The following is a 57671-nucleotide window of genomic DNA, read 5'->3' as shown; positions in this document are numbered from 1 at the left end:
AAACTCGCCTTTGCATCTTTTAGTTAGAGATTATCTCAATCATCCCTCTATCCAGTTTAATTCCAGAAGTATTTTTTCATCCTGCTTAGAGATGTTAGAAAAAATCAAGTCTAACATAAATGAAAAGGGGGAAATTGATATCTTACTTCCTGTTTTCTGTGTTATCAGCAATTGGCAGAAAAGACATGATATTACGTCTGTGACGATGGCAGAAGAGGTATCTTTGTTGCATCTCGCGAATATTTCAATATATCTTGAGAAAAATACAGGAGTCAGAATACGTTTCAATATTCTTTCAGATGCTACATTTTATGCTGGTATTTTTGGTGATCCCATGGATGCGGCAGAACAATATATAGAAGATCTGAAAGAATTCACGCATATAAGAAATATCAATGAAATAGTGAATATCCTCGACAGATCTGAAATAGTTTCATTATTTCAGAATGATTATAATCGTGCTTTATCAAAACATCTGAAAACTTTCATATTGGATCCCTCTTTCGGAATTAGTCATGAGGAAGCTATTCGTTTCAATGCCAGTGTCGGGAGCACGGTTAACATTTCCGATCTCTCTCTGACATATAGTCAAAAAAAAATCGATATTTTGTGATTCTATTTTCCCTGATCTGGCAATAAAGCATGAGATCATGAATAGAGTTCACACCGCCTTTATTCAGTACAGAGCTATGAAAGAAGCAATAGCGAGTATCCAATGGGAAAAGAGGCTATTTCCTAATGCAATCCGGGCGACTATTCATCATAAGACAATACCAGTAATTGGTATCAGGATATATCCTGGTTACAAGAACTATTCACCGCATCTTCCCTACCATGGTATTGCTGTTATTGAATGCAGGAATAATGTCTGGTAAATGAGTATTGAGCAAGAAATTCAACAGCATGGTAAGCGTTTAAGAATTATTAATAGTCGGGATGTCAGTGATTTTTATGTAGATGCCGATACTCTGGAATATATGGAGAATTTGTTAAAGAAATAGAACTTTAGCAGTCCTATAACTTGATAATCAACATTTAAGCACTTTAGTTAATACTGAGTAATATCTCAGCATTTATTATATTTGTGCATATCTTTTATCAAAGGGGAATAGATGCGTAACTTTATTTTAATTATTTTAGGGAATATTGCATTAGCATTTTTTAATTAGTATCGCTATGATCGGTATTAATTTTCTACGATATGCTGCTGCTGAGAGTGTCCCAAAGTACCGGGCAGCAACAGCAAGTTCTTTATTGCTGGCTTCTGGAATAATTGGGGTCATTATTGGCAGCGAGCTATATGGAAAAGGAGATAGCCTGGGGTTCGATCTTCCATTTATCGGTTGTTTTATGCCATTGATATTCCGGTCTTAAGCTGTGGCATACAACACGCTGAATATCATCTACTTCTAATTTCTAGGCAGAGCCTGCCAACAGTTGCAATGCAACATTTAATCGCACTGGTCCCAATTGATAATGAGGGGCTGGCAAAGATTGTTGATAAAGGGTGTTAGCTTGTCCACTAACACTACATAAGCGATATCCTGATTGGCGTAACGCATAGCGCATTGCCTCACCAACAGTAGGCTTCAATGAACTGGGCATCTTTAATTGAACCAATTGCTTCAATGGGTAGCGTTGCGCTATTTCTGGCGAGGTATCAACTAACAAATAACGGTCATAACGGACCATTTCTGGAGGTGATTGGTAAATATCAGGCAGTGCAGCAGATATATTATCTAAAGGAATATTCGAAGAGGTCATTGTAGCAGTTTGTTGCTTAACACAAGCTGTCAGTGCAAGCGGAATTAATAACATAAGAGATAGTTTTTTCATGATCCTTTATCCTGTTCCTATATAAAATTTATCTGCCTAACTTTGCTGAGGAACGAGATTAAATTCAACAAACAACTCTATCTTGAAAAATAAAAAAAATTATTATGAACAATGTACGATATACCTTTTCATAATAGTGAGAGTATCTGCATGTGATGATCCATTACCCCGTATGCCTCTCAAGAACTCAGGGGTAAGGAATACTTCTATCATTTTGAAAAATTATATAGGCACTAAGTCTTAACAATATACACCTTCATTATTAAGTTTTATTTTTTTGAAGATCCCCTATATTTAAATTAAATACCTACTTCAATAAAACAATAACAATTCTAATATTAAGAGTCAGAAGTTATTTCAATTTAATTATAAAAGCATGATATTAGTCTGCTGATTATTTTTATTATTTATAATTTATTTAAAATAAATTATTGTATGAAATACATATAACAACATGAGTGAATTTTATGAAAATTATGATTGAAGACGAGATTGAAATACTGGATGTCTGGGGAGAGGGTAGAATTATTGATTGCCTTTCCAGAAAGTACCCTTGTAAAGCGTGGGAAGAAGCCCTTCATGTTACGGGGTTTCCGAATGCAATTAATGTAAACCATAAAGATCAAAAAATTTCTAACGGCCCTGATGAAAAAAAAGATATTCCCAATCTCAGCCCCGTTGATAGCTATGACTATCCAAAATTCAACATACCAGACGACTCATGTAAATATATCACATTAATGGGATCACCATTAAATGATGAAACCATGAAAGAGATGATTAGAGTTTTCAATAAAAAACCTAGGCATGGTAATATTTTTTTTTATGGTCTAGATAATGATGTAACATCTAAATTTGAAAGGTTGTTAAATGAAATTGGTAATATCCCAATAAAATATGAGGTAATACACCATAAAACGGATCTTATATCAGGATTAATATCGCCATTCAATGAGATTAAATTATTAACGACTCATCACGTTGATATTTTTACCATTGATTACCGTATACCTAGCGGTGAACTTTAATTTACATCGCTTTTTCCAGATCCAATAATATACTTTGTACTATAATTCACAGTAAAAAGCCACGCGTTAACGTGGCTTTTCAGTTAACCATTGTCATTTAATAGACAACGTCAAGTGATCCCCAATGGCCTCCACGATTTTGCCAATCACATCAATTTTCATTGAATGCTTTAAATCAAAAATACGAGTGATTTTCTGTTTTTACTTACTGAGGCAAGCATTAACAATGATTACGTGTAACTGTTTCATGTAATGATCGCCATAACCGTTCTATTTTATTCAGCCAAGGAGTATAGAAGATTTCTCTGGTTTAAGTATCAAGACAACCAGCAAGGTGGTCATGCTCCCAATAATTAGATATTGTGATAAACTTCCCATTTTTTATTATGGGTGAGATATGGCTAAAGTTGATGTGGTTTGTCGTTACTGTCACAAATCAGAGGATGTTAAAGGGCATGGAAAAGGAAGTCGTGGTCATCCCCGTTATCACTGCTATGCTTGCCATAAAACCTTTCAACTGAATTACACCTATCAAGCCTGCCAACCCGGCATGAAAGAGCAGATTGTTGATATGGCAATGAATAACTCGGGTGTTAGAGATACCGCTCGTGTTCTGAAAATTGGCATTAACACCGTCATTCGCACATTAAAAAACTCACGCCAGAAAATGTAACCTCGCGGCCTCTGGTGGGAAGTGACATCCATATTATCTGTGAAATAGACGAGCAGTGGTCATTTGTCGGTCACAAGAAAAACCCACGCTGGCTCTGGTATGCTTGGGAGCCAACGATGAAGCGGATAGTGGCACATGTATTGGGTGATCGCAGCAGGAAGACGTTGAAAAAACTGCTGACACTTCTGTCTCCTTTCAACATCCAGTTCTACTGTACGGATAATTATGCCGTTTACAACTACCTTCCTGAGGGAAAACATCTCACTGGAAAGAAATTTACCCAACGTATTGAGAGAACTAATCTCACTCTCCGTATCCGGATAAAGAGGCTGAATCGAAAAACGATAGGCTATTCCAAATCTGAAGAAATACACGATAAAGTGATAGGAACGTTTATTGAGCGTGAATACTACTTCCTCTAAGCGATCTAACTATTGGAAGCATGACCTCCGAAAAGGTTTTCCCCTGATTGCCTTTAAGGGACAAAATATAATCGGCTTCACTCTCGCGTAATTGCTGAGCAATCGTGCGTTGGCAGCCCATCACATCAATCGTCACGAGATGTCCTTTCAATGAAAGCATCGATAATAATGCGGGGATGGCCTTAATTTCGTTTGATTTTCCGTCTACGGCACACTGACCTAAGCTGAGCCCTTTCTCAACCGAGAATGCACTCACCACATGTAGTGGGCTTTGTTCAATTTTCTTATCAAACGAATGGCGTAAACTTTTACCATCAATCGCAATGATCGCTCGCTTTTCTGAAGAGACGTCACGAGAAATCCACTGATAAAAATGACGTTCAAAGAGGCCGGGATTTAATAAACTAAAACAGCGCCGGAAAGTATCATGTGACGGAATACCGCCTTTGAGCGGAAGAAATGAACCCAGCCAATCCTTTTTTAGCTGGCCGTACTGTTCAATATCGGTCCAGGCGTTAGCCCCGGCAATGACAGCGCATACCGCGATCATCTGCACCCCTCTAAATCATCTGCACCCCTCTAAAAATGAAGGAATTATCCACTAAATATTTTCATGCGTAACCCCTGTGTCGATCCCCAATGAACGGGCGACATCGACAACCCGTTGATGGAGGACAATCTGTTGAACCGCTTCCAGCTTAAATTCAGTAGAATATTGGCGTTTGGTTGGCTTCAATTTCATCGTCACACCTCATGGTCATGTTAATGAGATTAGCAGGCTTTTGAGATGTCCGAGATCTTTATACCACTACAGTTTTCTATACACAAAAAAACCCGCTGTTTTGTCTCACAGCGGGCTATCCTTCAAACGCAATTTTTTAACTGGTGGCTGATTTTTTTCAAGAAGAACATCATCAAAGAATGCGGTTTTTCTCCAGTTGCGCATGGCGGACAGCTTCCCTTGCCATACGTTTTTTACGTGCATCACAAGGTTCAGGACAATCACAAACTTTTTCAACACCTATGCTTCCCAAGCCTCCACAACTTCCCTGAATACTTTTGCGCTTAAAGATATAGCCTAATGCCATCCCCACAAAAGCTAGCAGGAAAAAGATAAAGGCTGCGATAAAAACTTCCATAACCTTTTCCTCTTATTTTTTCTGTTGTAACCCGTTGTTTTTATCTTGTAACCTGTTGTTTTTATCTTGTAAATAGTGCTTAAAGGCCGGGCTATAACGTTCTTCAAAACCATCTTTAGTTTTGACTATCATAAAGACCGGAATGTTCAGTTTTTCAGCTAATTCCATTCCCTTAACTGGCCCTAACACATCTATACCCGTAGAAAAACCATCTGCGCTCATACAGGTCGGTGCAATAACCGTAATCGAAACCAGATTATGTCTGATAGGGTTACCTGTTTTAGGATCAATGGTGTGAGAATAACGCACACCATTCTGTTCAAAATAGTTGCGGTAATCACCCGATGTCGCAACAGCCATCTCACCGGGTTCAATAATTTCCTGAGCACTTTGCGTCATTCCACTATCGGATGGCTTTTCAATCGCAATTCGCCACGGCGTACCCTTACCGTTGTTACCTGATGTGCGAACTTCACCACCAATATCAACCATGTAATTCCTGATATTCTGGGAAGTCAGATATTCCGCGATCACATCAACGCCGTAGCCTTTAGCAATGGAGGAAAGATCAACATATAATTCGGGAATGGATTTAATCAGATTATTGCCTTCAACAGATAATTTATCGATCCCAATCCACGCACGGCGTGTTACCCATTCTTCATCTGTTGGCGCCTTAGTCGCTCGTCCTTCCGGCCCAAATCCCCACAAATTCACTAATGGCCCAACGGTCACATCTAAAGCACCATCCGTCAATTGATTAATACGGATAGCTTCCTTAACCACTTTTGCTGTAGCTGCGGATACCGGAAAAGGTTTATTCACTTCACGACTTTGATTAAAACGACTCAATTCAGAATTTGGCCGGTAAGTGGACATTTGATCGTTTACTTCTTCCAATAAACGATCAATCTCTTTTTGCAGTTCTTCCGGGGAAGATACTGACGAATCAGCGACATACTTGATGGAGTAATAAGTCCCCATCGTTTGCCCACTCAGGTTCTGTTGTTCTGGACCACCACATGCTGATAACAGCACGGCCATCAACATCAATACACCCCAGTTGATAATTTTTTTACTCAACATAACTTACTCTTTCTGAATCGTCAGCGCCCACTAAATGTGGGCGCTTATCGTTAAATCAAAGTGTTATATACCCGTCGCTTTCCAATCTTGAAATCCATCGGGTATAGATCATGATCTGATTCAGATCATCAGCCACCGAAATCATCCAGCATAATGTTTTCATCTTCTACGCCAAGATCTTTCAGCATCTTAATGACCGCAGCGTTCATGACCGGAGGCCCACACATGTAGAATTCACAATCTTCTGGTGCTGGATGGTCTTTCAAATAGTTTTCATACAACACATTGTGAATAAAACCTGTATAACCATCCCAGTTATCTTCCGGTAAGGCATCAGACAGCGCAACATGCCAGGTGAAGTTTTCATTTTCTGCCGCTAGCTGGTCGAAATCTTCGGTATAGAACATTTCACGCTTGGATCGGGCACCATACCAGAAAGAGATCTTACGCTTGGAATTCAAACGATTGAGCTGATCAAAAATGTGAGAACGCATTGGTGCCATACCTGCACCACCACCGATGAATACCATTTCAGCATCGGTATCCTTCGCGAAGAATTCACCAAATGGGCCGGAAATTGTCACCTTATCACCGGCTTTTAATGACCAGATGTAAGAAGACATGATACCTGGTGTGACATCAGGGTTTCTTGGCGGCGGTGTAGCAATACGCACGTTCAGCATAATGATGCCATGCTCTTCCGGGTAGTTTGCCATTGAGTATGCACGAACTGTCGGCTCATTGACTTCAGAAACATAGCGGAATAAATTAAATTTATCCCAATCTTCGCGGTATTCCTGCGGTACATCAAAATCAGCATAACGGGCAATATGTGGAGGACATTCAATCTGAATGTAACCACCCGCACGAAATGGTACAACTTCCCCCTCAGGAATTTTCAATTTTAATTCCTTGATGAAAGTCGCTTTGTTATCGTTGGAAATAACTTCACATTCCCACTTCTTAACGCCGAAAATCTCTTCCGGCAACTCAATTTTCAGGTCTTGCTTAACATTAACCTGACATGCCAGACGGCAGCCTTCTTTTGCTTCACGCTTGTTAATGTGAGACAGCTCAGTAGGCAGGATATCACCACCACCTTCTTTGATCTTTACACGGCACTGACCACAAGAGCCACCGCCACCACAAGCTGAAGAAACGAAAATGCCCTGATTGGCAAGCATACCCAACAACTTGTCACCAGCGGGAGCTGTGAAACTTTTCTCCTCATCGCCATTGACTTCAACTTTAATATCCCCGGTGTTCACTAACTTCGATTTTGCGAACAAAATCATTGCTGTCAGCGCCAACACAATCAGGGTAAACATTACTACGCCTAGAATGATTATATCCATGAATTCTTCTCTCCTTTAGAGCTGCACGCCGGAGAAGGACATAAAGCCCAATGCCATCAATCCGGTGGTAATAAAGGTGATCCCCAGTCCTTTCAAACCTGCCGGAACATCCGCATATTTCATTTTTTCACGAATAGCGGCCATCAGAACAATCGCCAGCATCCAGCCCATACCGGAACCGAAACCATATACAATGGATTCACCAAAGTTATAGTCACGCTGCGCCATGAAAGAAACACCACCAAAAATCGCACAGTTCACCGTAATCAACGGCAGGAAAATCCCCAGTGCGTTGTAAAGTGCAGGAACGTAACGATCAAGGATCATTTCCAGAATCTGCACCAGTGCAGCAATCACACCGATAAAGGTAATGAAGTTCAGGAAACTCAGATCAACCCCATCAATCAGGGCTCCATCACGGAGTACCAAATTGTAAACAAGGTTATTGGCAGGAACAGAAATTCCCAAAACAACCGTTACGGCAACGCCCAGACCAAAAGCAGTTTTGACGTTTTTAGATACCGCCAGAAAAGTACACATACCGAGAAAGAAGGATAACGCCATATTCTCGATAAAGACGGCACGGACAAATAAACTGATATAATGTTCCATGTTGTCTGTTACTCCTTATCAACCTGCTCAGGTTTCAGCGTCCGCAGACCCCAAATCAGCATACCAATGATGAAGAATGCACTTGGTGCCAACAGAAACAGACCATTAGGCTGATACCACCCCCCATTTTTAATGGATTCCATCACAGTAATACCCAACAGTTTTCCTGAGCCAAACAGCTCGCGCAAAAAACCTACCAGTAACAGAATGACACCATAGCCTAAACCGTTACCGATACCATCCGTGAAACTCTCTACTGGCGGAGATTTCATGGCATAGGCTTCTGCACGCCCCATTACGATACAGTTAGTGATGATAAGGCCAACAAACACAGATAACTGTTTCGAGATTTCATAGGCATATGCCCGCAAAATCTGGTCTACCACAATAACCAACGATGCAATAATCGCCATCTGTACAATGATTCGCACACTGCCTGGAATGTAATTGCGAATCAACGAAATGAAAAAGTTAGAAAATGCTGTTACCAGTGTCACAGCAAGTGTCATCACCAATGCAGTTTCCAGTTTGGTGGTTACAGCCAATGCTGAACATACACCCAAAACCTGTAATGCAATTGGGTTATTATCAAACAGCGGCCCAAGAAGGACGCGTTTTATCTCTTTACTATCAGCCATCTTTCAAGGCTCCCTCACGTACTTTTTTCAGGAACGGGCCAAAACCATTATCACCCAACCAGAAATCAAACATATGCTGAACACCGTTGGACGTCAGAGTCGCGCCAGACAAACCATCTACACCATAAGGATTATCACCCGCGCCACCCCGAACGATTCTGAGCGCCGGAGCACCTTCCAGGTTATAAAGTTTTTTGCCGACCCATTGCTTACGCCATTGTGGGTTGTCAACTTCACCACCCAATCCCGGTGTTTCGCCGTGAGAGTAGTAAGTAATACCGCGAGATGTTACGCCATCCACATCAATGGAAATAAAGGCATACATCATTGACCACAGACCTGAACCATATACCGGCAATACCAACTCAGTCGTTTTGCCATCTCCATCTTTAACCAGATAGATTTCTGCCCTATCAGCACGGCGACGAATTTTCGCCAGATCCTGTTCTGGAGATAAAGCTATGCTGGTTTCATCACTGCGCAGGGCATTATTCAGATCAAAATTACCAGCACTTTTTTCGAACGTTGCGGTCTTCAAATCAAGCAATTTTGGCTGGATACGGTTGTTATAAGTGGCTTTAATTTCTGCTGTTGTCATATCTGGTTTTAGCAAACCGGCAACATCCAGAATATTACGCTGTTTATCCAATAGTTTTTGTTCTTGTTGCTGTGCTTTCAAACCTACGGCTGAACCCGCAACGACAATTGAACATACAAGGCACAGCACAAAAACAACAAGAAACGTTCTGCCGATGCTGTCATTATTTTTTGGTTTATCATTAGCCACGGGCTTTTCTCCGCTTAATATTGGCCTGTACGACCAGATAATCGAACAGTGGCGCGAACAGGTTAGCGAACAGAATCGCCAACATCATCCCTTCTGGATAAGCAGGGTTTACAACACGGATCAGGATACACATCACCCCAATCAGGATACCGTATGCCCATTTTCCTTTATCCGTAAATGCAGCAGATACTGGATCTGTCGCCATAAAGATCATACCGAAAGCAAAACCGCCCAGAACCATGTGCCAATACCATGGCATGGCGAACATTGGGTTCGTATCTGAACCAATCGCATTAAACAGGTAGGACATTGCAATCATACCGATCATGACACCTGCAACAATGCGCCATGAAGCAATACGTGCAAACAGAATAATGGCACCACCGATGAAAATCATCAGGGTAGAAACTTCACCAATTGAGCCAGGGATATTACCAAGGAAAGCGTCCATCCAAGTTACAGGCTGGCCTGTGATGGTGTTCATCAAAGCATGCTGGCCCGCATTCGCCCATTGAGACAGTGGAGTTGCCCCGGAAAAACCATCAGCCGCAGTCCAGACCAAATCACCTGAAATTTGGGCAGGATAAGCAAAAAACAAGAAAGCACGCCCCGCCAGAGCCGGGTTAAGGAAGTTACGACCTGTACCACCAAAAATTTCTTTTGCAACTACGACACCAAAAGTAATCCCCAGTGCCGCCTGCCACAATGGCAATGTTGGCGGAACAATCAGTGCGAACAGAATAGAGCTGACAAAGAAACCTTCGTTGATTTCATGTTTGCGGATAATAGCAAATAAGATTTCCCAAAAGCCACCAACCACAAAAACAACAGCATAAATTGGCAGAAAATAGGTTGCCCCCAGTAACATCTTACTGCCCCACCCTGCATCAGGTGTCAGTGATGCACCAAGATACTGAGCCAATATATAATGCCAGTCAGAAGCCAGAACCTGCTGTAATGCCTCTCCATTGTATAGGTGGGTCAATGCAGGTATCGCCTGATTCCCTACATTATACATTCCCCAGAACATGGCCGGAAAAACAGACATCCATACCAGAATCATCATACGTTTAAGATCGATGGCATCGCGGACGTGGGCGGTTCCCTTTGTCACTGTTCCCGGAGTGTAAAAAACGGTGCTGACTGCCTCATAGAGAGGATAATACTTTTCCAGTTTGCCGCCGGCCTCAAAGTGGTGTTCTACTTTCTCAAATAAATTTTTCAGGCCCATGAATTACCCTTCCTGCTCAATCTTAGTCAGCACTTCACGCAGTACCGGACCATACTCATATTTACCCGGACAAACATAAGTACACAGTGCCAAATCTTCTTCATCCAACTCCAGACAACCCAATGCTTGAGCGCTGTCAGTGTCTCCCGCCAGCAAGTCACGAAGCAGATGAGTAGCCATAATGTCCAACGGCATCACCCGCTCATAGTTGCCAATCGGCACCATAGAGCGCTCTCCGCCATTTGTAGTGGTTGAAAAAGCAAAACGTTTCTTTTTCAGGAAGTGACCGATGGTAGTACGGGTAATGGAGAATTTATTAACTCCCGGTGCAATCCAGCCAAACAGTTCTTTTTCACGCCCTTCAGCCAGAACAGAGACCAAAGTGTGAAAACGTCCCAGATAATGATGTACTTCATCTGATTTCATACCACACAGTACAGAACCAGAAATGATGCGATTCTCACCTTCTTCTAGCTGACCTTGTGTCAACTCCAGCAAATCAGCGCCCAGACGGGAACGAACTAGACGTGGTGATTTAACCTGCGGGCCTGCCAGAGAGATTATGCGATCAATATACAGTTCACCGGTTGTGAATAACTTACCGATAGCGATAACATCCTGATATCCCAAGTGCCATACTGCTTTTTGGGCACTGACTGGTTCAATGAAATGAATATGCGTTCCAACCAGCCCTGCCGGATGTGGACCGACAAATTGGTTGTAAGTAATTTGAGAATTGTTCCCTGCATTTGGAATATTTCCAGCACCGTGGCAGACGTGGATTTTTCCTTCTGTCAGTTTTGACAGAATATTCAGACCATCAACAAAGGCCTCTTCCTGCGCCGCAATAACAACAGATGGATCAGCCGCCAGTGGCTGTGTATCTATTGCCGTGACAAAGATTGCCTTTGGTGTGGAACCGGGAACAGGTGAACGACTGAAAGGACGTGTACGCAATGCCGTCCACAGCCCTGATGCGAGCAGGTTTTTTTCTACCTGTTCACGAGTCAGACCAGTAAGTTCTGCACGATCATAACGATCAAATGTGATTTGCTCATCACCGCTAACTTCAATCACGACAGATTGCAGTACACGACGCTCTCCACGTCCAATGGTAACAACTTTCCCACTTGCGGGACTGGTAAAAACGACCCCTGGATTCTTTTTATCTTCAAAAAGAATTTGCCCTTTTTTAACATGCTCACCTTCCTTAACCAGCATAGAAGGACGCATTCCAACATATTCCTCGCCCAATAAGGCGACATGGCGAATCGTCGGACCATCTTCTATAACTTGGGCAGGCGCTCCTGCTATCGGGAGGTCGAGTCCTTTTTTAATTTTAATCATAAGATTTGCACAAGTTTATCAGTTAAATCATATGCTACAGATCATCCTGCGGAATTTCCCTGGGATAATGCAGCGACTTCAGTAATAAAAAACACGTTGAGCGGCATATGTCTCAAATTATTCATGCCGATAATCGTTACAATATTTTCTTAAGTTTCGCCGACAACGATTCTAACATTTCCCCCAAACGCTGTCTGACTAATCGAGTGATTTAGCTCAAGCAAATAAAAATAATTTCTCTGCTGAACCGTTAACTACTCGATAAAGCCGAGCCTAAGCCTCATTTTTCCCGACAAAGGAGCGCTTTTTACGCAATCGATTATTTTATGGGGACCAAATATTGCGGTTATATTTACTCAGCATATTGCCATGACCTGATAACCTTAGACTCAGTATTTCATTAATTTATTAACTTTTAGGTAGCGATGTTATGAAAGAAAAATTTATTTATTTCTCACTCATCTTACTTCTTACCAATATGCCAATTTTTACTCTGGCTAAAGGCGCATTATCAAGGAATAATTCATTAAGTGAACACTCACCATTAAGACAACTTGGCGCTGAGATCTTCATTCAAATATTCAAAGAAGAAAAAATTCTTGAACTCTATACCAAAAACAGCACCGGACATTATCAATTAACCCAACGATACCCTGTTTGTAATTACTCTGGTGGTCTTGGCCCCAAGATATTGACCGGTGATTTCAAAAGCCCGGAAGGTTTTTACCATGTCAACCTTAAACAGTTAAAGCCGGATAGCAGCTATTATCGGGCCATTAATTTGGGCTTTCCTAACGAATTTGATAAATACCAAGGTTATTCTGGTAAGAATTTAATGATCCATGGTGAATGTAAATCCATTGGCTGCTATGCCATGACTAATCGTTATATGGATGAGATATATCGATATGCGGAAAGTGCGCTCCATCATGGGCAACGTGAAATTAAGATTAATATTTACCCTTTCAGGATGACGCCATCAAATATGAGACGCCATCACAATAACGTTAATTACTCATTTTGGGAACAGTTACAACCTGCCTATGAATATTTTGTCAAAAGCGGCATACCCGCTACTGTCAATGTCATCAGAGGGCGCTATATTGTTAGCGTAACACCTCCACCTGTTCGGAAAAATCAATCAGAGTATGCGTTCACCAAGGTGAAATAAAGCATAGCTCCCCGGCTCAATTTTATTCCAGGCTTCATTATGCGTTAAAGGCTGAGTTGCGATCACTGATACCACATCATCAGGGTGGGTATGTTGCTGAAAATCAATTTCAATATCCTGATCGAGCAATGTCGCCTTACCGAAAGGTGACCGACGGGTAATCCAATGCAATTGTGTCGAACAATAGGCCATCATAAATTTCCCGTCAGATAACAGCATATTGAACACCCCTTTTTCCCTGAGTTCATCAGCCAATGAGGCAATAAAACGGAACACCGCAGACCAGTTAGCAGGCCGCTTAGGGTATCTGATTGATAATTGGTGCAATATCCAACAAAATGCCCGCTCACTGTCAGTTTCACCAACCGGACGATAATTCCCCGTTTTCAGGTGACGGTATCCTTTCAATTGACCATTATGAGCGTAAGTCCAGTGTCTGCCCCACAATTCACGTGTAAACGGATGGGTATTGACCAGAGATACATTGCCGCGGTTGGCCTGACGAATATGGGCAATAATGGCTTCTGATTTGATCGGATAACCCTGAATAAAGCGGGCAACAGGTGAATGATAACAGGGTTGGTGATCTTTGAAAGTCCGGTAACCCAATCCTTCATAGAACGTGATTCCCCAACCGTCCCTATGAGGGCCGGTATTCCCGCCACGTTGGATCAGTCCACTCAAACTGAAAACAATATCCGTTGGTACATTGGCATTCATGCCAAGTAATTCACACATTGCCTACCTCTAACCTGCACCTGACAATCTGTAATCAGACTCTTACCATTTCTTTTTCAATCAACTGAATCAAAATATGGATCACTTTGATATGAACTTCCTGAATACGATCTGCATAACCGAAATGCGGTACACGAATTTCAACATCTGCGGTTTCTGCCATTTTGCCGCCATCTTTACCAGTCAGCGTAATGACTTTCATCCCTTTTGCGCGGGCAGCTTCAATTGCTTTAATAATATTACCGGAATTGCCCGAAGTCGAAATTCCAAGCAAAACATCACCCTTCTGACCAACGGCCTCAATATAACGGGAAAACACATAATCATAGCCAAAATCATTGCTAACACAGGATAAATGGCTAGGATCAGAAATAGCGATACCAGGATATCCCGGACGATTTTCGCGATAACGGCCCGTCAACTCTTCCGCAAAATGCATAGCATCACAATGTGAACCCCCATTACCACACGAAAGCACTTTTCCTCCCGCCTTAAATGAATCAGCCAACAAAACGGCCGCTTTTTGGATGGCCTCAATATTTGTATTATCGTTGAGGAAATTAGCCAGCGTCTCTGCGGCTTCGGATAACTCATTGCGGATCAGATCTTGATACATGGGACTCATACTCCTGAAAGGAAAGGGCTTCGGGATTAATAACAACAATTACCCAGTGTAACGGATTCCACCCCCTGAAAGAAGATACCATCACATCTCTAAGAACTTCCCCCACCAAAAACTTCAATGACTTTGTGAGCCAGATTGTAATTAAGATGTAAATATATTGATAATTCTCTTTTCCTCATCTAAAAAAGAAGGACATCACAACAGGTCAGACCTCTGACGACTCAACCTGAGATTTACAGGAGTTTTACTATGACCGTCCTCAGCATTATTTTGTTTTTAGTCTTGATTGGCGGGCTTTGTTACCGCAAAGTCAGCCTGACTGCCAGCGGCTTACTGCTTATTGCCTATACATTCATCATGGGTGTTACAGGTCTTTGGAGCTACTGGTTGCTGTTACCACTCGCTATTATCCTGTTCCCCCTTGTCTTTACTCCAACTCGTATCTCTCTATTTTCTGCGCCTGGTCTGAAAGCATTCCGCAAAGTTATGCCAAGTATGTCCAGTACAGAGAAAGAGGCGATTGATGCTGGTACAACATGGTGGGAAGGTGATTTGTTTCGCGGTAACCCTGACTGGAATAAATTGCATAACTATCCAAAACCACAGTTAACCGATGAAGAACAAGCATTCATTAATGGCCCCGTGGAAGAAGCCTGCCGTATGGCAAATGATTTCCAAATCAGTCATGAATTAGCTGACTTACCTCCAGAGCTTTGGGCCTATCTGAAAAAGCACCGTTTCTTTGCCATGATCATCAAAAAAGAATACGGCGGGCTGGAATTCTCAGCTTATGCGCAATCACAAGTTCTGCAAAAACTGGCAGGTGTCTCCGGTATTCTGGCGATAACTGTTGGTGTGCCTAACTCATTGGGACCTGGTGAACTGTTGCAGCACTATGGTACAGATGAGCAGAAAAAACGTTATCTTCCCGGCCTCGCCCGTGGCGAAGAGATCCCTTGTTTTGCTTTGACCAGCCCGGAAGCCGGCTCAGATGCAGGGGCAATTCCTGATACTGGTATCGTCTGTGTGGGCGAATGGCAAGGCGAACAAGTACTCGGTATACGCCTGAACTGGAACAAGCGTTATATTACTCTTGCTCCTATCGCGACTGTATTGGGTCTGGCATTCAAACTGTATGACCCGGATCACTTATTGGGTGAGGCTGAATCATTGGGTATAACCTGTGCCCTGATCCCAACAAATACCCCAGGTGTTGAAATCGGCCATCGTCATTTCCCTTTGAATATTCCATTCCAGAATGGGCCAACCCGCGGTAAAGATATTTTCGTTCCTATCGATTACATCATTGGTGGACCGAAAATGGCAGGACAAGGCTGGCGTATGCTGGTTGAGTGTCTGTCTGTTGGTCGTGGTATTACCCTACCATCCAATGCCACTGGTGGATTGAAAAGCGCAGCTATGGCTATCGGTGCTTACTCTTATATCCGTCGTCAATTCAAACTGCCTATCGGCAAAATGGAAGGTATTGAAGAGCCACTGGCCCGCATCGCAGGTAACGCTTACCTGATGGATGCTGCGGCAACAATGATCACAAGTGGCATTATGCTGGACGAAAAACCTGCCGTTCTGTCTGCTATCGTGAAATATCACTGTACCCACAGAGGACAGCGTTCCATTATTGATGCAATGGATATCGCTGGTGGTAAAGGTATCTGCCTCGGCCCGTCTAACTTCCTGGCTCGTGGTTATCAGGGTGCACCTATTGCTATTACCGTAGAAGGTGCGAATATTCTGACCCGTAGCATGATTATCTTTGGTCAAGGTGCAATCCGCTGCCACCCTTATGTTCTGGCTGAAATAGCCGCAGCAGGAGACAATGATGTCAAAGCGTTTGATAAAGCATTGTTCGGTCACTTAGGACACGTTGCCAGCAATACATTACGCAGCCTGTGGTTAGGTATTACCAATGGCAGAACCAGCAATACCCCAGTCAATGATGCAACGCGTCGTTACTATCAGCACATCAATCGCCTGAGTGCAAACCTGGCCCTAATGTCTGATGTTTCCATGGGGGTATTGGGTGGCAGTTTAAAACGTCGTGAACGTATCTCTGCCCGTTTAGGTGATATTCTGAGTCAACTTTTCCTGGCAACAGCGACCTTAAAACGTTACGAAGATGAAGGTCGCCAAAAAGAAGATCTACCACTGGTTCAATGGGCTGTAGAAGATACCTTGCATCAGGCAGAACAGGCCCTGAACGATTTGCTGCGTAACTTCCCTAATCGTATGATTGCCGGTTTAATGCGAGTGATTATCTTCCCGTTAGGCCGCTCACATACTGCACCATCTGATAAATTGGATCACAAGCTGGCACAGATATTACAAACACCATCCGCAACTCGTGACCGGATTGGTCGTGGGCAATACCTGACACCAAGTGAGCATAATCCTCATGGATTATTGGAAGAAGCATTGCATGACATTATTGCTGCAGAACCTATTCACGCCCGCCTGAGCCGTGAAGCAGGTAAAAACCTGAGTTTCACACGTCTGGATCAGTTGGCTGAAAAAGCATTAGCGGATAATAAGATCACTAAGGAAGAAGCTGATATCCTGAAACGCGCAGAAGTCAGCAGACTGCGTTCAATCAATGTTGATGAATTTGAAGCAGATGCCTTTGCTGTCCCCAATGCAACAAAAAAGTCTAAAAATCAGCAACAGACTGAAGCAGCCTGATGCTGGAATGGTACAGATAATAAATAAGTGCTAAAAAATATGGGGGCTTTATGCCCTCATATTCTTACATCACTTCCAGTGATAACAATTCTTGTATTGTCTGCCGACGTCGAATTAAACGAGGTTCACCATCAACAAACAATATTTCAGGGATCAGAGGCCGGCTATTATAATTTGAGGACATAGATGCACCGTAAGCACCTGTATCATGGAAAATCAGATAATCCCCGACAGAAACATCAGGCAACATACGGGGAATAACCTCCCCCCCTTCCAACTGAGTAAAGACATCTCCTGATTCACATAATGGTCCTGCCACCAACGTTTCCTGTAAGTTTGTCCTTTCGCTGCTCTTACCTTCACTATTTTGCCCATTTCCAGCTAACTCATTTTCAGACAACACAGAAATATGGTGATAACTGCCATACATTGCTGGCCGCATCAAATCATTGAAACCTGCATCTGCCAGCACATAATGGCGACTTCCCATAGACTTTACCGCCCGTACTTCTGTCATCAAAATCCCTGCTTCGGCAAGCAAAAAACGACCAGGTTCAATTTCCAACTCAATATGATGCCCCAGTTGCTGTTCAATACGTTGGCGTGCTTTATGCCATAAACTGTAATAATGGTCGGTATCTACAACTTCTTCACCGATTTTATAGGGGATGGATAACCCTCCTCCTGCCGAAATGGCCTGAATATCCACCCCACACAATACAGCCTGTTCCACCATAGCATCACAAACATTGGCAAGATGTTGGTAATCAACCCCTGAACCAATATGCATATGCAAACCTATCAGGTTCAGTTTATATTGACGAACTTTCTCAAGAGCTAAAGGCAAATCCTGAAACCAGATCCCATGCTTACTGTTTTCACCGCCGGTATTAGTCTTCTGACTATGACCATGCCCGAATCCCGGATTAATACGCAGCCAAACCGGATGGTCAGCCTGACGTTGACCAATCTGTTCCAGCATATCGATAGAGCCTGCATTAACGGGTATATCTAATTCAATTACACGATCCAACGTCTCTTCATTAATCAGATCAGCAGTGAATACGATTTCTGATTTATCACGTCCTGGCTGAAATCCGGCATGAAGCGCACGTTCAATTTCTCCTAATGACACCGAATCCACTTTGATACCTTGTTTTCTCATTAAACGCAGAATATGGGTATTGGAACAGGCTTTTTGTGCAAAACGAATAACATCAAACTGCTTTAACTGTTCGATTTGCCTGATAATGATAGCGCTGTCATATATCCACAAGGGTGTTCCATAAACAGCGGGCAAGCTAAGGAGTTTCTCTGGTGTAAAATTTTTACTTAAAGAAGTGGTAAGAGTTGGTTTTGTCATTGAGACTTTCTCATAAATCAGCCGATGCTTCATTATTGGCACCAATCAGACAGGAATAAAAATATCCTTTTCACTATCATCTATTCATCTGTGATATCGCTTTGCTTTCTTTTTAAACGCATTATTATGTGGTATCCAGTTTATATGACTTTCAATATAGATAATTACCTTACGTGAAAAAGCAAACCAAATAAAAAGGGGGGAAGGTTATGCACACCTGTTCATGGCGACATATAGAGATTTTTCATGCAGTCATGACCACCAAGAATCTGACTGATGCAGCGATTTTATTGAAAACCTCACAACCAACGGTGAGCCGTGAACTGGCACGCTTTGAACAATTACTGAAATTGAAGTTATTTGATCGGATAAAGGGGCGTTTATTCCCAACAGCACAGGGAATAAGACTATTTGAAGAGGTACAGCGTTCCTATTACGGGTTGGAAAGAATACTCAATACGGCAGATTGTATCCGCCAGTTTGAATATGCCCAACTATCCATGACCTGTTTGCCAGTATTTTCCCAATCCTTATTGCCTAAAGCCTGTCATAGCTTTATCCAATCCTACCCTGATGCGCAGCTAACAATCATTCCACAAGAATCACCACTACTGGAAGAATGGCTTTCAGCACAACGCTACGATCTCGGTTTGACTGAACATATGCAGACACCCGCGGGAACCGGACGTGAAACCTTGATGACATTGAATGAAGTTTGTGTTTTGCCCACCAACCATCCACTCACACAAAAAGCGCGACTAGAACCAGAAGATTTTCATGGACAGCCGTTTATCAGCCTCTCTATTACAGATAGCTACAGACAACTGATTGATGCGATATTTAACAAATATCAGGTCTCACGCAAAATGATCATGGAAACTCACAGTGCGGCATCAGTATGCGCCATGATCAGTGAAGGTATTGGTGTATCGATTGTCAACCCACTGACAGCACTGGATTATCTGGATAAAAATGCCGGGCTCTGCATGCGGCCATTCAGTATCGAAATTCCGTTCACAGTCAGCTTAATTAAACCTATTCATCGCCCATCTTCAGAGCCTGTCGAAATATTTATTACTCATTTAAAGCAGCAGGCTGATCTCTTTCCACAAAAATTAGCATTAGCTTTTCAACATTAATTGTTGCCAGTGGGGAGAAGATGCAAACCACTCAACCAGAAAATCCAATAATGCCCGTAAAGTGGCGGGCATATTTTGACGGCTAACATAAATACCGTAAATTCCCATCGCCTGAGGTTGATAATCAGGTAATAGCTCAATCAACTGCCCGGATTTTAAGTAAGGTGAGACGGAATAATAAGGTTGCATAGTGATACCGGCTCCTTGCAATGTGGCTTCCATAAGCACCGTAGATTCATTGGCACTTAACGTCCCACTGACAGGAACTGAATACTGCTGATGTTGTTTTTCGAACAGCCATAAGCTCTTACCAAAAAAGTTATATGTCAGGCAATTATGTTCTGCCAAATCGACGGGTTTTTGCGGGATTATTTTGCCATCTAAATAAGAGGGAGCGGCACAAACAACAGAATGACAAGTCGATAGCGGACGAGCAATCAAATTCGGCTCCAAATTATTGGTAATGCGGATTGCTAAATCAATGCGTTCTTCAACCAATTTAATGACTTTATTATTGACTTGCAGATTAACAGCGACCTGAGGATACTTCCGCATAAATTCAGTAATCGCCACAGACAGTGCGCTGACTCCCAACGATTGAGAGCAACCTACCCTTAATAATCCTTTCAGGGTATGAGCCTCTGCCAATTGCTGAGTTGGCATCGCTTCCGCTAACTCCATTAATTTAAGGCTACGCTGATAAGCCTGCTCTCCCTCTGAAGTCAGACTTATGTTACGCGTTGTGCGATGCAGAAGACGAACTGCTGCCCATCTTTCCATTTCAGATAGGTAACGTGACACCATTGCCCGTGACATATCAAGTCGTTCTGCTGCTGCACTCAAACTGCCCTGTTCAACAATTGTGACAAAAACCTGTGCTGCGGTGATCCTGTCCATCTTGTCTCTGTATCTCCATGTTGATTAGCTCGATATATGCAACAAATAGTTGCCAGTAATGGGATTTTTAAATCGAAATATGCAATTTATTATATGAATCGCTCAAGCAAATAAGCATTTTTGTATAGGAATTCGATGATGGCTCATAAAACAATACGAAATACCGTTCTGGCTGCAACACTCTCTCTGGGAATGGGGACATTAGCCCAAGCTGCCGATCTTAAGTTAGATGTCTACAATCCGGGCAAAGCCGGCATTTTCCCGGTCTCTTCTGAAATCATCAGTGGCAAACATGAAGTTGTACTGATCGATGCACAATTCAAAAAAAGCGACGCTCAAGAACTGGTTAAAATGATCCAGCAGACCGGTAAAAAACTGACAACGATCTACATCAGCCAATCTGATCCTGATTTTTATTTTGGCCTTGATGTGATCACTGAAGCTTTCCCTGATGCCAAAGTGATCGCTTCACCTGAAACGATTAAAGCTATCAAAGAAACCAAAGATGGTAAACTGGTCTATTGGGGGGGCATCCTACAAGATCAAGCACCCCAAAAAATTATTGTGCCTGAACCATTGAAAGGAAATACCTTTACCGTAGATGGTGAAAAACTAATTGTTGAAGGTTTAAATGGCCCTGCCGCAGACCGCACTTTCGTATGGATCCCGAAATTAAAAGCAGTTGTTGGTGGTGTAACTGTTTCTGACAACATCCATGTATGGATTGCTGATACTCAGACCAAATCATCACGCCAGCACTGGATGCAGACATTAGAGCGAATCAAAAACTTGAAACCTAAAACTGTGGTTCCCGGTCATTATCTGGGAAATTCATCAATGACATTGGAATCAGTAAATTTTACCCAAAATTATCTGACTACACTGGAAAAAGAGTTACCAAAAGCAAAAGATTCAGAAGCATTAATTTCAGCCATGAAAAAACATTACCCAAACCTTGCTGATGAATCCAGTCTTGAATTAAGTGCCAAAGTATTGAAAGGCGAAATGAAGTGGCCTCAATAAATTAAAAATATGGGTGTTACGAAAAAAGTAGCACCCATATTTTATTACCAGTCTTAAACCACCGCCTATGGAAGTGGTGATCGTCAGAATAGACATTTCTTGAGTAAGTATTTTCATCTAACATAAGACTCAAAATATCTCACGCTATATTTCACACTACAATTATAAAATTGCAAATATTAAAGAATAAAATGAACTCTCTCAACCATTCTTCCCCACATACTGCTACAGTGACAAGCATAAACATGTTGTGGCTTTTCTTTTTTGATGTATTTCCTGATGTTCAAAAGTTTAAAAGGAGAGGCATCATGTTTAGATTTTATATGATAATTATCTAAGTTTACTAAAACTAAATCACATTAGCCCCATGCAAATTAAAAACCATCAAAAATATGGCAGAAAAACAGAGATAAGGCCCAAAAGCGATAAATTCAGGATAGCTTTTTCTTTTCAGCCAAATTATAACAAACCCTAATAGCCCAGATAATGAAGCCAACAACATCAACATAGGTATCATTTCTATACCAATCCATGCACCAATTGCGGCAGTCAACTTTAAATCACCGTAACCTATCCCCTCTTCCTTCAATGCATACCGACAAAACCAATACAATACCCATAAATATAAATACCCTGATATGGCGCCATATATCGCACTCTTTATTGGAACTACATCACTATGACTATTAAATACCAATCCAAGCCATAATAAAGGTTGAGTGAGAATATCTGGTAGCTGATAAGTTTTTATATCGATCACTGCTAAGAAAAATAAAACGATGCAGAAAAATAAAATTATTACTTCATTTATATTGACGAAGTTATTGAACCATACATTTTTCCCATCCATGAAAATGTTCAATATAGTTTCCATAAAATAACATCCCTGTTATCCCTGCCCTTCTTTCAAGTTGCAACTTTTTAGCTACATCTTGAAACTCACAGGACATACGATACTCCCTATTTATTCTCTGATATTAATCAGAACACGGTGAATACTAAATTCCCGTTTAGGTCATTGGCAATAAAAAATGCATTAAAACAGCCATGATGGAATAAATATGCGAACCAGCTCGCAACTGTACCTTGAGTTTCTTTTAGTCTGAGAGATAGCTTGATCATGCAATCAGCGCTCATTTATCATGGCGATAAATTAACTTTATGATATAGCGTTAGGCTGTATCTGAACGATCTGGAAAGGAACTATCCGGAAAAAAGAAGGAAAGAAAAAATATGCGAATTCCCCGCATCTATCATCCTGAGTCACTCATTGTAGGAACCGTAATCAACCTGAGTGATGATGCTGCCAATCATGTTGGCCGTGTGCTCAGAATGAGTAGTGGACAACAATTGCAACTCTTCGATGGTAGCAATCAGGTTTTTGATGCAGAACTTACTGAAGCCAGTAAAAAAGCAGTCAAAGTGCGCATTCTTGAAGGCAAATTGTCTAACCGCGAATCACCATTGGATCTGCATCTGGGGCAAGTTATGTCCCGTGGTGAAAAAATGGAATTCACAATTCAAAAATCCGTTGAATTAGGCGTTAATATTGTTACGCCATTACTTTCTGAACGCTGTGGTGTGAAACTGGATGCAGAAAGGCTGGGAAAAAAATTACAGCAATGGAGAAAAATCGCAATTTCTGCCTGTGAGCAATGCGGACGCAATCAGATCCCTGAAATCCGTCCGGTTATGACACTCGAAGCATGGTGTGCAGAAAACGATAGTAGCCTAAAATTAAATTTACATCCTCGTGCCAGCCAAAGTATCAATACACTGCCATTACCAGTGAAAAAAGTTCGCCTGTTGATTGGCCCAGAAGGGGGATTATCCGCCGAAGAAATAGAAATGACGGCAAATCACCAATTTACTGATATCCTGTTAGGCCCTCGTGTCCTGCGGACAGAGACGACGGCACTCACTGCAATTACAGCATTACAAGTGCGTTTTGGTGATCTGGGTTAAGGAGAAAGAATGATCAAGCTCGGTATAGTGATGGATCCAATCTCATCCATCAAAATAAAGAAAGACACTAGTTTCGCCATGCTGCTGGAAGCACAGAAACGCGGATGGGAAATCCATTACATGGAGATGAATGACCTCTATCTGCATCAGGGGGAAGGTCGTGCACGAACCCGTTTGCTTACAGTGGAAGAGAACGCTCAACAGTGGTATCAGTTTGGCATTGAACAGGATATAGCCCTTGATACATTGCATGTTATCCTGATGCGCAAAGATCCTCCTTTTGATACTGAATATATCTACGCCACTTACATTTTGGAAAGGGCTGAAGCCAAAGGCAGCCTGATCGTCAACAAACCACAGAGCCTGCGTGACTGTAATGAAAAACTGTTTACCGCATGGTTCCCTGAATTGACACCAGATACTCTGGTAACACGTAGCGCAAGAACTCTGCGTGAATTTCACCAAAAACATGGTGATGTTATTTTTAAACCACTGGACGGTATGGGTGGCGCTTCTATTTTCCGCCTGAAGCAAGATGATCCGAATATCGGTGTGATTATTGAAACACTGACCGAGCATGGCAGTCACTTCTGTATGGCACAAAATTTTCTGACAGCCATTAAGGATGGAGATAAACGTGTACTGGTTGTTGATGGCGAACCCGTGCCTTATTGCCTGGCCCGTATCCCCGCCCAGGGTGAAACCCGTGGTAACCTTGCAGCAGGCGGGCGTGGGGAAGCTCGTCCACTGTCAGAAAGTGACTGGGCTATCGCACGCGCTGTCGCTCCTGTCTTAAAAGAAAAAGGTTTAATTTTCGTTGGGCTTGATATCATTGGTGACCGTTTGACTGAAATCAACGTTACCAGCCCAACTTGTGTACGTGAAATAGAAGCCGCTTTTCCTGAAATCTCCATTACAGGCATGTTAATGGATGCGATTGAAAAACGATTGGAAAAACAGACAGTATAATCGGTTAAACAGCTTCCATTTCCTGACAGTATTTGCCATTTATCATATGCGCCCACATACTGTGTGGGCCAACTCATTCATATATTGTAAAAATAACTATCAGAAAACACATGAATCTACAGCATCATTTTCTCATCGCCATGCCTTCGCTCACTGATCCTTATTTCAATCGTTCTGTAGTTTATATCTGCGAACATGATCAAAACGGGGCAATGGGGTTAATTATTAATAAACCAATAGCTCAGATTTCTATTCAAGGGATCTTGAAGAAGTTGGATATCGCCCCCGAAGACAGAGACGATAATATCAATCTGAATAAGCCTGTAATGGCTGGCGGCCCACTGTCTGAAGAGCATGGTTTTATTTTACACACACCACAATCCGGCTTCAGTTCCAGCATCCAAGTCTCTGATGAAACAATGGTTACCACTTCCAAAGATATGCTGGAAGCACTAGGTACACCACGCCAACCAAAAAATGTTTTAATGACTCTTGGATACTCAAGTTGGGAAAAAGGCCAACTGGAAAAAGAAATTATGGAAAATAGCTGGCTTACCGTCGGTGCAGAAGCTTCCATTATTTTCAATACCCCTGTTGCCGACCGCTGGCGTGAAGCTGCATCCTTATTGGGAATTAATATCCACAATCTCGCATTACAAGCAGGGCATGCCTGATGAAAAATCGCACAGTAATTGCATTCGATTTTGGTACTCGTAGTATTGGTGCAGCCATCGGGCAGGAAATAACCGGCACAGCCAGAGCATTAGATTCTTTCAAAGCAAAAGAAGGTTCTCCCAATTGGGATATGATTGAAAAGCTCCTGAAAGAATGGCAACCGGATTTGGTCATTGTTGGTTTGCCACTCAATATGGATGGTACAGAGCAACTGGTTACAGCACAGGCACGCAAATTTGCTAACCGTTTACATGGTCGTTTCGGCGTCCAGGTTGAGCTACACGATGAACGCCTAACCACGGTAGAAGCACGATCTCACTTGTTTGATCATGGTGGATATCGCGCCCTTGATAAAGGCAAAGTTGATTCCGCTTCTGCTGTCGTCATTTTGGAAAGCTGGTTTGAGCAACGGTATTCATAGCCCAAAACAGCGATCACTGTGAATTCTGGTCATGATGAACTTTCCATCATGCCATTATTCCACTAGCAACCCCGACGATTTGCGCTGTTGGCGGCTTTGCTCGTAAGTTTGCATACCGCAGGCAGATCCTGTCTGCATTAATGTTGCTATCTGGTGATTTTTTCCTTCCCTGATCAAATGGCTGACAGCCTGGTTGACGACCAGAACTTCATAAATAGCCACCCTGCTTTCGTTTTTAGCAGGAAGCAATTGTTGGGCAATAACTGCCTTTAAACTACCCGCCAGTTGGCTGCATATCCATCCCTTTTCATCGGCGGGAAAAACATCCACTAGACGATCTATGGCCTGAATTGCCCCGCGAGTATGTAATGTTGACAGAACCAAGTGCCCAGTTTCAGCGGCTGTCAATGCTAACCGGATCGTTTCCTTATCACGCAATTCTCCTAGCAGGATTACATCAGGATCTTGCCGTAATGCCCCTTTTAATGCAGTTTGATAATCTGGCACGTCTTTCCCGATTTGCCTTTGCTGTATTAAACAGTTCCGGCTTCGGTGTACAAATTCTATTGGGTCTTCCAACGTGACAATGTGTTTTCTGACGTGATTATTGAGAGCATTAATCATCGCTGACAATGTCGTCGATTTACCGCTTCCGGTTGCTCCTGTCACTAATATCAAGCCATTTTCTGTCAGATTATTTTCTTCCTGTAAAATAAGGCGCTGGATAACTTCTGGAGCATATAGTTGTTCCAATGTCGGGCACTTATCAGGAATTAACCGTAGCACCAATGAAATATGATCTTGTTGATAGAACAGATTTCCTCTTAGCCGCCGTTTATCCTGCATTTCTACGACAAAATCGACATGCCCGATTATCTGTAACTGTTGCTGCTGTTCTTCAGGCAATACGACTTTGCTCCATGCCATAATGAAATCACCATCAATTTCTGATAATTGTGTTTGCGGATACAACATATCATTGATGCGCAAAATTGGCACTTGCCCGACACAAAGATGCAGATCGGAAGCATTATGCTTTACACTAAGGGCCACTAATTTTTCCATATTCATTTTTTAATCTCCTGAGTTTCTCATGCACAATATTGAACAAAATCTTCACGATGTCAGGAACCACATCATACTTGCAGCTCAAAAATGCGGACGTTCTCCAGAAGAAATTACGTTACTTGCAGTCAGTAAAACCAAACCTGTGGAAGCTATCGCAAAAGCTATAGTTACAGGTCAACGGGAATTTGGTGAGAATTACGTTCAGGAAGGCGTTGAAAAAATTCAACAGCTTGCTAACCACGACGATTTAGTGTGGCACTTTGTAGGCCCTTTGCAGTCTAATAAAAGCCGTCTGGTAGCCGAACATTTTGACTGGTGTCATACCATTGACCGTTTGAAAATCGCCCAACGCTTGAGTGAACAACGGCCTAAAAGGCTGGCTCCACTGAATGTTCTGATCCAAATTAATATCAGTGGGGAAAGCAGTAAATCAGGTATTCTTTTGGAAGAACTGGAGGAACTGGCAGCAATTATCAATTCTCTGCCTAATCTGGTATTACGTGGTTTGATGGCTATTCCTGCACCAGAAAGTGATTTTGAACGACAAACAGACGTTTTTCGCCAAATGGAACAAGCATTTATTAAATTAAAGGCACAATATTCACAAATAGATACACTTTCTATGGGAATGACTGATGATATGGAAGCAGCTATCGCTTGCGGATCAACTTTAGTACGCATTGGAACAGCAATTTTCGGTGCCCGCCAATATAGCTCTGCCAAATTAACTGAACAAAATTAACCAGATATTATTCGAGGTGATTCTTCATGGAAAATAAAAAAATCACTTTCATCGGTGCTGGAAATATGGCTCATGCCATCATCGCCGGATTGGTCAAAAAAGGTTATCCTGCCGAACTTATCACTGTCTGCTCACCAAGTACGACTCGCCGTGATGTCTTGGCTGGAAAATATGGCGTTAACAGCCAAAGTGACAATATTCGCTATGCTCAAGAGGCAGAGGTTGTTGTGCTAGCAGTTAAGCCTCAAATGATGGAAGAAGTTTGTGGTCCCTTGCGCTCACAGGTAAATTTCGACCAAAAACTCGTTCTTTCCATTGCTGCCGGCATTCCTGTTTCCCGCTTTTACTTATTTCTGCAAGATAATCTCAATATTATCCGTATCATGCCAAATACCCCGGCTCTGATTGGGCAAGGGATCAGCGGAATGTTCGCTCCTGAACAGGTCAACGAGTCTGATCGCCAATTTGCTGAATCATTGATGAATAGTGTCGGTAAAGTCTGTAGAGTTGAGAATGAGGATCATATCAACAATATTATTGCGGTCGCAGGAAGTGCCCCAGCTTATTTCTTCCTGTTTATGGAATCGATGCAGCAGGAAGCTGAACGTTTGGGCTTTGACAGCCAAACGGCCAGAGAACTTGTCCTGCAAACGGCCATTGGTTCAGCTAAACTTGCTGAATCACAGGCAGAACTTCCTTTTTCTCTTCTGCGCGAACAGGTAACATCTAAAGGGGGAACAACTGCTGAAGCATTACGTATTTTTTACGAAAGCAATCTGCCGGAAATTGTATCCCAAGCCATGCAAGGAGCAATCCGCCGGGCACAGGAAATGGAAAAATTATTTTAAATCAATCAAATGTAATTTAATCAGGGCTGCTACATGCAATTCTTAAACTTTCTCTTTTTTACGGTTCTGGACTTATATACCGCAGTTTTACTGCTTCGGGTCTGGATGCAGTGGGCGCGTTGCGATTTTTATAATCCATTCTCACAATTTATCGTCAAAATCACCCAACCGGTAGTGCGTCCATTGCGTAGAGTTATCCCCGCTATTGGCCCTATTGATTCAGCCTCAGTTGTTTTAGCTTACTTGCTTGTTCTTATCAAAATGTTACTCCCTTTCTGGTTAGCAGCAGGACAATTCTTACTACCTTCTGCCATGATATTCCTGCTTGGGTTAATCGAACTGCTTACTGCCGCTGGAAAATTGGTATTTTGGCTTGTCATCGTCCGCGCATTATTGAGTTGGATCAGCCAGGGACGTAATCCTGTTGATTATGTTCTATTCCAACTGACAGAACCGCTGATGGCACCGATCCGTCGAATTATCCCTGCAATGGGGGGGATCGATTTCTCAGCCATGATTGTTATATTGATCCTGTATGCACTAAACGCTCTCCGTTATGATGTTTTGGCGTGGTTAGTTCCGGCCTTAATTGGTCAATAAATAATAAGTTAATTGGATAATAACAATGCAGAAAGTTGTTCTCGCTACGGGAAATGCAGGCAAAGTACGTGAACTGGCTGGTTTGCTGGCTGACTTTGGTTTAGATATCGTAGCCCAAACTGAATTGGGCGTGGACTCGGCAGATGAAACAGGTCTGACATTTGTTGAAAATGCCATCATCAAAGCTCGCCATGCTGCTGCTGTCACAGGTTTACCCGCCATTGCTGACGATTCAGGGTTATCAGTCAATGTGTTAGGTGGTGCTCCGGGCATCTACTCAGCCCGTTATGCGGGAACTGATGCCTCCGACCAAGATAATATGGAAAAATTGCTGGAAGCTATGCGCGATGTCCCTGATGCACAACGCCAGGCACAATTTAATTGCGTTCTGGTCTATTTACGTCATGCAGAAGATCCAACTCCTCTGGTTTTCCATGGTCGCTGGTCTGGTGTTATCAGCCGGGAGCCTGCCGGAAGCGGCGGTTTTGGTTATGATCCCATTTTTTATATACCAGAATTTGGCTGTACAGCAGCAGAGCTGAGTCGTAAGCAAAAAAGTGCTGTTTCACATCGTGGACAAGCCTTAAAAATGCTGTTGGAAGCTATGCGTAATGCTTAAATTACCACCACTTAGTCTCTATATTCATATTCCCTGGTGTGTACAGAAGTGCCCTTATTGTGATTTCAATTCACATGCGTTAAAGGGGGATGTACCACATCAGGAATATGTCGAACATCTGCTGGCTGATTTACGTAATGACCTCCCCATGGTTGATGGTCGTGAGGTATCGACGATCTTTATCGGCGGTGGTACACCTAGCTTACTAAGCGCTGAAGGAATGCAACGATTACTTGATGGAGTAAGGGATTCACTGCCACTTTCCCCACAAGCAGAAATTACCATGGAAGCTAATCCGGGAACCATTGAAGCTGATCGTTTTAGTGCCTATCAACAAGCGAGTATTAACCGGATTTCAATAGGAGTACAAAGTTTCGGCTCTGACAAACTCATCCGCTTAGGGCGCATCCACGGTCCGGAAGAAGCTAAACGAGCGGCACGATTGGCGGATGGGCTTGGATTACGTAGTTTTAATCTGGACTTGATGCACGGTTTGCCTAACCAGACACTGAATGAAGCACTGAGCGATTTGCGCCAGGCCATTGAACTTTCTCCGCCCCATCTGTCCTGGTATCAGTTGACGATTGAACCCAATACCAGTTTCGGTTCTCGCCCACCAATTCTGCCAGATGATGATGCACTATGGGATATCTTCTCTCAAGGTCACCAATTATTAACATCGGCAGGCTATCAGCAGTATGAAACATCAGCATATGCCAAACCGGGTTATCAATGTCAGCATAACCTCAATTACTGGCGTTTTGGCGATTACCTGGGAATTGGCTGTGGTGCACATGGAAAGATTTCGTTTACAGATGGGCACATCCTGCGCACGGTGAAAACCAAACATCCGCGCGGCTATATGCAGGGACGTTATTTGGATCAACAAAATCAGGTGGATAATGAAGATCGTCCATTTGAATTTTTCATGAATCGTTTTCGTCTGCTGGAAGCAATGCCACGGCAACATTTCAGCCAATTTACTGGACTACCAGAAAACGCTATCCGTCCACAAATCGATAAGGCGCTGGCGAAAGGCTATATCACTGAAAACGATACGCACTGGCAAATTACTAAGCACGGCAAACTATTCCTGAATTCACTGTTGGAATTGTTTCTGTAGAAAGCCGTTCTTGTAGAAAACCATTCTGGTAAAACCCGTCTTATAAAAATAAGGCTGCACCTAAAAACCAAAGGAGCAGCCTTATTTGATCATGTAAGAAAATAGATTAATGTGTATGGTTACAATGCATCAGCAACAGCATTCACCTGACGTGTCAAACTATCTAACCCACCACCAGACAGATACCATAAATCAGATTGCAGATAGACTATTTTGCCATTTTTATAGGCGTTAGTTGATTTCACCTGTTCAGTTTCAAACTGGGCTTTTGTCAATTCCCCCGCCCCAATTGCTTTACTGCGATCGATAATAAAAATCACATCAGGATTTGTCTGCGCAATCATTTCTGGTGTAACAATGCGGCTCTTATCGTTATCTGATTTAGGTGGCAATTCTGCACGTTGTGTTTTTACCACATTGTAAACAATTGCTTGATTATTCGGATATAATTCACCAGCATTGTGCAGTAAAACCAATACCTTACTATTTGACGATTTTGCTTTTTCCTGCGCTACCGCAATGGTTTTCTCCAAATCAGCCAAATGAGTTTTCACTGCATCCTGTTTATTAAGTAATTCACCCAATAACTTAATGTTACTTTCCACAGATGGCAGGTAGTTTTTACTGTCCGTACTTAAATCTATAGTTGGTGCAATTTGCGATAAACGATCATAAAAAGATCTCTGACGCCCGGTGATCACAATCAAGTCCGGTTTGATTTCAGCCAATTTTTTCAAATCTGGTGATTTCATTCCTCCGGCATCATGCATATTTTCAGATACGCTACTGCGCACATATTCGGGCAAACTTTCCTCAGGCAATGCAACAACACGTTCGGCTAACCCTAACTTTGCCATGGAATCGTAAGTACCAAAATCAAATAAAACCACTCTTTCTGGGTTTTTCTTAACTTTAGTTTCACCGGAAAAATGTTTTATTGTGACATACTCACCAGACTGAGCCATTACTGAATTTGGCGTAAATGTTACGGATTGCTGGCTAAATGCGGAATGGCTAGTGACAGAAAACAATGAAGCTAAAACAATCGGCAGGATCTTTTTCATTGTGGCACCTGAATTAATCATGTGAATAAGGAAATGATTTGCATTCTAGAGACCAAACATAGGATGTCAATCAAATAAGAATCAATTTCATATTGATTCTTATTTGATATAAACCATATTGTGATTTAGTTGATAGAATTCAATAGGTTGATACGTAACTGTTCCAGCTTATCCGCTTTATTACACACCTCTTCTCTAAAGCGTTTCAGCTCTTTTTCCTGTTTTTTCCATTCTGCATCAAAGCTATTTTGTGCGCTCCCCAATCCACCAAGGAGAGACATTAGCATCTGTTTGCCGTCACCATTCTGATTACTCGTATTACGGCTCATTTCATTAATACTGTCCTGCAAAATACCACCCAAACTCTGTTGGATAAGGTTCTGCCCTTCTGTTTCTGCCTGTTTGATTACCTGATAATTGAAGGCAATGCCATTAGGGCGGGTTTCCAGTACCTTATCAATTTGCTTATTCAGACCAGATTCCAATTGGGTCAAGCGGACACGAATATTGCTATCCTTTCCCATTGTTTCAGCAACAACTTTATCCAGAGCCTGACGCGCGTCTGCTAAATGACTTAAAGCCTCTTTCTTCACCCAGGGCAAATCCTGACGGATAAGTTGCTGATATTTTTTCGCTTTGCTGCGTTGATCAACATTCAGTGATAATGTTTTACCATTGCGAAGCACAGAGCCATCAGGCAGAATTTTCAGGTTGTCGTTTTCGCCAATCATCTGGACAGATTCTGGTGTAACAATAATGTCATCTTTAAGTGTCGTCCGGCATTCTGAACCCGCTTGCCCCTGAGCAACAAATAACAGCGATGCAGCAATCACAATTTTTCGTAACATACATTCTCCTGGTATCCTCGGCTTTGCGATCCCTTACTCATTATCATGGGGCTCCCGCAATTATCTGCTAAGGTTTCAAATTAAAAAATAGAGCGCCCGATACGTTCGGCTAATTTTTCCAGTGCTGCGCAACCTGCCAGAGAGTTGCCCGAACGATCCAGTTCAGGAGCCCACACTGTAACAGTGAATTCTCCCGGAACCACACAGACAATTCCTCCGCCAACACCTGATTTTCCGGGCATACCGATCCTGAACGCAAATTCACCTGAACCATCATACATACCGCACGTCAACATAAGGGCATTAATCTGTCTGGTTTGCCGGAGACTTAAAATTTGCTGACCAGAATCTATCATTCGCCCTTGGTTAGCCAAGTAAATAAAACACTGAGATAACTCAACACAATTCATTTTCAGGGCGCAATACTGAAAATAAGTTTTCAGAACAGTGAGCACATCATTTTCAAAATTACCGAATGACTTCATTAAGTAAGCAATTGCGGCATTACGGCTGGAATGCTCCATCTCTGAGCGGGCAACAATATCATCATAGCCAATAGCTTTTTGCCCTGTGAGGCTGCGTACAAACTCCAGCATTCTATGCTTAGGTGCACTCAAACGTGATTGCAGCATGTCACAGATAACTAATGCTCCTGCATTAATAAAGGGATTACGGGGAATACCTTTTTCCAATTCCAACTGCACTAATGAGTTAAATGGTTGCCCCGAAGGCTCTGTACCCACCCGTTGCCAGATGTCTTCTTCCTTATAGCGTGTCATTGCCAATGTCAGGCTTAACACCTTGGAAATAGATTGGATGGAGAAACGTTTTTCTGCATCTCCTGCTTTAAAAATCTGTCCATCAACCGTACAGATAGCCATCCCAAAATTATTTACTGGAACTTCTGCCAGAGCGGGAATGTAATCTGCTACTTTTCCTTGACCAATCAAAGGGCGTACTTCATCTAAGATATCTGCCAATAACGAATTAGAGAACCTTACCTTCACCACTTTTTCTCCAGACAAAAAAGGGCTCACAAAGAGCCCCTGCATACAGCGTCATTGTTGTTTAAAACGCAACTTTTAATACAACAGCGAATCAATCCCACCACACATCAAATAATTCTGATGTAACAATCTCTTCCATACCACGAGCTTTTAACCAATTAGTAACCAACTGACGATGCTCTTCGGTACATTTGCCGATTTTCTGCAAGCAGATCATACCTTCCCACTGCAAATAACCGCTGGCATCCAGAGCAAGGCCATTCGGCTCGATTAACTCTTCAATCAAAGCATCAACTGTGCTATCTACAACCTCAACTGAGGTATTGGCCGGGAAATTCCACTTTACTGAAAAACCTAATTCCTGAAACTCATCAATACGCAGTTTTTTACGCAGACGACGACTACGATTTTTAGCCATTATTTTACCCTCTCGAACATTAGATCCCATACACCGTGCCCTAAACGATGACCACGCATCTCGAATTTCGTCACAGGGCGTGAATCAGGGCGTGGTACATAATCACCACTTTCCGATATATTGCGATACCCTTCGGCTTCGCTCATAACTTCTAACATATGTTCAGCATATGGCTGCCAGTCCGTCGCCATATGGAATACACCGCCAATTTTCAGTTTACTTCTGATCAGTTGAGCAAAATCAGGCTGCACAATTCGACGTTTGTTATGGCGGGCTTTATGCCATGGATCAGGGAAGAACAACTGAACCATTTCCAGACTCTGTTCCGGGATCATATTTTCCAGCACTTCAACAGCATCGTGACACATCACACGCAGATTGCTGAGATTTTCATCTTGTGCAGAAGCCAAACACGCCCCGACTCCCGGAGCATGAACCTCTATCCCGAAAAAATTTTTCTCTGGGTTCTGACTTGCCATCGTGACCAGAGAAGCCCCCATACCAAAACCAATTTCCAACACAACAGGGGCAGCACGACCAAACAGTACTGCCATATCGTACAATTCTGGCTGATAATCCACTCCCATCTTCGGCCACACATTATCAAGTGCTTGCTGCTGACGAGTGGTTAACCGTCCCTGCCGACGTACAAAACTGCGGACACGGCGCAAAGCCCTGCCATTTTCATCATATTCCGGTGAAATTACGTTATTTATCATGGTACTGTCTATTGGTACTTTCTATCAGTTTTAAAGGCATTTGCTCAGGCGTCCGAGGTGTTATGTACCGCAGGATTGCCCAAAGAGAGCGCAATTATGCAAAGATGGCTGAGTTTATCAAGTTCGATGCCTGTAAGCACAACTTTAATGTTAAATTGTGTGGCGCTTCGAAACAAAGTTCGGGTTTACTCTGAGGTTACACTATGTTGCAATCCTGTTCACGAAACTATTATCAGATATAAAGACAATTATTCTAATGATGGAAGCAAAGCAATTTTCACAAGCAGTACTTGAATGGTATCACCATTATGGTCGCAAAACCCTGCCGTGGCAGTTAGAAAAAACATCCTATCACGTCTGGCTTTCAGAAGTGATGCTGCAACAAACACAGGTCGCGACAGTGATACCTTATTTCCAGAAATTTATTTCACGTTTTCCTGATGTGGCATCATTGGCAGCAGCGCCATTGGATGAAGTTTTGCATTTATGGACTGGCCTGGGATACTACGCACGAGCCCGTAATTTGCACAAAGCGGCTCAACAAATTGTTGAACGGCATCATGGAAAATTCCCAACTACTTTTGATGACGTCGTTGCTCTACCCGGTGTTGGCCGCTCTACCGCAGGTGCCATCCTTTCACTTTCTCAAGGAAAACACTTTCCTATCCTTGATGGCAATGTTAAGCGCGTTCTGGCTCGCTGCTATGCCGTTGATGGTTGGCCGGGAAAAAAAGAGGTAGAAAATCAATTATGGGTTATCAGTACCCGCGTTACTCCCAAACAGGATGTTGAATATTTTAATCAGGCGATGATGGATTTGGGAGCGATGGTATGCACCCGCAGTAAACCCAAATGTGAAATTTGCCCTCTCAATACAGGTTGCATAGCTTATGCCAACCACAGCTGGGCAAACTATCCGGGGAAAAAACCGAAACAGAGTATCCCTGAAAAAACAGCTTACTTTTTATTGATGCAGAATGGCGATACAGTTTGGTTAGAACAACGCCCACTATCTGGCATCTGGGGCGGACTATTTGCATTCCCGCAATTTACTGATGCAACTTCACTGGAACTGTGGCTGAAAGAATCGGGTATTTCTCATAACAAGCCCGAACAGCTAACAGCATTTCGCCACACATTCAGTCACTTTCATCTGGATATCGTCCCTATTAAAATCGATATCTTATCTTTTGATTCCTGCATGGATGAAAGTAAAGGACTTTGGTATAACTTACGCCAGCCAGCAGCAATTGGATTGGCTGCGCCCGTTGAGTACCTTTTGCAGCAGTTGGGCTAAAATTTGTCTCACTATTTTTTGCTCCATTCCATTATTTTGAGGATTTAGAGGATCTAGCATGAGCAGAACGATTTTTTGTACTTTTTTGCAACGAGAAGCCGAAGGCCAAGATTTTCAGTTCTACCCTGGGGAACTGGGTAAACGTATTTTTAATGAAATTTCTAAAGAGGCGTGGCAACAATGGATGAGCAAACAAACCATGCTGATTAATGAAAAGAAATTAAATACTATGAAGCCAGAAGATCGAAAATTACTTGAACAAGAAATGGTGAAATTCCTGTTTGAAGGGAAAGATATTCAAATTGACGGTTACACTCCGCCAGAAAAATAATCTTTAGCATCTATATTTATTGGGTGAATTCAGGATTTAAAAATCACCCAATAAATGAGAATTTACCTTAATAACCTCTAACAACATATCAATACCCAACGGCATCGCAAAATGAAAAGACTGCTGGCACTATTTCTGCTCACCCCATTTCTAATTTCCTGCTCTAGTAAACAAGATTTTGAATACAAAGAAGAATATATAAAAGACACGAATGGCTTTGATATCTTAATGGGGCAATTCGCTCATGACATTGAAAATATCTGGGGATTACAAGAAGTTTTAATCGCAGGTCCTAAAGATTACGTAAAATATACAGATAAATATAAAACCCGCAGCCATATCAATTTTGAAGCGGGGACGATCACCATTGAAACAATATCTCCTATTGATCCTACTGAACATTTACGCCAGGCGATTGTAACAACATTGTTAATGGGTGATGATCCGGGTTCTGTCGATCTTTATTCTGATTCTAATGATATCGAAATTAGCAAAGAACCATTTCTGTATGGACAAGTTTTAGATAACACGGGTGAACCAATTCGCTGGGAATGGAGAGCAAACCATTTTGCCAATTACCTGCTCCAGAATAAATTGCAAAAACGCCAATCAGGTCTACATATAATTTGGTCTGTCACCATACAGTTAGTTCCTAACCATCTGGACAAACGAGCTCATAAATATCTGCCAATGATTCGCAAAGCGTCTATTAAATACGGTGTTGATGAATCACTAATCCTAGCCATTATGCAAACAGAATCCAGTTTTAACCCTTACGCTGTCAGCCACGCTGATGCTCTGGGATTAATGCAAGTCATCCAACATACTGCCGGAAAGGATGTATTCAAGCTACAGGGTAAATCTGGTCAACCAAGTCGCAATTATCTTTTTGACCCGGCAAATAACATTGATACGGGCACTGCTTATCTGGCGATATTGCAGAGTACCTATTTAGGTGAAATCCAAAATGCAACTTCTCGCCGCTATGCGGTTATCACAGCATACAACGGTGGTGCAGGCAGTGTATTAAGAGTATTCTCCAGTGATAAGAAGAAAGCTGCTCAGATAATTAACTCAATGGCTCCAGGCGATGTTTATGAGACACTGACAAATAAACACCCATCAGCTGAATCACGCCGTTATTTGATGAAAGTAAATAATGCACAGAAAAGCTATCGTCGATAATTAATCGCCACAAATAAAAGAGTGGAAAAGAGCTTATCTTTCCACTCTTTGTTTATATTTATAACTAATTGAGCAAATTGAAAGCACTTAAGTAAATTTATGCAGAAAGTCGTTGACGGATTGGAGCTAATACGGTTTAATGCGTCCCCGTTAGCCCGGATAGCTCAGTCGGTAGAGCAGGGGATTGAAAATCCCCGTGTCGGTGGTTCGATTCCGCCTCCGGGCACCACTTCAACTTCCAGTGAAGTCCAGCCCAGTCAAACAATTTCTCTCAAATCCAGCAAAATCAACACTCTTATCTATTTCTACGTCTAGTTTCGTCTGTTGCAATCAAGATGCAGCGAAGGGCATAATTCGGGGCACTTACCGTTCGATGACAGGAATGCCCTTAATAATGAAACTAAACGCACGACAAATCGAAACTGCAAAGCCCAAAGAAAAAACCTACAAACTTGCCGATGGTGGTGGCCTCTATTTAGAAGTCACTGCTCGCGGCTCAAAATACTGGCGTATGAAGTATTACCGCCCCACCGATAAGAAAGAAGACCGTCTGGCATTTGGTGTTTATCCCGCCGTATCATTAGCCGATGCCCGCGCTAAACGCGATGAAGCCAAAAAGTTGATGGCACAAGGCATTGATCCCAAAGCTGAGAAAAAAGGCACGGCTTTTCCAGCTAACGCTACACACACCTTTGAACATATCGCACGGGAATGGCACACCAGTAACAAACGCTGGAGCGACCGCCACCGCCAAACCGTGCTGCGCAGCCTTGAACAGTACATTTTCCCGCAGATTGGAAAACTCAACATTACCACGCTAAGAACCAGCCAGCTTTTAGCCCCCATCAAAATGATTGATGATGCAGGTAAACACAATATCGCCCAGCGATTGCAACAACGTGTTACCGCTATCATGCGCTATGCCGTCCAGAATGATATCCTCGAATCCAGTCCTGCCAGTGATATGGCTGGCGCACTTTCTACCGTAAAATCACGCCATCACCCTGCCCTGCCTCATGAAGATTTACCGGATTTCCTGAACCGATTGTCTGTTTATCGCGGGCGCCTGCTGACCAAAATCGCGGTAGAACTGGCACTGCTGACATTTGTCCGTTCCAGTGAACTGAGGTTTGCCCGCTGGCAGGAAATCGACCTTGAAAACGCCGTGTGGAAAATTCCCGCCACAAGGCAACCGATTAAAGGCGTTCGCTTTTCTGAACGCGGCATGAAAATGAAAACCGATCACATTGTCCCGTTGAGTCGTCAGGCTGTCCGACTTATCAACGCGTTACAGGCACTGAGTGGCAACAGCGAAGTCATGTTCCCCAGCGATCATAATTCCGCGAAAGTTATGAGTGAAAACACGGTTAATAAGGCATTACGGGCGATGGGCTACGACACCCAGACCGAAGTCTGCGGACACGGCTTCCGCACAATGGCACGCGGGGCAATGGGGGAATCCGGCCTGTGGAGCGATGACGCCATTGAGCGCCAGCTCAGCCATATCGAACGCAACAACGTTAGGGCGGCGTATATTCACACCTCCAAACATCTGGATGAACGGAGGCTGATGGTGCAGTGGTGGGCGGATTATCTGGATGCGAACCGGGAAAAGTCAATCACACCCTATGATTTCGCCAAACCACTGCGCGACAGAAAAAACCGCTAGTACAATTTGCAACCCATTAATTCTCATCGGGAGAAAAACAATTAACGCTGTTCATTAAGTCTTGCTTTTTGGAATAATCCGCCTGTCATCAAACAACGTCCACGATGAGCGCTCAGGGACTCGGTAACAGGAGAATTAACATGACAATGACAGCATTGAAAGTAAGCCTGATCCGCCTGCCGGAAGTGCAACGCAGAACAGGTTACAGCAAGGCGTGGATCTACAAACTGATTAGCGACGGAGCATTCCCAAAACAGGTCAAAATCGGTCCACGTTCCGTAGCCTTTATTGAATCGGAAATTGATAACTGGATTGCCCAGCGTATTGCTGAATCACGAGCGGCATGACACAGAAAAGCATATGACATAAGAAACGTAACAGAAAACACAACGCCCCGCAGTGCGACCAACACTGCGAGGCGTCTAACCAATAACCATTCGTAAGGTAAAAATGATGGCTGATACACAGCATACCCAAACTCGCCCTGAATTTACAGTTCAAAAAACAACTGGCAACCAAAAACCCCTTGATCTGATCCAGACCGTAAAAACCTCTGCCATGTATTTCTGGGCAAATCTGCTGCCTGCGTGTGGTATTGATATCCCCGCAAAGGGTAAACATGGTGCTTGCCCTATTTGCGGTGGTACTGACCGTTTCCACTTTATTGACGATCATCATCATGGCAACTGGCATTGCCGTCAGTGTGACGCCCCAAACTATGGCGATGGGCTGGATTTAGTGGCAAAAACTAAAGGAATTTCCATCATTGAAGCAGCTAAAGTGGTTGCAGATGCGCTAGCACTACCTTTGCCCGAACCCAAGCCCGCCAAAGAAACCTATTATCCAACACCACCGATTGCCGAAAAAGTGGCGGCACTGATGGCGCAAACTGTCGCCGGGCAATCGCCCTATCTGACTGCAAAGGGTCTGCAACATCTTGATCAGCGGCTACTGTTTGATAATTCGACAGTGCTGGTACTGACAACACTGGATAAAAAAGTCACCGGCGCTCAAATCATCAAACCCAATGGCGAGAAAAAATTCTTCCCCGGTAGCCAGAAAAAAGGGGCGTTTATTCCCTTGACAGCGCTGGAAGAGCATCTGGAGACGGTAATTATTACCGAAGGTTACGCCACAGCACTCACGGTTAGCCAGCTCTATAAAGGTACTGTTCTGGCGGCGCTGGATGAGGGCAATTTATCTTCTGTTGCCAAAGCCATCCGGGAACGCTGGCCGGACACCACAATCATTATTGCCGCAGATAATGACTGGCACCGCCCCGACGAGCTGGATAAACACGGTAAACCCAAAGTGAATGTCGGCAAGCTCTCAGCAGAAAAAGCGGCGCTGGCGGTGAATGGTTGGGTTACGTTACCACCGACAGAACATAAAGCCGATTGGGACGATTATCGCCAGCAATATGGCATTGTGGCAGCAAAGCAGGCATTTTGTGAGGGCTTATTTCAGGTAAGGGAACCGATGAACAGTGACGCAATAGAAATCTGTCGTTATGGCAATGTTGAAAGCATTTACCCTAATCGTAAAACAAAATTACCGTTATCAATCGGCTCAGAAGGCTTTGATGCCCAGCTAGACTACGTGGTTAAAGGTATTATTCCAGCACATTCCTTATGCAGCATTTACGGAGCTAGCGGGTCATATAAAAGTTTTCTGGCAGGCGCATGGGGTTGTCATATTGCCACGGGTAAGCTATGGGCAGGGAAACAGGTTGCTCAGGGTTCTGTACTGTACGTTGTCGGCGAAGGCGGGATTGGTGTGCCCCGGCGCATCAAAGCATGGGAAATCGTTAATGGTCAGACGGTTAAAAATATGTATCTGATCAATACGCCAGTCTTTCCGGCTTCGCCTGCCGAAGTGCATGAACTGGTGATTGCCGCCCAACAAGTTGAGTCTGAAACAGGTGAACCGGTACGCCTGATTATTCTGGATACTCTCGCTCGCTGTTTTGGCGGCGCTGATGAAAATGATTCAAAAGATATGGGCGCGTTTGTCCGGGGCTGTGATGAACTGAAAGCTAAAACAGGGGCAAGCATTCTCGTGGTTCACCATTCCGGCAAGGATGAAAGCAAAGGCGCAAGAGGTTCCAGTGCCTTTCGTGCGGCGCTGGATGTTGAATATCGGATCAACCGGGAAGGGAAAAAGGGCAGTGCGCTGGTTATCACCTGCACCAAAATGAAAGATGCCGAAGAACCGGAAACCAAAGCTTATGACATGCGCGTAGTTGAACTTTTTACCGATAAAGACGGTGAGGATATTACCTCACTGGTTCTGGTTGACAAGCCACGTGATCCGGTTGAGGAGGAAGAAATTGAACATATCCCCAATAAAACAGATAACCACACGGCATTATGGCAATGTATCCGGTCGCGCACAGCCCTGAAAGAACCTTGTTCTGTTGCCCTTATACGTGATGATTTAAAATCTATGGGCGTGAATGTGAAGAATTTCAGCCGCTGGTTGACCAAGTTAGAACATGATGGACTCATTACCCGCAGCGGGCAGGAACTCAGCATTGTTAACCAGAATAATGAAGATTAAAAAGTGAGTCATAAAGTGAGGAGCGGTGAGGAGAGGGATTTTACTGCTCACCGTTTTCCTCACTTTTTTCTCATATATACAAGAAAAGTGAGGAGCACAAAACACATTGATTTTTAAGGATAAAAAATTATCGATTGCTCACCTGTTTTCACAGTGAGGAAAATAAAAAGTGAGGAGAAAAATGAGGAGCGGGTGAGGAAATATTTTTTCTGGCAGGTATTTTTCTAGCTCTCCGTGCTGCCGGGTTAATGTATTAGCCCGGTAGCACGGAGAAGACAAGCGCAGCGCGTCAGTTGAAGCCGAACTTAGGGCTGGCTGGGCCATCAGTCTGTCTTCTCTGGCAGATGATGATACAAAGGGGATTACTGAAATAAAAATAATCCTTTATTCAACACGCCGGGGAACAGGCTAATGCACCTTGTTCCATTCAGAAAAACAGACATCAATATCGTTCAATCTTCCACTTACTTAAAATAAATTTAATTTATATTTTTAAATTTTAACTCCTTATCAAGGATATATACATTTATGTTTTTATTGAATTTTATTTAATTTCAGGCGAATACACCAAATAATAGCATTAATGAGTTTATTAAGAGTTAATTAATTATCATTTAGTCATAGTAGGCAGTTAAACCTACTGAATATTTTAATTCTCATTCTATATACATAAATTTTATTGAATACATCTGTACTGCTAATTGATAATGCCCAATCTGCAACCACTGCATGACGTAATATTTTTAGTTTGCAAGATAGTCACATACGCAATACGGAAAAAAGAATAAATGAGCACTGAGTCGCCGAATTTTTCCCCGGAACTGGATACCGGACTGATTTGTCTGGCCATGTTGGCCAGGTTTCACAACATAGCCATCTCAATCGAACAACTTTCACATGAATTCTCTGCCGCTAATCAAGGTGTGACCCAGCAGGAGCTGCTGCTGGCTGCACGGAAATCGGGGCTGAAAGCCAAGGCTGTGCGCACCACACCTGCCAGACTTGAACACACACCATTACCTGCTATTGCTATTGACCGGGAGGGGAAGTTTTTCATTTTAGCCAAAGTCGATCAGGAACAAGCGTTGATTCAGGATCCGCGTTCAGCTCGCGCTGAAGTTATCAGCTTCGAGGGACTTGAGCAACGTTGGACTGGGCAACTGATACTCGTGCGCTCTGGAAATAGTGTATCTGGTGAATCTTCACGTTTTGATTTCACCTGGTTTATCCCGGCTATCGTCAAATACCGCAAGTTGCTGGGCGAAGTTTTGTTGGGATCTTTTGCCTTGCAGTTGTTTGCCTTGGTGACACCGTTGTTCTTTCAGGTGGTCATGGACAAAGTGCTGGTACACCACGGCCTGACGACATTGGATGTTGTCGCGGCAGGGCTGTTAGGCATTATGCTGTTTGAGTCGGCCTTGAGTGGTCTGCGTAGCTATGTGTTTGCGCATACGACCAGCCGGATTGATGTAGAGTTGGGGTCAGGTCTGTTTCGGCATTTAATCAATTTACCACTGGCGTACTTTCAAGCCAGGCGCGTCGGTGACTCTGTTGCACGTGTACGCGAACTGGAAAACATTCGTAGTTTCCTCACCGGCAATGCCATTACGCTGATGATTGATGTCTTTTTTTCCTTAGTCTTTATTTTGGTCATGCTCTTTTACAGTGGCTGGCTGACCCTCATTGTGTTGGTGTCCTTGCCGCTCTATGCCCTGGTTTCGGCTTTAATAACCCCGCTTTTGCGTAAGCGGTTACAGGACAGCTTCACACGCAACGCTGAAAATCAGGCATTTCTTGTTGAAACAGTAAACGGCATTGATACCCTGAAATCAATGTCGGTTGAACCGCAAATCATCCGTAAATGGGATAACCAGATGGCGGCTTATGTGGCAGCGGGTTTCAAAACCCAGACTTTATCGACGCTCGCTAACGAAAGTGTTTCGCTTATCGGCAAACTTGTCACGGTTGCTACCCTCTGGCTGGGTGCCCGCCTTGTGATAGAAGGGCAACTATCGGTGGGAGAACTGATCGCATTTAATATGCTGGCTGGCCGTGTCAGCGGTCCTATTATGCGTCTGGCTCAGCTATGGACCAGCTTCCAGCAAACCGGCGTCTCGGTGCAGCGTCTGGGAGACATCCTCAATTCCCATACTGAATTGTCTCAGTCTACACGCAGTACAGTACCGCCGCTTAAAGGGCAGGTTACATTCGAACAGGTGCATTTTCGCTATCGTCCCGATGGCTCTGAGGTGCTGAGTGGCGTCAACCTGAGCATGGGTGCCGGAGAAATTATTGGTGTGGTTGGCCGTTCAGGCTCAGGCAAAAGTACCCTGACTCGCCTGTTGCAGCGGCTCTATGTACCGGAGCGCGGGCGGGTACTGGTCGATGGCATGGATTTGGCATTGGCTGATGTTTCCTCGTTGCGCCGGCAGATTGGCGTCGTGTTGCAGGACAATATGCTATTTAACCGCAGCATTCGTGAAAATATTGCCTTGAGCGACCCGGGGACGCCACTCGAAGTGGTTATGCATGCTGCAAAAATGGCAGGAGCCCATGAGTTCATCCTTGAGCTGCCGGAAGGTTACGACACGATAGTGGGTGAACACGGTGCGTCACTTTCGGGCGGTCAACGGCAACGGGTGGCTATTGCCCGCGCTTTGATCGGTGATCCCCGTATTTTGATTTTCGACGAAGCGACCAGTGCATTGGATTACGAATCTGAACGGGTGGTTCAGCAGAACATGCAGAGCATTTGCAAAGGACGTACGGTCATTATTATCGCCCATCGATTGTCAGCAGTGCGCAACGCTCATCGTATCATTGTGATGGAGCGCGGGCAGATCGTTGAACAGGGTGCCCATGCTGAGTTACTGGCGCGTCAGGATGGTCACTATTCACGACTGTACCAAATGCAGCAAGGCTGAAGGCTTCGTCGATGATACTGGCTAATAACGTTACCAGAAGCAGACGTGATCAAGACAAATACACCCCGACTCAAGGAAAATAATTTCGTATGAGTGCCACTCTTTCTTTATTGCAGCGCTATCGCAGCATATGGCGTCAGGCCTGGCGCCAGCGTAAAAACATGGATACGCCGCCGCGTCTTCCTCATGAATTACAGTTTTTACCAACGGCGTTGGAGTTGCAGGAAACGCCGGTTCACCCAGCACCAAGGATTTTCATCTGGAGCATCATGGGCTTCGCTTTATTGGCAGTGCTCTGGGCCTGCATCGGTAAAATCGAGGTGGTAGCGGTCGCACCGGGCAAGGTCGTTCCCAATGGCAAAACCAAGCTGATTCAACCCAGCGAAACGGCGGTAGTCAGAGCGATCCATGTCAATGACGGTCAGGCGGTGAAAGTGGGTGAGTTGTTGATCGAACTCGACCCGACGGCGGCGAATGCTGATGTCAGCCGGATCCAGAGCGAGTTACTGGCCGTCCGTATCGATAGTGCACGTAGCACAGCCATGCTTGATGCGATCAATCAACAACAGCCGCCGGCGTCGCTGGCAGGAACGATTTCCAACGCCAACCCAGATCAGGTGCTCAGTGCCCAGAGTTGGCTTCAAGGGCAATATCAGGAATACCGTAGCAATCTGGAGTTGGTGGATGCAGAGATCCGTCAACGCAGCGCCGAAATCCAGTCTGCCCAGGCCCAGGTAACCAGCCTGCAAAAAACGTTGCCGATCGCTACGCGATTGGCCGAGGACTACCAACGGTTATTGACGAAACAGTATGTGTCGCGACATGCGTATCTGGAAAAAGAGCAAGCCCGGCTGGATCTGCAACGTCAGTTAAGCGTGCAGCAGGCCAGTGTCTTGCAGAACACCGCTGCCCAAGAAGAGGCACGGCGTCGGCGTGAAGCGGTTGTTGCGCAAAATCGCCGCGCCATGCTCGACTTACAGCAGGAAGCCAACCAGAAAGCGGCGATCCTGAATCAGGAACTGGCAAAAGCCCTCCATCAGGAAAACCTGACCAGCCTCAAGGCACCGGTGGCCGGCACCGTTCAACAACTGGCTATCCATACCGTCGGTGGTGTGGTGACACCGGCTCAGCCGCTAATGGTCATCGTCCCCGCAAACCAACCGATAGAAGTGGAAGCCATGCTGGAAAACAAGGATGTGGGGTTCGTACATATTGGTCAATCGGTCACCGTTAAAGTGGAAACCTTTAATTTCACCAAGTACGGCACCGTTGACGGTGAAGTGCTGAGCGTGTCGAACGATGCCATTGAAGATGAAAAGCGTGGGCTTATTTATAGCACCCGTATTCGTCTGAAGTCGGATCACTTGCTGGTCAATGGACAGCGAGTTGCGTTGTCTCCGGGCATGTCGATCACGGCAGAAATAAAAACCGATCAGCGTCGGGTGATTGATTACTTCTTAAGCCCGCTGCGACAGCATATTGATGAAAGTTTGAGGGAGCGATAAAAACCGAAGGCGCATGAGGTGCTTTATGTCGGACTCAGCGCGTTATTTTTACCGTTTTCCTGAGGAGGGATAAGTGATTATTGAGACTTTTTGTCATCTTACTCTATTGGGAGCAACAAAATGAAGGTATTACCTCGGCACTGGGGCTATCTCCTTATCTTTTTAGTTTGTGGCTGGTTAATCCTCTTTTTTTTAGGCTTTACCGGACTGGTGCGTTGTAACGGGTTCGTCTCGGGGTTAAGCGGTTGCCATCAGTATGCAGAAGCAATACACAAACCCATTGATGTCACCAAGGCCGGTCAATCAGTGACTTTTGATTTTGAAATTCCTCAGGAGGGGGGGTATCAGTTTGCTTTGCTGTTTGATAAAGGGAATGACTATGACGAAATGTTAAGACGACTTCGATTATTTGGGAGTAAATTTTACGGAAGTATTGATGATGACGGCGTAATAACTCCAGTTTCACTCCATCTCGTTAAAGATGAAAAGATTTTTTTTGACGAGAAAATAAATGCAGGAGGAAATGATGGAGGGCTGGGTTTCTATTATGAAGAAAAATCTGTAAATGCGGCCATACGGAATATTAAGTCATTTTCATTACCCCCAGGACATTACTTTGCGGTTATTACTACTCTGGAAAATGTCCCTGCATTTGATGGCATTGAGAGTTTTGTACTGTTCACTTATTACGATCCGAAGATTTGATTTATGCAGGAAAAAAACAAAGAGAAATAACAACTAGAGGAAATAATAAGTATGGAAAAGAAATACTCTGTAACCTATAAAGTTGCTCCGAGGGGGGCTGAGTATGTTTATCAGGAAAATAAGGGAAAGAACAAAGCGGGAGATGTACATCCTTCATCCGCCGGTCATATGTGGTATGTGATAAATGACGGGAACGGAAATGAACAAAGTTACGGTTTTGAGTCAGAGCTTGGTGAACCGTGGGGCAAAGGGCGGGTCACGCGGCATGATAATGTCGCCTATAAACAAACGGTGTATGAAGTTTCCGTCGCGTTGACTGAGACTCAGGGCAAGAGGTTAATCGACTTTTCAGAAAATCCGGATAAAGTTGGGGGATTCAGGAAAGCAGAATACCATGTTGTGACCAACAGTTGCGTCGATTTCGTGTTTTTTTCATTAACATCTATTGGATACAATACGCATGGCATGCAAGGAAATCTGGTTCCCGTGAATAACATTATTCCTTTGAATAATATGTTAAAATTTAATGGGGCTGAAATCATTAGTAACCATCTGGTTCGTGATGGTCAATATTATGAGTATCATGACGCAAGAGATGTCACGAAAACGTTATGGTTGACCCCAGATGAGGGTAAGCGTGTTCCGGGACCGTCCACCAACTTGATTAATATTGATATCAATTCCTCTCCACAGCCCCAAAAACATATTCTGGGAGAAAACCAAGCTCGGCAAGATGTTGCCAACGGTTATATCCAAAATGCGGCGACACACAAAATATCTGTCATCGGGGATATTCTCAATAAAACAGACTTCACTTCAACCCAGATGGCTGGTCTTGCCACCGGAGGCATTCGTCCTGGTGAAATGCAGCTTGACCCCAATGTTCGGCCTAATACCTATCTGTCTGATTTCTATAAACCTTTTTACCAACCTGGTGATACCAGCAGGCTGAACTTCGACCTGCGTAACGCCGCCACGTTGAACGGTCTATCAGCGATGACAACGTTCAACACATATGTTGACCCGCTGCTATTGGATCTGAGCGGTAATGGCGTACACATGACTGATATCCGTGACGGCGTATTGTTCGACATGGATAACAGCGGAACACTCAAGCGTACCGGCTGGATAGGTAGTAACACCGGAATACTGGTGATTGATGATGGGAGTGGGCAAATAAAAAATGCCAGTCAAATGTTCTCCGAATACTACAGTGGCAAAACCGGAATTAATGGTGCCGCTGGCGAGAAGAAATTCAAGGATGGTTTCGGAGCTTTAGCCAGTGAAGATGCCAATAAAGATGGAATGATTGATGAGCACGATCCGATCTGGAGCCAATTACGGGTTTGGATTGATGGTTCACATGATGCGAAAGTCGATGCGGGCGAGCTAAAGACACTGGCTGAACTGGGTATTACTCAGATTAACGTTCGCTCCTCAGATAAAGCCGAAGTACGTGATGGGAATAAAGTTGTAGCTAGTGGGTCTTTTACTATCAATGGGGAAACCCGTGAAATGCTGGCGGTTGATTTCCTCGGTGATCCCGTCAGCAATATCCTCAGTACCCAAGGATCTGGCTTGCACTTGACTTCGAGCCACAACAATATCACAACCACAGCTTACGCCAGCCAGAGTGAAACCAGTGAAACTCTGAATACAGAGCAACTGGGTGTGAGCAATCTGTATGGTGGCAGCAGTAATGATACCCTGATTGCAGCAAAAACCGGCAGCTGGTTGGTTGGGGGAGAAGGAAGCAATACTTATATTGGCGGTGCTGGTGATGACGTTTTTGTTATCAGCGCTTCTGACGATACGAAAAACATTCATGGCAATGGGGGATATGATACAGCGCTCATTGTTGGCAACAAAGGCGTCGAGCTGAACATGGCTGAGGCTGGTTTAACTGTTGCCCAGGGTGGCGGGGGCAGTGATGTCATCAGAAGTGGTGGTGCCAACGGTGTCTTTATTAAAGGCGGCTCCGGTGATTCTGTTCTGGTCGGCGGAATGGGTAACGACGTTTTGGTCGGCGGCAGCGGCCATAACACCATCATTGGTGGCAGTGGCAAGTCGGTTATCTATGCGGGACCCCAGGGCGACATAATCTACGCCTCCAAAGGAGGCAGCATCATTCATGCCGGTGGCGGAGACGATACGATTTTTGGCGGTGTAAGTGACGACGTTATCGAAGTGGGCCACGGTAATGCCACAATTGATGGCGATGGGGGGGTTAACATCGTTACCCTGCACGGCAACCACGGCGACTACCAAATCACCCGTACCGACAACGGATATATCGTGACCGACAAGGTCGCCGGGCGTGATGGCACAGTGACGCTGAAAAATATCCAAAAACTTAATTTCGCAGATATTTCGGCGGTGGATTTACAAATCCCCAATGCGATGCCTGTTGAGGATGTCCTCACCCACGACAAGGACGGCAAAGCCTTTTCTCGTACCCAGCCTCATCTGATTTCCGCAGAGAGCCTGCTGGCCAATGATCAACACCTCAACAGCCAGGGTGCCCTGCGCATTGCCAATGTCGGGGATGCGATAGGCGGTACGGTCAGTCTCACCGCCCAGGGCGATGTCTTGTTTACGCCGGATGCCGATTACACTGGCGTAATTAGCTTCAAATATGGTGTAACTGATGCAGCCGGTAATCCTTCAGCCTCGGTAGTAGATCTGAGCAGCGGGGAAACCGCACCAATGCGTGCCGTTGCTACCTTACTGACGCCGGAAGTCCCGCTCGATCCACTGGCTGCCCAGCAATGGTATCTGAGCGATGCCAACATCTTACCGGTTTGGAAAGACTATACCGGCAAAGGCGTGCGTATCGGTCAGTTCGAACCGGGCGGCAAGTTCGCCACCGGGCCAGAAATCTTTGATATCGCTCATCCCGATCTTGCCGCGAATGTTGACAAAGCCTGGCTGCAAACTCAACAGGCCAATGGCACCTTGCCAAACGTGGTTTCCAATCATGCGACGATGGTGGCGGGTGTAATGGTTGCCACGAAGAATGATATTGGTGGCGTAGGGGTTGCCCATGACGCTACATTGGGTGGCTATTATCTGGCTAATGATGGAGCCGACCTTGCGGGACTGGGGCATATGGTCAGTTTTGACATTGCTAACAATAGCTGGGGATTCACTAACGATTTCGCGCTCAGTAATTTTCAGGATGGTTCCGTCAATACCGCTGCATCGCTGAGCCTGAATGCCCAGTACGCAGCGGCTAATGGCCGTGGCGGATTGGGTACCGTCATCGTGGCGGCGGGTGGTAACAATCGAGAAGCCGGCGGCAATGCCCAAGGGTCACTGACCAGTAACAACCGTTTTTCTGTACAAGTTGGTGCGATTAACGCACAAGGTGACTTATCAACCTTGCAGATTGGTTCTTCACCCTTCTCGAATCCGGGTGCCAGTCTGCTGGTTTCAGCGCCAGGCAGCAATGTGGTATCAACCAGCCATATGCTGAAAACTGACCGTGGCTCGACCTTCGGCAATGACTACACCAGTATGCAAGGCACCAGCTTTGCCGCACCGATCGTCTCTGGCATTGTTGCACTGATGCTTGAGGCTAACCCTAACCTGGGCTATCGTGACGTGCAGCAGATCCTTGCGCTATCTGCTCGCAAGGTCAATGACCCATCCACCGAATGGAGCGACAATAGCGCCCATCACTGGAACGGCGGCGGCATGCACACCAGTAATGATTATGGATTTGGCGCCGTCGATGCACGAGCCGCTGTTCGCCTGGCCGAGTCCTGGATGACGCAAAGCATGGCAGCCAACGAGTATGTTTATAGCGCATCCAGCGGTGCGCTTGGCAAAACCCTGGCTGCGGGTGAAACACTGACATCCTCCATTGCAATGAATGCCGGTCTGAATATCGAACATATCGAAATTGATTTTGACGCCGAAGTGGGTCGTCTTGGCGATTTGACGCTCAAACTGATCTCTCCTGATGGCACTCAAAGTATATTACTCAATCGTCAGGGCAAGGTTCCAGATGGCCTGCCGGGCGCGAGTGCGGATGATATGGGTAGCAGCCAGTCGGGAACGTTCAAGTACAGCTTTATGTCGACCCATGATTTTGGTGAAAACTCAGCGGGTAACTGGACACTACAAGTCACCAGTGCAAATGCGGGCCTGCCAGCCACACTCAATGCCTGGTCACTCCGTTTGTACGGCAGCAAGAGTACACCGGATAATACTTACTTTTACACCGACGAATATATCCAGTCGGTGGTCGGGCAAGCCAACCGTGCGGTACTGGATGATGCAGTTAATGGCGTGGCGGGTGGGCGTAATACCCTCAATGCGGCGGCGGTTTCACGCGATACCTCGGTCAACTTGCAAACCGGTGTTGCCAGCATTGGCGGTGCCGCGTTAACTATCAAGGATCCGTCAGGCATTCATAACATTGTCACCGGTGATGGCAACGATACGCTGGTTGCAGGTAATACTGATGCCTTGCTAGATGGCGGGCGTGGAAACAACACGCTAATTGGCGGTGCGGGTAAGGACTTCTTTGTAGTTCACCGCCGTGAAGCTGGCAGCGATATTATCAGTAATTTCGAGGCCGCCCGTGGCGAAATCATCGATCTGGTCGGATTTCGTGGAAAAACCTTTGCTGACTTGCTAATAACTCAACAGGGGGATGATGTTAAGGTTGATCTGGGTAATAACCAGAATATTACCCTGAAAAATCAGCAAATCACTGGAATTAGTGCTGAGAATTTCAAATTCCAAGATTCCTTTATCGCGCCAATGACCTACACCAGTAGTGACACCTCAACGCACCAACCACAAGAAGGCCTGGGAACAGTTATCCTTAATGGCGGAGGCAATAGAGTCTTGTTCAGTACTGATGCTCAGGGTCAGATGAAATTTAGCCTGGATGGGACTATTTATAGCCATGATAGTGCAACATCAGACGTTTTCGTTGTAGCAGCCCAACCAGGTGCTAGCAATTACAGAAACGCATTACGTGGATTCCGCCACGGTATCGATAAGATCGATCTGCGTCAAGTTGGCGTCACTGACTTTAGTCAACTTTCTATCACTAAAAGCAATCGTGGTACGATCAATGGGTTGTCACAAATTCATGGTGTTAACGTCACGTTTAATGGGGCAAACGGCGCTGACTCAAAAGTGGAACTGCTTTATCTCGATACTCTGGATGTTTCACAGCTCGATGCAGCCGATTTCATTTTTGCGGAACATGCACCAGACTTGGTACCCACGGTCAAACCAGTCGTGCCGCAATCTCCTGATACATCAACTATTACAGTGCCGGATTCATTGACGCCGAGCATACCTTCTATTGATATTGATCAGAAGCCAATTACAATTCCTGATTGGAAACCGATTACTATTCCACCTATTGACTGGGAATCAATTATGATTCCTCTTGTTGAACGTAAACCGATTACTATTCCGAAAATTGATCCAGTAGTAGAGCCTACACCAATCATCACTGACCCCAATGCCATTACGGTCAAAAAGACATTCGCCGAGGTTACGTTGGGAGATGAAAGTAAAACGATCATTGTAGAAGCCCACGGTAACAAAGTTGTCGCCGGAAATGGTGACAATAAGGTTAATGTAACGGGAAGTAGTTCCGATATCACTCTAGGTAATGGTAACAATACCGTTATTGGTGATGTTAAAAAGCTAATCGTCGGAAATGGCGATAACAATATCGAATCCAGCAGTACTATGCCGACGATCAAAGTAGGTGATGGTAACAACACCATTACTGGCAATGTCGATAAACTCGCTGCTGGACATGGTGATAATAAGATCAATGTGACAGGGCATAGAGCTGATATCACGCTAGGTGATGGTAATAACATTATTACTGGTAATGTCGACGAACTAGTAGCCGGGGGTGGTGATAATAAAATCAATGTAACAGGACGAGATGCCGATATCACGTTAGGTGATGGTAATAACATCATTACCGGCAATGTTGATAAACTAGTCGCCGGGGGTGGTGATAATAAAATCAATCCAACAGGACGAGATGCCGATATCACGCTAGGTGATGGTAATAACATCATTACCGGCAATGTTAATAAACTAATAGCCGGTAATGGCGATAACAATATCGAGTCCAGTAGTACTATGGCTAAAATAGAAGTAGGAAGTGGTAATAACCATATCGTTGCTAACGGTACTATGTCGAAGGTAAAAGTTGGTGATGGTAATAACAATATTTTGACCAGTGGTACTATGTCGACTGTAGAAGTCGGACATGGATCCAATAAGTTAGAATTTAACGGTGATATGGGCAATTTGGTGTTAGGAAAGGATATTAGTCTTGATAATCTGAGATTCCAGCATGCTGGGCAAGATTTACAGATTTCGGTCATTGGTAGCAAACAGGAAGTAACACTGCATAATTGGTATGCCAGTTCTCCTGAACGACCAGCAAGCATTATGGTCGGTGATGGCCACCGCTTGATGGATAGTGAGGTTGAACACCTTGTTCAGGCCATGGCTGCATTTGCACCATCAGCTCCTGCAACCACAATGTTCAGCGATGTTGAGCAACAACGGCTGCAACCTGTACTGGCTGCCAACTGGCATTAAATGTAATGGGTAATAGCGCCCGCGATAATCATCGCGGGCATCTTACTGGCTGGTAAAAATTGTGTTGTTCTACCTTAAACAAACATTTGACTCGCTTTAATCTAATAGATAATGTATGAAGCTGTAACTAAAACGATCCTATCGCCTGCGAGGATCAGCATTAAGCGGCGAATGAAAACTCCTGTAGCCTGCAAGGGAGAGCAAGCATTGCGGTACATCTGCCCACCTTTGGAAGCAGATATTGTCAGACATAAACCCCTTGTCTGGTGATGAAGGTTTCTTAAACTAAAAATACACCCAAAAGGTGTTCTTATCTTGTCTCCGAAGTGTGTTGGACGTTGGTTCATGCACTGACTTTTCGTATCAGTACCAGATCACATTTTCATTTATCTTCAATGGATAATAGGATGACTTTCGCGCATCCTGTTCATACTTCTTACTATCCCAGCTTGAATTATTCAGCGGATAAGTTTCCACACGCAAATGATTAACTCATAACTACCGTTTGACTCCGAACCTTGCGGCGTTTGTCTATGCTGCGGGCATTTCAACGCTTACACAACTTTTGCTGACTGTTCACAGAATTCAAGGCGTCACTTTTTGCGGATTTATCGCTGAAAGTGACGCCGCAGCCAAAGAAGATCACAATCCTGACAGGCTCACGCCTGCTTCACCATTCAGTGAATCTGACACTGCATTTTATAGATTGAAAAAGGAGAACTTGACGATATCGAGGCTGGCTTTTAGCCGGTGGGGATGACCTGTTCATACAGGCGGCAGTACCGCGTACTCAACCGATACCCCGCAATACCTCAACTTGCGTTCACTCTGGCGCACAGATATCCGTCAAGGGCAAAGCAGGCATTCCTGTTTTGCCCGCATTGTCGCGCGCCAGAGTTCGCATGTTGTCAGGTATCAATAAGGGGAAGCCAATGAGCCAATTGATTAAGGAATTAAAATTTTTTGCCCGGAAGGCGGGCGGCAGCCACAAAACCTGTCATGACCGTATTCGGATTGCGGGGCGTTTGGGCGCGTTGTTATTGAACCTGAATATCCAGGTTAAAAGTCTCAGCCATTTGAAAGCCAGGCATGTAGAGCATTACGTTGATGCCCGTTTATCTCAGGGGATTGCCAAGCGAACGGTACAAAATGAAATGTCCGCACTGCGTAATATTTTTCGCATGGCAGGCCGGGAAAAACTGGAAACTTCGCCAAGATTGAGCAATCAGGCATTAGGATTAAGTGGAACCAGCCGTGCCGGAACGAAACAGGCGATCCCTGATGCTACATTTCAGATTGTTTATCAGAAGGCGCTTGGACGTGATGCCGGATTTGCCGTCACACTGAAACTTGCCCGATTGCTGGGGCTACGTTCTCAGGAAGCGGTGCAATGTAGCGCTTCATTGAAAAGTTGGCGGAAACAATTAGATCAACCAGAACCAAAACTGTATGTTGTTTTCGGTACAAAAGGCGGTCGGCCAAGGCAAACCCGCGTACTGGATGTTGCAGCGGTGAAAGAAGCTGTCGAACAGGCCATTGTTATTGCAGAGCAACGAGGTGGCAGGTTGATTGATAAATCAGACCTCAAGCAAGCCATGAACTACTGGCGGACACAGACCACAAGGATTGGTTTAACAGGCTGTTATTCTCCCCATAGTTTGCGTTATGCGTGGGCACAGGGTGCATTGGCTTTTTACCAACAGAATGGTTTTAGCCGTCAGGAAGCAAGGGCACTGGTATCAATGGATTTGGGACATGGTGACGGCCGCGGGCGTTATGTTGAACGGGTTTATAGCCGTTAAACTTAGTTGTTCGGTTATTGAGTTAGATAAAACAATCAGTTAAAGTATTCCTGCCATTGGCAAATACCAATGGTCAGGGATTTGCAACCCTGCGAAAATACCCCACTGGTAGGAAATTTCTACCAGTGTGTTTGCTATCGCCCTTTCAATGGCGGTTTAGACAGGGGAGGCTTCGGCCTCGCCGGTTGGGTATTTTCCGGTATTGCAAACCCTGTCTGGATCGCCACCATCAATATTAATTAATGGAAGGGGTAGCAGGAATGAATAATAACAATGTTCAAAATGACTGGCATCAAGCCGATATCATCGCAGCATTGCGTAAACGGGGTACAACCTTAGCGGCGCTCTCCCGTGAGACGGGACTCAGTTCATCAACATTGGCAAACGCACTCAGCGGGCAGTGGCCTAAAGGCGAGTGGATTATCGCGAATTATCTCGGCATCCATCCCTCAGAGATCTGGCCCAGCCGCTATTTTGATAAACGTGGTCAACTGATTGAGCGTAAGATTCGCAGTAAACCATAGGAATAACCCGTTTTAATTTGTGATCGATGTTGTAAAAATGATAATTTTTTATCTCAAGCCCTGAGCGTAAAATGGCAACCAGATTTGACCATTTTTAACCCTCATGGCTTTTTTGCTTTAAGATGATGAAAAAGAACGCAATAAGTAAGATAAATAATTAAAATCAGTCAGATAGGAAAGAAAAAGCAAGGAAAAAAACTTAGGGGCATTAAAAGGGGCATAAACTGAATGAAAGGTAATAAAATTTAACTATTCAACAAGTTATAATGTTTTTCGATTCCGCCTCCGGCACCAAGATTTTAAAGCTAATTTGTTGAATACTATCAGGTAATTAACAAATAAGTTAAAATTTAGGGCTGTTAATTCAATGTTAAACAATTGATCGCCTAATTTGCACACTCAATGTTTAAGAAAGCCGTAAATAATGAATACAGGGTGCCTGCATTTGCAAGCACTCTTTTTTCATTTAAAATAATGATTTCAGTAATTGATTCTGATGTCAAGTAAGGGAAAAACTTTACGGGATGCCGGATCGGTATTAGGGCGTGTTGACGTTTTGTGAGGGGAATTTGAACAGCATGATAATCTGGTATCATTGTCTTCGCGAAAAAACTATTACCCCAGCCCATCATGCCAAGAACCATATTATCAAAATCTTTATGGAACAAGCTAGCTGTATTGATGCAACAAAGTGGTTGTATTTACCATAAAGAAGAGCACTACCTGACTTTTGAAGGGATCCTTTATCGAATGAGAACGGGATGTCCGTGGCGGGATTTACCCGATGAATTTGGAAAATGGAATACCCTCTTTAAGCGTTTTAATGAATGGTCAAAGAAAGGTATTTTTGATTTATTATTCAAATTATTATCTGAAAATACGGATACCGAGTGGTTATTCATTGATGGCAGTATTGTCCGTGCTCATCAACATAGCTCAGGCGCGGCTTCAACAGAAGATGAAGCCATCGGTAAGAGTCGAGGCGGGCGTTCTACTAAAATTCACTTAGCCGTAGATAGTTACGGCTTGCCCGTCCATTTTGAGCTGTCAGGCGGTCAAACGCATGACATTGTGCATGCGGAAAGTTTGGTCGTACATTCACCTTCATCGGATTTTGTGATAGCTGACAAAGGCTACGACAGCGGCGCTTTCAGAAGTTTTGTTGAAAAACAAGGGGCTAAAACGGTCATACCTTATCGAAAAAATAACCGAAAATCGGATAAGCAAATTGATAATGCTTTATACCGTTATCGGCATTTGGTCGAAAATGCGTTTGCACGGATAAAACATTTTCGAGCAATTGCAACAAGATACGATAAATTAGCTCGAAATTACGCCAGCACGTTGGCACTGGCGTTTGTCATTATATGGCTACCGATGTGGGTTGAGTAAATCATAAACAATAAACGTCAACACGCCCTAGCCATTTTTCATACCATCGATATTGATGCAGGGCCGTTCACTAAGACCTCCACCTCCTAATCCTGTCTGAGGCCTGCCCTGTCTTTTTTTCCCTGATATCCTTACACCGAAATATCCAGATATATCGCCAGTTCATTCTCCAGCGTTTTACCCGCGATTTCCATATCGATATCAATATATTCCAGGGTGGTTGCCAGACTACGATGACCCAGCAAACACCTGACCAGCTGCAAATTACGATCCGGTGCTTTCATCAGC

54 protein-coding genes, 1 tRNA gene and 1 pseudogene (1 of these 56 running past the window's edge) are annotated in these 57671 nt (G+C 44.1%); 33 read left to right on the top strand and 23 right to left on the bottom strand.

Annotated features, from left to right (window positions below):
• The 4 genes from Xind_RS20695 to Xind_RS20685 form a co-directional block, all read left to right on the top strand.
• On the top strand, window positions 1–613 hold the 3' portion of the coding sequence (locus Xind_RS20695) for a hypothetical protein (RefSeq protein ID WP_222941844.1). It extends 20 nt beyond the left edge of the window; the window shows 613 of its 633 coding nt (coding positions 21–633); the start codon falls outside the window, past its left edge; its stop codon occupies window positions 611–613.
• Between the two features lie 37 nt (window positions 614–650).
• The gene (locus Xind_RS20690) at window positions 651–875 is read left to right on the top strand and encodes a hypothetical protein (RefSeq protein ID WP_222941843.1); all 225 of its coding nucleotides are present in this window, start codon (window positions 651–653) and stop codon (window positions 873–875) included.
• Entirely contained in the window at window positions 876–1001 is a 126-nt protein-coding gene (locus Xind_RS22800) for a hypothetical protein (protein ID WP_255347683.1), read from the top strand. It begins immediately after the preceding gene.
• 175 nt (window positions 1002–1176) lie between these two features.
• On the top strand, window positions 1177–1374 hold the full coding sequence (locus tag Xind_RS20685) for a hypothetical protein (RefSeq protein WP_222941842.1): 198 nt from the start codon (window positions 1177–1179) through the stop codon (window positions 1372–1374).
• A gap of 42 nt (window positions 1375–1416) precedes the next feature.
• Here Xind_RS20685 and pilL2 read toward each other — a convergent pair whose 3' ends face one another.
• Complete coding sequence (pilL2, locus tag Xind_RS16910) at window positions 1417–1836, bottom strand: PFGI-1 class ICE element type IV pilus protein PilL2 (RefSeq protein WP_187650539.1); 420 nt, start codon at window positions 1834–1836, stop codon at window positions 1417–1419.
• A gap of 467 nt (window positions 1837–2303) precedes the next feature.
• On the opposite strand from pilL2, the gene Xind_RS16905 reads away from it, so the two are divergent.
• Both Xind_RS16905 and Xind_RS16900 read left to right on the top strand, forming a co-directional pair.
• Window positions 2304–2864 (top strand): hypothetical protein, encoded by a 561-nt coding sequence (locus Xind_RS16905; RefSeq protein WP_187650538.1) that lies wholly within the window; start codon window positions 2304–2306, stop codon window positions 2862–2864.
• A 397-nt stretch (window positions 2865–3261) separates the two neighbouring features.
• Window positions 3262–3959, top strand: a protein-coding gene (locus Xind_RS16900; protein WP_187650537.1) for an IS1 family transposase whose coding sequence is annotated in 2 segments (ribosomal slippage) — window positions 3262–3511 and window positions 3511–3959 — 699 coding nt in all. Because the reading frame shifts where the segments join, the coding sequence is not laid out codon by codon here.
• Here Xind_RS16900 and Xind_RS16895 read toward each other — a convergent pair.
• From Xind_RS16895 to Xind_RS16850, 10 genes are all read right to left on the bottom strand, one after another.
• On the bottom strand, window positions 3931–4509 hold the full coding sequence (locus Xind_RS16895; protein ID WP_187650536.1) for an ISAs1 family transposase: 579 nt from the start codon (window positions 4507–4509) through the stop codon (window positions 3931–3933). The genes Xind_RS16900 and Xind_RS16895 overlap by 29 nt on opposite strands.
• Window positions 4510–4560: 51 nt before the next feature.
• Window positions 4561–4701, bottom strand: a complete 141-nt coding sequence (locus Xind_RS16890) for a transposase (protein WP_187650535.1) — start codon at window positions 4699–4701, stop codon at window positions 4561–4563.
• 172 nt (window positions 4702–4873) lie between these two features.
• On the bottom strand, window positions 4874–5098 hold the full coding sequence (gene nqrM, locus Xind_RS16885; RefSeq protein WP_187650534.1) for a (Na+)-NQR maturation NqrM: 225 nt from the start codon (window positions 5096–5098) through the stop codon (window positions 4874–4876).
• Between the two features lie 12 nt (window positions 5099–5110).
• Window positions 5111–6184: an FAD:protein FMN transferase gene (locus Xind_RS16880; RefSeq protein ID WP_052189765.1), complete on the bottom strand. Its 1074-nt coding sequence runs from the start codon at window positions 6182–6184 to the stop codon at window positions 5111–5113.
• Between the two features lie 128 nt (window positions 6185–6312).
• On the bottom strand, window positions 6313–7539 hold the full coding sequence (nqrF, locus tag Xind_RS16875; protein WP_187650533.1) for an NADH:ubiquinone reductase (Na(+)-transporting) subunit F: 1227 nt from the start codon (window positions 7537–7539) through the stop codon (window positions 6313–6315).
• Window positions 7540–7554: 15 nt separating this feature from the next.
• Window positions 7555–8151 carry an NADH:ubiquinone reductase (Na(+)-transporting) subunit E gene (gene nqrE / locus Xind_RS16870; protein ID WP_038263259.1) on the bottom strand — a complete coding sequence of 199 codons (597 nt, stop codon included), beginning with the start codon at window positions 8149–8151 and terminating at the stop codon, window positions 7555–7557.
• A gap of 8 nt (window positions 8152–8159) precedes the next feature.
• On the bottom strand, window positions 8160–8789 hold the full coding sequence (locus tag Xind_RS16865) for an NADH:ubiquinone reductase (Na(+)-transporting) subunit D (RefSeq protein WP_187650532.1): 630 nt from the start codon (window positions 8787–8789) through the stop codon (window positions 8160–8162).
• Complete coding sequence (locus Xind_RS16860) at window positions 8782–9576, bottom strand: Na(+)-translocating NADH-quinone reductase subunit C (RefSeq protein WP_187650531.1); 795 nt, start codon at window positions 9574–9576, stop codon at window positions 8782–8784. The genes Xind_RS16865 and Xind_RS16860 overlap by 8 nt, the downstream gene beginning before the upstream one ends.
• Entirely contained in the window at window positions 9569–10807 is a 1239-nt protein-coding gene (locus tag Xind_RS16855) for an NADH:ubiquinone reductase (Na(+)-transporting) subunit B (RefSeq protein ID WP_047685289.1), read from the bottom strand. Before Xind_RS16855 ends, Xind_RS16860 begins: the two co-directional genes overlap by 8 nt.
• A 3-nt stretch (window positions 10808–10810) precedes the next feature.
• A complete protein-coding gene (locus Xind_RS16850; protein WP_047685286.1) occupies window positions 10811–12154 on the bottom strand; it encodes a Na(+)-translocating NADH-quinone reductase subunit A in 1344 nt (447 codons plus the stop codon).
• 430 nt (window positions 12155–12584) lie between these two features.
• On the opposite strand from Xind_RS16850, the gene Xind_RS16845 reads away from it, so the two are divergent.
• Window positions 12585–13325, top strand: a complete 741-nt coding sequence (locus tag Xind_RS16845; protein ID WP_187650530.1) for a L,D-transpeptidase family protein — start codon at window positions 12585–12587, stop codon at window positions 13323–13325.
• On the opposite strand, the gene Xind_RS16840 is transcribed toward Xind_RS16845, so the two are convergent.
• Window positions 13296–14063: a class II glutamine amidotransferase gene (locus Xind_RS16840; RefSeq protein ID WP_047685280.1), complete on the bottom strand. Its 768-nt coding sequence runs from the start codon at window positions 14061–14063 to the stop codon at window positions 13296–13298. The two genes, Xind_RS16845 and Xind_RS16840, sit on opposite strands and share 30 nt — an antisense overlap.
• A 34-nt stretch (window positions 14064–14097) precedes the next feature.
• Window positions 14098–14679, bottom strand: a complete 582-nt coding sequence (lpcA, locus tag Xind_RS16835) for a D-sedoheptulose 7-phosphate isomerase (protein ID WP_047685277.1) — start codon at window positions 14677–14679, stop codon at window positions 14098–14100.
• Window positions 14680–14937: 258 nt separating this feature from the next.
• On the opposite strand from lpcA, the gene fadE reads away from it, so the two are divergent.
• On the top strand, window positions 14938–17385 hold the full coding sequence (gene fadE / locus Xind_RS16830) for an acyl-CoA dehydrogenase FadE (protein ID WP_047685274.1): 2448 nt from the start codon (window positions 14938–14940) through the stop codon (window positions 17383–17385).
• Between the two features lie 64 nt (window positions 17386–17449).
• On the opposite strand, the gene lysA is transcribed toward fadE, so the two are convergent.
• Window positions 17450–18748, bottom strand: coding sequence for a diaminopimelate decarboxylase (gene lysA / locus Xind_RS16825; RefSeq protein WP_047685306.1), 1299 nt, complete (start codon window positions 18746–18748; stop codon window positions 17450–17452).
• Window positions 18749–18957: 209 nt separating this feature from the next.
• Here lysA and Xind_RS16820 point away from each other — a divergent pair, with 209 nt between their 5' ends.
• On the top strand, window positions 18958–19887 hold the full coding sequence (locus Xind_RS16820; RefSeq protein WP_047685271.1) for a LysR family transcriptional regulator: 930 nt from the start codon (window positions 18958–18960) through the stop codon (window positions 19885–19887).
• Here Xind_RS16820 and Xind_RS16815 read toward each other — a convergent pair.
• Window positions 19870–20784, bottom strand: coding sequence for a LysR family transcriptional regulator (locus Xind_RS16815; RefSeq protein WP_047685268.1), 915 nt, complete (start codon window positions 20782–20784; stop codon window positions 19870–19872). The two genes, Xind_RS16820 and Xind_RS16815, sit on opposite strands and share 18 nt — an antisense overlap.
• A gap of 192 nt (window positions 20785–20976) precedes the next feature.
• Here Xind_RS16815 and Xind_RS16810 point away from each other — a divergent pair, with 192 nt between their 5' ends.
• The gene (locus Xind_RS16810; protein ID WP_369793168.1) at window positions 20977–21807 is read left to right on the top strand and encodes an MBL fold metallo-hydrolase; all 831 of its coding nucleotides are present in this window, start codon (window positions 20977–20979) and stop codon (window positions 21805–21807) included.
• A 349-nt stretch (window positions 21808–22156) separates the two neighbouring features.
• On the opposite strand, the gene Xind_RS16805 is transcribed toward Xind_RS16810, so the two are convergent.
• Window positions 22157–22681: a prepilin peptidase gene (locus Xind_RS16805; protein ID WP_246432583.1), complete on the bottom strand. Its 525-nt coding sequence runs from the start codon at window positions 22679–22681 to the stop codon at window positions 22157–22159.
• A gap of 359 nt (window positions 22682–23040) precedes the next feature.
• Here Xind_RS16805 and rsmE point away from each other — a divergent pair, with 359 nt between their 5' ends.
• The 4 genes from rsmE (at window position 23041) to ruvX (ending at window position 25837) form a co-directional block, all read left to right on the top strand.
• Window positions 23041–23772 carry a 16S rRNA (uracil(1498)-N(3))-methyltransferase gene (gene rsmE, locus Xind_RS16800; RefSeq protein WP_047685263.1) on the top strand — a complete coding sequence of 244 codons (732 nt, stop codon included), beginning with the start codon at window positions 23041–23043 and terminating at the stop codon, window positions 23770–23772.
• A gap of 9 nt (window positions 23773–23781) precedes the next feature.
• A complete protein-coding gene (gene gshB, locus Xind_RS16795; protein ID WP_187650529.1) occupies window positions 23782–24741 on the top strand; it encodes a glutathione synthase in 960 nt (319 codons plus the stop codon).
• 110 nt (window positions 24742–24851) lie between these two features.
• Window positions 24852–25415, top strand: a complete 564-nt coding sequence (locus Xind_RS16790) for a YqgE/AlgH family protein (RefSeq protein WP_187650528.1) — start codon at window positions 24852–24854, stop codon at window positions 25413–25415.
• Window positions 25415–25837: a Holliday junction resolvase RuvX gene (gene ruvX / locus Xind_RS16785; RefSeq protein ID WP_047685254.1), complete on the top strand. Its 423-nt coding sequence runs from the start codon at window positions 25415–25417 to the stop codon at window positions 25835–25837. Before Xind_RS16790 ends, ruvX begins: the two co-directional genes overlap by 1 nt.
• A 54-nt stretch (window positions 25838–25891) precedes the next feature.
• Here ruvX and Xind_RS16780 read toward each other — a convergent pair whose 3' ends face one another.
• Window positions 25892–26908, bottom strand: a complete 1017-nt coding sequence (locus tag Xind_RS16780; protein WP_187650527.1) for a type IV pilus twitching motility protein PilT — start codon at window positions 26906–26908, stop codon at window positions 25892–25894.
• 22 nt (window positions 26909–26930) lie between these two features.
• On the opposite strand from Xind_RS16780, the gene Xind_RS16775 reads away from it, so the two are divergent.
• Genes Xind_RS16775 through hemW form a run of 5 tightly spaced genes read left to right on the top strand, consistent with a single transcriptional unit; the run spans window position 26931 to window position 30837 of the window.
• Complete coding sequence (locus Xind_RS16775) at window positions 26931–27647, top strand: YggS family pyridoxal phosphate-dependent enzyme (protein ID WP_047685551.1); 717 nt, start codon at window positions 26931–26933, stop codon at window positions 27645–27647.
• A gap of 26 nt (window positions 27648–27673) precedes the next feature.
• A complete protein-coding gene (gene proC, locus Xind_RS16770; protein WP_047685549.1) occupies window positions 27674–28495 on the top strand; it encodes a pyrroline-5-carboxylate reductase in 822 nt (273 codons plus the stop codon).
• A gap of 33 nt (window positions 28496–28528) precedes the next feature.
• Entirely contained in the window at window positions 28529–29095 is a 567-nt protein-coding gene (locus Xind_RS16765) for a YggT family protein (RefSeq protein ID WP_047685547.1), read from the top strand.
• 25 nt (window positions 29096–29120) lie between these two features.
• On the top strand, window positions 29121–29714 hold the full coding sequence (gene rdgB / locus Xind_RS16760; protein WP_187650526.1) for an RdgB/HAM1 family non-canonical purine NTP pyrophosphatase: 594 nt from the start codon (window positions 29121–29123) through the stop codon (window positions 29712–29714).
• On the top strand, window positions 29707–30837 hold the full coding sequence (hemW, locus tag Xind_RS16755) for a radical SAM family heme chaperone HemW (RefSeq protein ID WP_187650525.1): 1131 nt from the start codon (window positions 29707–29709) through the stop codon (window positions 30835–30837). Before rdgB ends, hemW begins: the two co-directional genes overlap by 8 nt.
• Window positions 30838–30956: 119 nt before the next feature.
• Here the strand turns inward: hemW and Xind_RS16750 are convergent, their stop codons facing one another.
• The 5 genes from Xind_RS16750 to trmB form a co-directional block, all read right to left on the bottom strand.
• Window positions 30957–31901, bottom strand: coding sequence for a siderophore ABC transporter substrate-binding protein (locus Xind_RS16750; protein ID WP_047685541.1), 945 nt, complete (start codon window positions 31899–31901; stop codon window positions 30957–30959).
• A gap of 125 nt (window positions 31902–32026) precedes the next feature.
• Window positions 32027–32749 carry a DUF2884 family protein gene (locus Xind_RS16745; protein ID WP_187650524.1) on the bottom strand — a complete coding sequence of 241 codons (723 nt, stop codon included), beginning with the start codon at window positions 32747–32749 and terminating at the stop codon, window positions 32027–32029.
• Window positions 32750–32829: 80 nt separating this feature from the next.
• Window positions 32830–33801, bottom strand: a complete 972-nt coding sequence (glsB, locus tag Xind_RS16740) for a glutaminase B (RefSeq protein WP_047685537.1) — start codon at window positions 33799–33801, stop codon at window positions 32830–32832.
• Window positions 33802–33847: 46 nt separating this feature from the next.
• The gene (locus Xind_RS16735; RefSeq protein ID WP_047685535.1) at window positions 33848–34174 is read right to left on the bottom strand and encodes a YggL family protein; all 327 of its coding nucleotides are present in this window, start codon (window positions 34172–34174) and stop codon (window positions 33848–33850) included.
• The gene (gene trmB / locus Xind_RS16730) at window positions 34174–34893 is read right to left on the bottom strand and encodes a tRNA (guanosine(46)-N7)-methyltransferase TrmB (protein ID WP_187650523.1); all 720 of its coding nucleotides are present in this window, start codon (window positions 34891–34893) and stop codon (window positions 34174–34176) included. The genes Xind_RS16735 and trmB overlap by 1 nt, the downstream gene beginning before the upstream one ends.
• Before the next feature lie 256 nt (window positions 34894–35149).
• Between trmB and mutY the strand changes: the two genes are divergently transcribed.
• The 14 genes from mutY (at window position 35150) to Xind_RS16660 (ending at window position 57383) form a co-directional block, all read left to right on the top strand.
• The gene (gene mutY, locus Xind_RS16725) at window positions 35150–36190 is read left to right on the top strand and encodes an A/G-specific adenine glycosylase (protein ID WP_187650522.1); all 1041 of its coding nucleotides are present in this window, start codon (window positions 35150–35152) and stop codon (window positions 36188–36190) included.
• 58 nt (window positions 36191–36248) lie between these two features.
• Window positions 36249–36521 carry an oxidative damage protection protein gene (locus Xind_RS16720; RefSeq protein WP_047685529.1) on the top strand — a complete coding sequence of 91 codons (273 nt, stop codon included), beginning with the start codon at window positions 36249–36251 and terminating at the stop codon, window positions 36519–36521.
• Between the two features lie 111 nt (window positions 36522–36632).
• Entirely contained in the window at window positions 36633–37706 is a 1074-nt protein-coding gene (gene mltC / locus Xind_RS16715) for a membrane-bound lytic murein transglycosylase MltC (RefSeq protein WP_187650521.1), read from the top strand.
• Between the two features lie 153 nt (window positions 37707–37859).
• Window positions 37860–37935, top strand: a tRNA-Phe gene (locus Xind_RS16710).
• 165 nt (window positions 37936–38100) lie between these two features.
• Window positions 38101–39375, top strand: coding sequence for a tyrosine-type recombinase/integrase (locus tag Xind_RS16705; RefSeq protein ID WP_047683975.1), 1275 nt, complete (start codon window positions 38101–38103; stop codon window positions 39373–39375).
• A 140-nt stretch (window positions 39376–39515) separates the two neighbouring features.
• Window positions 39516–39722 carry a helix-turn-helix transcriptional regulator gene (locus tag Xind_RS16700; protein WP_047683973.1) on the top strand — a complete coding sequence of 69 codons (207 nt, stop codon included), beginning with the start codon at window positions 39516–39518 and terminating at the stop codon, window positions 39720–39722.
• A gap of 106 nt (window positions 39723–39828) precedes the next feature.
• Window positions 39829–41934 (top strand): AAA family ATPase, encoded by a 2106-nt coding sequence (locus tag Xind_RS16695; protein WP_187650540.1) that lies wholly within the window; start codon window positions 39829–39831, stop codon window positions 41932–41934.
• Between the two features lie 788 nt (window positions 41935–42722).
• The gene (locus Xind_RS16690; protein ID WP_187650520.1) at window positions 42723–44858 is read left to right on the top strand and encodes a type I secretion system permease/ATPase; all 2136 of its coding nucleotides are present in this window, start codon (window positions 42723–42725) and stop codon (window positions 44856–44858) included.
• Window positions 44859–44947: 89 nt separating this feature from the next.
• Window positions 44948–46363: an HlyD family type I secretion periplasmic adaptor subunit gene (locus tag Xind_RS16685; protein WP_187650519.1), complete on the top strand. Its 1416-nt coding sequence runs from the start codon at window positions 44948–44950 to the stop codon at window positions 46361–46363.
• 120 nt (window positions 46364–46483) lie between these two features.
• Entirely contained in the window at window positions 46484–47068 is a 585-nt protein-coding gene (locus tag Xind_RS16680) for a DUF5625 family protein (protein WP_047683964.1), read from the top strand.
• Window positions 47069–47119: 51 nt separating this feature from the next.
• A complete protein-coding gene (locus Xind_RS16675; RefSeq protein ID WP_187650518.1) occupies window positions 47120–53665 on the top strand; it encodes a S8 family serine peptidase in 6546 nt (2181 codons plus the stop codon).
• 932 nt (window positions 53666–54597) lie between these two features.
• A complete protein-coding gene (locus tag Xind_RS16670) occupies window positions 54598–55467 on the top strand; it encodes an integrase domain-containing protein (protein WP_187650517.1) in 870 nt (289 codons plus the stop codon).
• 260 nt (window positions 55468–55727) lie between these two features.
• Entirely contained in the window at window positions 55728–55991 is a 264-nt protein-coding gene (locus Xind_RS16665; protein ID WP_187650516.1) for a helix-turn-helix domain-containing protein, read from the top strand.
• 630 nt (window positions 55992–56621) lie between these two features.
• Window positions 56622–57383: an IS5 family transposase gene (locus Xind_RS16660; RefSeq protein WP_187650515.1), complete on the top strand. Its 762-nt coding sequence runs from the start codon at window positions 56622–56624 to the stop codon at window positions 57381–57383.
• Between the two features lie 131 nt (window positions 57384–57514).
• On the opposite strand, the pseudogene Xind_RS21825 reads toward Xind_RS16660, so the two are convergent.
• A pseudogene (locus Xind_RS21825) lies at window positions 57515–57671 on the bottom strand (site-specific integrase); the annotation flags it as partial.

It is taken from the genome of Xenorhabdus indica (assembly GCF_014467235.1).
Taxonomy (GTDB): Bacteria; Pseudomonadota; Gammaproteobacteria; order Enterobacterales; family Enterobacteriaceae; genus Xenorhabdus; species Xenorhabdus indica.
The sequence above is the reverse complement of the archived record's forward strand: the minus strand, read 5'-3'. Positions and strand labels throughout refer to the sequence as shown.

Excerpts from the sequence above, each read along its gene's own strand:
- Xind_RS20690 (WP_222941843.1), top strand. The coding sequence starts at position 651 with ATGAATAGAGTTCACACCGCCTTTATTCAGTACAGAGCTATGAAAGAA.
- Xind_RS22800 (WP_255347683.1), top strand. The coding sequence starts at position 876 with ATGAGTATTGAGCAAGAAATTCAACAGCATGGTAAGCGTTTAAGAATT.
- Xind_RS20685 (WP_222941842.1), top strand. The coding sequence starts at position 1,177 with ATGATCGGTATTAATTTTCTACGATATGCTGCTGCTGAGAGTGTCCCA.
- pilL2 (WP_187650539.1), bottom strand. The coding sequence starts at position 1,836 with ATGAAAAAACTATCTCTTATGTTATTAATTCCGCTTGCACTGACAGCT.
- Xind_RS16905 (WP_187650538.1), top strand. The coding sequence starts at position 2,304 with ATGAAAATTATGATTGAAGACGAGATTGAAATACTGGATGTCTGGGGA.
- Xind_RS16895 (WP_187650536.1), bottom strand. The coding sequence starts at position 4,509 with ATGATCGCGGTATGCGCTGTCATTGCCGGGGCTAACGCCTGGACCGAT.
- Xind_RS16890 (WP_187650535.1), bottom strand. The coding sequence starts at position 4,701 with ATGAAATTGAAGCCAACCAAACGCCAATATTCTACTGAATTTAAGCTG.
- nqrM (WP_187650534.1), bottom strand. The coding sequence starts at position 5,098 with ATGGAAGTTTTTATCGCAGCCTTTATCTTTTTCCTGCTAGCTTTTGTG.
- Xind_RS16880 (WP_052189765.1), bottom strand. The coding sequence starts at position 6,184 with ATGTTGAGTAAAAAAATTATCAACTGGGGTGTATTGATGTTGATGGCC.
- nqrF (WP_187650533.1), bottom strand. The coding sequence starts at position 7,539 with ATGGATATAATCATTCTAGGCGTAGTAATGTTTACCCTGATTGTGTTG.
- nqrE (WP_038263259.1), bottom strand. The coding sequence starts at position 8,151 with ATGGAACATTATATCAGTTTATTTGTCCGTGCCGTCTTTATCGAGAAT.
- Xind_RS16865 (WP_187650532.1), bottom strand. The coding sequence starts at position 8,789 with ATGGCTGATAGTAAAGAGATAAAACGCGTCCTTCTTGGGCCGCTGTTT.
- Xind_RS16855 (WP_047685289.1), bottom strand. The coding sequence starts at position 10,807 with ATGGGCCTGAAAAATTTATTTGAGAAAGTAGAACACCACTTTGAGGCC.
- Xind_RS16850 (WP_047685286.1), bottom strand. The coding sequence starts at position 12,154 with ATGATTAAAATTAAAAAAGGACTCGACCTCCCGATAGCAGGAGCGCCT.
- Xind_RS16845 (WP_187650530.1), top strand. The coding sequence starts at position 12,585 with ATGAAAGAAAAATTTATTTATTTCTCACTCATCTTACTTCTTACCAAT.
- Xind_RS16840 (WP_047685280.1), bottom strand. The coding sequence starts at position 14,063 with ATGTGTGAATTACTTGGCATGAATGCCAATGTACCAACGGATATTGTT.
- lpcA (WP_047685277.1), bottom strand. The coding sequence starts at position 14,679 with ATGTATCAAGATCTGATCCGCAATGAGTTATCCGAAGCCGCAGAGACG.
- fadE (WP_047685274.1), top strand. The coding sequence starts at position 14,938 with ATGACCGTCCTCAGCATTATTTTGTTTTTAGTCTTGATTGGCGGGCTT.
- lysA (WP_047685306.1), bottom strand. The coding sequence starts at position 18,748 with ATGACAAAACCAACTCTTACCACTTCTTTAAGTAAAAATTTTACACCA.
- Xind_RS16820 (WP_047685271.1), top strand. The coding sequence starts at position 18,958 with ATGCACACCTGTTCATGGCGACATATAGAGATTTTTCATGCAGTCATG.
- Xind_RS16815 (WP_047685268.1), bottom strand. The coding sequence starts at position 20,784 with ATGGACAGGATCACCGCAGCACAGGTTTTTGTCACAATTGTTGAACAG.
- Xind_RS16810 (WP_369793168.1), top strand. The coding sequence starts at position 20,977 with ATGGGGACATTAGCCCAAGCTGCCGATCTTAAGTTAGATGTCTACAAT.
- Xind_RS16805 (WP_246432583.1), bottom strand. The coding sequence starts at position 22,681 with ATGGAAACTATATTGAACATTTTCATGGATGGGAAAAATGTATGGTTC.
- rsmE (WP_047685263.1), top strand. The coding sequence starts at position 23,041 with ATGCGAATTCCCCGCATCTATCATCCTGAGTCACTCATTGTAGGAACC.
- gshB (WP_187650529.1), top strand. The coding sequence starts at position 23,782 with ATGATCAAGCTCGGTATAGTGATGGATCCAATCTCATCCATCAAAATA.
- Xind_RS16790 (WP_187650528.1), top strand. The coding sequence starts at position 24,852 with ATGAATCTACAGCATCATTTTCTCATCGCCATGCCTTCGCTCACTGAT.
- ruvX (WP_047685254.1), top strand. The coding sequence starts at position 25,415 with ATGAAAAATCGCACAGTAATTGCATTCGATTTTGGTACTCGTAGTATT.
- Xind_RS16780 (WP_187650527.1), bottom strand. The coding sequence starts at position 26,908 with ATGAATATGGAAAAATTAGTGGCCCTTAGTGTAAAGCATAATGCTTCC.
- Xind_RS16775 (WP_047685551.1), top strand. The coding sequence starts at position 26,931 with ATGCACAATATTGAACAAAATCTTCACGATGTCAGGAACCACATCATA.
- proC (WP_047685549.1), top strand. The coding sequence starts at position 27,674 with ATGGAAAATAAAAAAATCACTTTCATCGGTGCTGGAAATATGGCTCAT.
- Xind_RS16765 (WP_047685547.1), top strand. The coding sequence starts at position 28,529 with ATGCAATTCTTAAACTTTCTCTTTTTTACGGTTCTGGACTTATATACC.
- rdgB (WP_187650526.1), top strand. The coding sequence starts at position 29,121 with ATGCAGAAAGTTGTTCTCGCTACGGGAAATGCAGGCAAAGTACGTGAA.
- hemW (WP_187650525.1), top strand. The coding sequence starts at position 29,707 with ATGCTTAAATTACCACCACTTAGTCTCTATATTCATATTCCCTGGTGT.
- Xind_RS16750 (WP_047685541.1), bottom strand. The coding sequence starts at position 31,901 with ATGAAAAAGATCCTGCCGATTGTTTTAGCTTCATTGTTTTCTGTCACT.
- Xind_RS16745 (WP_187650524.1), bottom strand. The coding sequence starts at position 32,749 with ATGTTACGAAAAATTGTGATTGCTGCATCGCTGTTATTTGTTGCTCAG.
- glsB (WP_047685537.1), bottom strand. The coding sequence starts at position 33,801 with ATGCAGGGGCTCTTTGTGAGCCCTTTTTTGTCTGGAGAAAAAGTGGTG.
- Xind_RS16735 (WP_047685535.1), bottom strand. The coding sequence starts at position 34,174 with ATGGCTAAAAATCGTAGTCGTCGTCTGCGTAAAAAACTGCGTATTGAT.
- trmB (WP_187650523.1), bottom strand. The coding sequence starts at position 34,893 with ATGATAAATAACGTAATTTCACCGGAATATGATGAAAATGGCAGGGCT.
- mutY (WP_187650522.1), top strand. The coding sequence starts at position 35,150 with ATGATGGAAGCAAAGCAATTTTCACAAGCAGTACTTGAATGGTATCAC.
- Xind_RS16720 (WP_047685529.1), top strand. The coding sequence starts at position 36,249 with ATGAGCAGAACGATTTTTTGTACTTTTTTGCAACGAGAAGCCGAAGGC.
- mltC (WP_187650521.1), top strand. The coding sequence starts at position 36,633 with ATGAAAAGACTGCTGGCACTATTTCTGCTCACCCCATTTCTAATTTCC.
- Xind_RS16705 (WP_047683975.1), top strand. The coding sequence starts at position 38,101 with ATGAAACTAAACGCACGACAAATCGAAACTGCAAAGCCCAAAGAAAAA.
- Xind_RS16700 (WP_047683973.1), top strand. The coding sequence starts at position 39,516 with ATGACAATGACAGCATTGAAAGTAAGCCTGATCCGCCTGCCGGAAGTG.
- Xind_RS16695 (WP_187650540.1), top strand. The coding sequence starts at position 39,829 with ATGGCTGATACACAGCATACCCAAACTCGCCCTGAATTTACAGTTCAA.
- Xind_RS16690 (WP_187650520.1), top strand. The coding sequence starts at position 42,723 with ATGAGCACTGAGTCGCCGAATTTTTCCCCGGAACTGGATACCGGACTG.
- Xind_RS16685 (WP_187650519.1), top strand. The coding sequence starts at position 44,948 with ATGAGTGCCACTCTTTCTTTATTGCAGCGCTATCGCAGCATATGGCGT.
- Xind_RS16680 (WP_047683964.1), top strand. The coding sequence starts at position 46,484 with ATGAAGGTATTACCTCGGCACTGGGGCTATCTCCTTATCTTTTTAGTT.
- Xind_RS16675 (WP_187650518.1), top strand. The coding sequence starts at position 47,120 with ATGGAAAAGAAATACTCTGTAACCTATAAAGTTGCTCCGAGGGGGGCT.
- Xind_RS16670 (WP_187650517.1), top strand. The coding sequence starts at position 54,598 with ATGAGCCAATTGATTAAGGAATTAAAATTTTTTGCCCGGAAGGCGGGC.
- Xind_RS16665 (WP_187650516.1), top strand. The coding sequence starts at position 55,728 with ATGAATAATAACAATGTTCAAAATGACTGGCATCAAGCCGATATCATC.
- Xind_RS16660 (WP_187650515.1), top strand. The coding sequence starts at position 56,622 with ATGCCAAGAACCATATTATCAAAATCTTTATGGAACAAGCTAGCTGTA.